General features: G+C 43.0%; 47 protein-coding genes and 2 tRNA genes (1 of these 49 cut by a window edge). 35 read left to right on the top strand and 14 right to left on the bottom strand.

The genetic code is table 11. From position 1 onward, the window contains the following. Nucleotides 1–67: 67 nt before the first annotated feature. A complete protein-coding gene (locus HBAL_RS09150) occupies nt 68–316 on the top strand; it encodes a DUF3297 family protein (protein ID WP_015827662.1) in 249 nt (82 codons plus the stop codon). Nucleotides 317–390: 74 nt separating this feature from the next. Here HBAL_RS09150 and HBAL_RS09145 read toward each other — a convergent pair whose 3' ends face one another. The 3 genes from HBAL_RS09145 to HBAL_RS09135 form a co-directional block, all read right to left on the bottom strand. After that, nucleotides 391–1,317, bottom strand: coding sequence for an acyl-homoserine-lactone synthase (locus tag HBAL_RS09145; RefSeq protein WP_015827661.1), 927 nt, complete (start codon nt 1,315–1,317; stop codon nt 391–393). Nucleotides 1,318–1,472: 155 nt separating this feature from the next. Beyond that, nucleotides 1,473–1,961, bottom strand: coding sequence for a hypothetical protein (locus HBAL_RS09140; RefSeq protein ID WP_015827660.1), 489 nt, complete (start codon nt 1,959–1,961; stop codon nt 1,473–1,475). Between the two features lie 244 nt (nt 1,962–2,205). Beyond that, nucleotides 2,206–2,427 carry a hypothetical protein gene (locus HBAL_RS09135; RefSeq protein WP_015827659.1) on the bottom strand — a complete coding sequence of 74 codons (222 nt, stop codon included), beginning with the start codon at nt 2,425–2,427 and terminating at the stop codon, nt 2,206–2,208. A gap of 252 nt (nt 2,428–2,679) precedes the next feature. Here HBAL_RS09135 and moaB point away from each other — a divergent pair, with 252 nt between their 5' ends. The 13 genes from moaB to HBAL_RS09070 all read left to right on the top strand — a co-directional run bounded on the left by moaB (nt 2,680) and on the right by HBAL_RS09070 (nt 17,163). Then, nucleotides 2,680–3,240, top strand: a complete 561-nt coding sequence (gene moaB, locus HBAL_RS09130) for a molybdenum cofactor biosynthesis protein B (RefSeq protein WP_015827658.1) — start codon at nt 2,680–2,682, stop codon at nt 3,238–3,240. Nucleotides 3,241–3,242: 2 nt separating this feature from the next. After that, the gene (moaC, locus tag HBAL_RS09125; RefSeq protein WP_015827657.1) at nt 3,243–3,749 is read left to right on the top strand and encodes a cyclic pyranopterin monophosphate synthase MoaC; all 507 of its coding nucleotides are present in this window, start codon (nt 3,243–3,245) and stop codon (nt 3,747–3,749) included. Nucleotides 3,750–4,377: 628 nt separating this feature from the next. Continuing rightward, nucleotides 4,378–5,538, top strand: a complete 1,161-nt coding sequence (locus HBAL_RS09120) for an OmpA family protein (RefSeq protein WP_015827655.1) — start codon at nt 4,378–4,380, stop codon at nt 5,536–5,538. 158 nt (nt 5,539–5,696) lie between these two features. Beyond that, nucleotides 5,697–6,869, top strand: coding sequence for a Ppx/GppA phosphatase family protein (locus HBAL_RS09115; RefSeq protein ID WP_015827654.1), 1,173 nt, complete (start codon nt 5,697–5,699; stop codon nt 6,867–6,869). A 55-nt stretch (nt 6,870–6,924) separates the two neighbouring features. Beyond that, nucleotides 6,925–7,680: an RlmE family RNA methyltransferase gene (locus HBAL_RS09110; protein ID WP_015827653.1), complete on the top strand. Its 756-nt coding sequence runs from the start codon at nt 6,925–6,927 to the stop codon at nt 7,678–7,680. A gap of 126 nt (nt 7,681–7,806) precedes the next feature. After that, a complete protein-coding gene (gene guaB, locus HBAL_RS09105) occupies nt 7,807–9,273 on the top strand; it encodes an IMP dehydrogenase (protein ID WP_015827652.1) in 1,467 nt (488 codons plus the stop codon). A gap of 218 nt (nt 9,274–9,491) precedes the next feature. Then, nucleotides 9,492–10,811, top strand: coding sequence for a hypothetical protein (locus HBAL_RS09100; protein WP_041301515.1), 1,320 nt, complete (start codon nt 9,492–9,494; stop codon nt 10,809–10,811). 70 nt (nt 10,812–10,881) lie between these two features. Next, nucleotides 10,882–11,418 carry a hypothetical protein gene (locus HBAL_RS09095; RefSeq protein WP_015827650.1) on the top strand — a complete coding sequence of 179 codons (537 nt, stop codon included), beginning with the start codon at nt 10,882–10,884 and terminating at the stop codon, nt 11,416–11,418. Next, the gene (locus HBAL_RS09090) at nt 11,411–12,718 is read left to right on the top strand and encodes an RsmB/NOP family class I SAM-dependent RNA methyltransferase (RefSeq protein WP_015827649.1); all 1,308 of its coding nucleotides are present in this window, start codon (nt 11,411–11,413) and stop codon (nt 12,716–12,718) included. The genes HBAL_RS09095 and HBAL_RS09090 overlap by 8 nt, the downstream gene beginning before the upstream one ends. A gap of 232 nt (nt 12,719–12,950) precedes the next feature. Continuing rightward, complete coding sequence (locus HBAL_RS09085) at nt 12,951–13,421, top strand: hypothetical protein (RefSeq protein WP_015827648.1); 471 nt, start codon at nt 12,951–12,953, stop codon at nt 13,419–13,421. Between the two features lie 34 nt (nt 13,422–13,455). Further along, nucleotides 13,456–14,397, top strand: a complete 942-nt coding sequence (locus HBAL_RS09080) for a pyridoxal-phosphate dependent enzyme (RefSeq protein ID WP_149037391.1) — start codon at nt 13,456–13,458, stop codon at nt 14,395–14,397. A 95-nt stretch (nt 14,398–14,492) separates the two neighbouring features. Next, nucleotides 14,493–16,067, top strand: coding sequence for a glutamine-hydrolyzing GMP synthase (guaA, locus tag HBAL_RS09075; protein ID WP_174256051.1), 1,575 nt, complete (start codon nt 14,493–14,495; stop codon nt 16,065–16,067). A gap of 121 nt (nt 16,068–16,188) precedes the next feature. After that, the gene (locus HBAL_RS09070) at nt 16,189–17,163 is read left to right on the top strand and encodes an SDR family NAD(P)-dependent oxidoreductase (protein ID WP_015827645.1); all 975 of its coding nucleotides are present in this window, start codon (nt 16,189–16,191) and stop codon (nt 17,161–17,163) included. A gap of 58 nt (nt 17,164–17,221) precedes the next feature. On the opposite strand, the gene parE is transcribed toward HBAL_RS09070, so the two are convergent. From parE to HBAL_RS09050, 4 genes are all read right to left on the bottom strand, one after another. Then, complete coding sequence (gene parE, locus HBAL_RS09065) at nt 17,222–19,183, bottom strand: DNA topoisomerase IV subunit B (RefSeq protein ID WP_015827644.1); 1,962 nt, start codon at nt 19,181–19,183, stop codon at nt 17,222–17,224. A 133-nt stretch (nt 19,184–19,316) separates the two neighbouring features. Continuing rightward, nucleotides 19,317–19,925, bottom strand: a complete 609-nt coding sequence (locus tag HBAL_RS09060) for a transglycosylase SLT domain-containing protein (protein ID WP_041302170.1) — start codon at nt 19,923–19,925, stop codon at nt 19,317–19,319. A gap of 167 nt (nt 19,926–20,092) precedes the next feature. After that, nucleotides 20,093–21,496 (bottom strand): type I glutamate--ammonia ligase, encoded by a 1,404-nt coding sequence (gene glnA, locus HBAL_RS09055; RefSeq protein WP_015827642.1) that lies wholly within the window; start codon nt 21,494–21,496, stop codon nt 20,093–20,095. A gap of 102 nt (nt 21,497–21,598) precedes the next feature. Next, nucleotides 21,599–21,937, bottom strand: a complete 339-nt coding sequence (locus HBAL_RS09050) for a P-II family nitrogen regulator (protein WP_015827641.1) — start codon at nt 21,935–21,937, stop codon at nt 21,599–21,601. Nucleotides 21,938–22,310: 373 nt separating this feature from the next. Between HBAL_RS09050 and HBAL_RS09045 the strand changes: the two genes are divergently transcribed. The 9 genes from HBAL_RS09045 (at nt 22,311) to fcl (ending at nt 33,234) form a co-directional block, all read left to right on the top strand. Continuing rightward, entirely contained in the window at nt 22,311–23,843 is a 1,533-nt protein-coding gene (locus tag HBAL_RS09045) for an NAD(P)H-hydrate dehydratase (RefSeq protein WP_015827640.1), read from the top strand. A 44-nt stretch (nt 23,844–23,887) separates the two neighbouring features. Beyond that, nucleotides 23,888–23,971, top strand: a tRNA-Leu gene (locus HBAL_RS09040). Nucleotides 23,972–24,371: 400 nt separating this feature from the next. Then, the gene (gene tig, locus HBAL_RS09035; protein WP_015827639.1) at nt 24,372–25,712 is read left to right on the top strand and encodes a trigger factor; all 1,341 of its coding nucleotides are present in this window, start codon (nt 24,372–24,374) and stop codon (nt 25,710–25,712) included. Nucleotides 25,713–25,984: 272 nt separating this feature from the next. Beyond that, nucleotides 25,985–26,605 (top strand): ATP-dependent Clp protease proteolytic subunit, encoded by a 621-nt coding sequence (locus HBAL_RS09030; RefSeq protein ID WP_015827638.1) that lies wholly within the window; start codon nt 25,985–25,987, stop codon nt 26,603–26,605. Between the two features lie 200 nt (nt 26,606–26,805). Beyond that, on the top strand, nt 26,806–28,077 hold the full coding sequence (gene clpX, locus HBAL_RS09025) for an ATP-dependent Clp protease ATP-binding subunit ClpX (protein WP_015827637.1): 1,272 nt from the start codon (nt 26,806–26,808) through the stop codon (nt 28,075–28,077). A gap of 207 nt (nt 28,078–28,284) precedes the next feature. Beyond that, nucleotides 28,285–30,699, top strand: a complete 2,415-nt coding sequence (lon, locus tag HBAL_RS09020; protein WP_015827636.1) for an endopeptidase La — start codon at nt 28,285–28,287, stop codon at nt 30,697–30,699. Between the two features lie 154 nt (nt 30,700–30,853). Next, nucleotides 30,854–30,929: transfer RNA gene (locus tag HBAL_RS09015), tRNA-Val, on the top strand. A gap of 209 nt (nt 30,930–31,138) precedes the next feature. Then, complete coding sequence (gene gmd, locus HBAL_RS09010; RefSeq protein ID WP_015827635.1) at nt 31,139–32,257, top strand: GDP-mannose 4,6-dehydratase; 1,119 nt, start codon at nt 31,139–31,141, stop codon at nt 32,255–32,257. Between the two features lie 5 nt (nt 32,258–32,262). After that, nucleotides 32,263–33,234 carry a GDP-L-fucose synthase gene (fcl, locus tag HBAL_RS09005; protein WP_015827634.1) on the top strand — a complete coding sequence of 324 codons (972 nt, stop codon included), beginning with the start codon at nt 32,263–32,265 and terminating at the stop codon, nt 33,232–33,234. Here fcl and HBAL_RS09000 read toward each other — a convergent pair. From HBAL_RS09000 to HBAL_RS16335, 5 genes are all read right to left on the bottom strand, one after another. Further along, nucleotides 33,229–34,545: an O-antigen ligase family protein gene (locus tag HBAL_RS09000; RefSeq protein WP_159098035.1), complete on the bottom strand. Its 1,317-nt coding sequence runs from the start codon at nt 34,543–34,545 to the stop codon at nt 33,229–33,231. The two genes, fcl and HBAL_RS09000, sit on opposite strands and share 6 nt — an antisense overlap. Before the next feature lie 88 nt (nt 34,546–34,633). Further along, entirely contained in the window at nt 34,634–35,740 is a 1,107-nt protein-coding gene (locus HBAL_RS08995) for a hypothetical protein (protein ID WP_015827632.1), read from the bottom strand. 32 nt (nt 35,741–35,772) lie between these two features. After that, nucleotides 35,773–38,070: a GumC family protein gene (locus HBAL_RS08990; RefSeq protein WP_015827631.1), complete on the bottom strand. Its 2,298-nt coding sequence runs from the start codon at nt 38,068–38,070 to the stop codon at nt 35,773–35,775. 33 nt (nt 38,071–38,103) lie between these two features. Then, on the bottom strand, nt 38,104–38,799 hold the full coding sequence (locus tag HBAL_RS08985) for a polysaccharide biosynthesis/export family protein (protein WP_015827630.1): 696 nt from the start codon (nt 38,797–38,799) through the stop codon (nt 38,104–38,106). 145 nt (nt 38,800–38,944) lie between these two features. Beyond that, the gene (locus HBAL_RS16335) at nt 38,945–41,209 is read right to left on the bottom strand and encodes an SUMF1/EgtB/PvdO family nonheme iron enzyme (protein WP_015827629.1); all 2,265 of its coding nucleotides are present in this window, start codon (nt 41,207–41,209) and stop codon (nt 38,945–38,947) included. A gap of 365 nt (nt 41,210–41,574) precedes the next feature. Here HBAL_RS16335 and HBAL_RS08975 point away from each other — a divergent pair, with 365 nt between their 5' ends. The 9 genes from HBAL_RS08975 (at nt 41,575) to HBAL_RS08935 (ending at nt 51,127) form a co-directional block, all read left to right on the top strand. Next, on the top strand, nt 41,575–42,378 hold the full coding sequence (locus tag HBAL_RS08975; protein WP_015827628.1) for a hypothetical protein: 804 nt from the start codon (nt 41,575–41,577) through the stop codon (nt 42,376–42,378). 218 nt (nt 42,379–42,596) lie between these two features. Continuing rightward, entirely contained in the window at nt 42,597–43,394 is a 798-nt protein-coding gene (locus HBAL_RS08970) for a metallophosphoesterase (RefSeq protein ID WP_015827627.1), read from the top strand. 124 nt (nt 43,395–43,518) lie between these two features. Continuing rightward, nucleotides 43,519–43,971 (top strand): hypothetical protein, encoded by a 453-nt coding sequence (locus HBAL_RS08965; protein WP_015827626.1) that lies wholly within the window; start codon nt 43,519–43,521, stop codon nt 43,969–43,971. Between the two features lie 172 nt (nt 43,972–44,143). Next, nucleotides 44,144–45,403, top strand: coding sequence for an O-antigen ligase family protein (locus HBAL_RS08960; RefSeq protein WP_015827625.1), 1,260 nt, complete (start codon nt 44,144–44,146; stop codon nt 45,401–45,403). Between the two features lie 21 nt (nt 45,404–45,424). Then, a complete protein-coding gene (locus HBAL_RS08955; RefSeq protein WP_015827624.1) occupies nt 45,425–46,654 on the top strand; it encodes a glycosyltransferase family 4 protein in 1,230 nt (409 codons plus the stop codon). A gap of 90 nt (nt 46,655–46,744) precedes the next feature. Then, nucleotides 46,745–48,010, top strand: coding sequence for a hypothetical protein (locus HBAL_RS08950; RefSeq protein ID WP_149037390.1), 1,266 nt, complete (start codon nt 46,745–46,747; stop codon nt 48,008–48,010). 29 nt (nt 48,011–48,039) lie between these two features. Continuing rightward, entirely contained in the window at nt 48,040–49,149 is a 1,110-nt protein-coding gene (locus tag HBAL_RS08945) for a glycosyltransferase family 4 protein (RefSeq protein WP_015827622.1), read from the top strand. A gap of 8 nt (nt 49,150–49,157) precedes the next feature. Next, on the top strand, nt 49,158–50,351 hold the full coding sequence (locus HBAL_RS08940; RefSeq protein ID WP_015827621.1) for a glycosyltransferase family 4 protein: 1,194 nt from the start codon (nt 49,158–49,160) through the stop codon (nt 50,349–50,351). Further along, on the top strand, nt 50,348–51,127 hold the full coding sequence (locus HBAL_RS08935) for a WecB/TagA/CpsF family glycosyltransferase (protein WP_015827620.1): 780 nt from the start codon (nt 50,348–50,350) through the stop codon (nt 51,125–51,127). Before HBAL_RS08940 ends, HBAL_RS08935 begins: the two co-directional genes overlap by 4 nt. 845 nt (nt 51,128–51,972) lie before the next feature. Here the strand turns inward: HBAL_RS08935 and HBAL_RS17040 are convergent. Next, nucleotides 51,973–52,173: a transposase gene (locus tag HBAL_RS17040; RefSeq protein ID WP_083773119.1), complete on the bottom strand. Its 201-nt coding sequence runs from the start codon at nt 52,171–52,173 to the stop codon at nt 51,973–51,975. Nucleotides 52,174–53,317: 1,144 nt separating this feature from the next. Here HBAL_RS17040 and HBAL_RS08925 point away from each other — a divergent pair. Genes HBAL_RS08925 through HBAL_RS08915 form a run of 3 tightly spaced genes read left to right on the top strand, consistent with a single transcriptional unit; the run spans nt 53,318 to nt 56,782 of the window. Continuing rightward, nucleotides 53,318–54,442, top strand: coding sequence for an OprO/OprP family phosphate-selective porin (locus tag HBAL_RS08925; RefSeq protein WP_015827619.1), 1,125 nt, complete (start codon nt 53,318–53,320; stop codon nt 54,440–54,442). 17 nt (nt 54,443–54,459) lie between these two features. Then, the gene (locus tag HBAL_RS08920) at nt 54,460–55,095 is read left to right on the top strand and encodes a hypothetical protein (protein WP_015827618.1); all 636 of its coding nucleotides are present in this window, start codon (nt 54,460–54,462) and stop codon (nt 55,093–55,095) included. 13 nt (nt 55,096–55,108) lie between these two features. Next, nucleotides 55,109–56,782 (top strand): methyl-accepting chemotaxis protein, encoded by a 1,674-nt coding sequence (locus tag HBAL_RS08915; RefSeq protein ID WP_159098034.1) that lies wholly within the window; start codon nt 55,109–55,111, stop codon nt 56,780–56,782. 54 nt (nt 56,783–56,836) lie between these two features. Here the strand turns inward: HBAL_RS08915 and HBAL_RS08910 are convergent, their stop codons facing one another. Further along, nucleotides 56,837–57,671, bottom strand: the 3' portion of a protein-coding gene (locus tag HBAL_RS08910) for a glycerophosphodiester phosphodiesterase family protein (protein ID WP_015827616.1). Its footprint extends 221 nt past the window's final position; only the last 835 of its 1,056 coding nucleotides appear in the window; the start codon falls outside the window, past its right edge; it ends in the stop codon at nt 56,837–56,839.

Genomic DNA, 57,671 nt, shown 5'->3' with positions numbered 1-57,671 from the left:
TTATGAAGTCATCAGCCTCGCCGATTTGCTTGGGGCATATAGAGATTATGAATAAAGAGATTTTGCTATGACTGACACACCTCCAGATCGCCTTTCACTGGATCCATCATCAGAATATTTTGACGCAGACATAATTCAGCGCGGCGTAGGTATTCGGTTTAAAGGTGTTGAAAAGAACAATGTCGAGGAATACTGCCTTTCCGAGAATTGGATTAAAGTGTCCCTACCTAATACGCGTGACCGCAAAGGGCGCCCGATGCAAATGAAATTGCAGGGTGAGGTTGTCGCCTATTATCAAGATGATAAAGCCGAATAAGTTTTGGGCGTAAAAGATAGAAAGGCACCATAAATATGGTGCCTTTTTTTGTGACCTGTTTCAGTGGCTTGGTATCAAGACGCTTTTTGCGACAGATCTGTCGCTGGAGCGTCATTATTGGCTTGCATTTGCAGTGTTTCTATTGATTGAAAATCTGAAATTGAGTGTTCATGCAATCGCGATTGCAATATCTCATTAAATGAATGGATAAGAGCGATGGCACCGGCTGGATTGGCTATTGCTCTTTGAGCCATTTCATCGGCAAGAGATTGAACGATTTTTTGCGCATTCACTTTCGACATTAATTTCATTTTTGCGGCGGCTAATTCTTGTGCGGCTTCATTCTCTATTTGATCTGGGCTGAGGTAGAATGGTTTAGGCTGAACTTCAAATAGTTGTTTTTGGGTAATGCCAGTGGCCGCTCGTGCTCTGGCTAAGGCTGTTGGACCTGTTTCAAGAAGCAAAGCCTGAGCAATCCCTTTGCCTTCATCAAATTCAACTGGAGGCCCCAAGGGTGAATAATGCATATCCACGCGCGCCATTCTTTCCACGAAAGATGGATCACATACGGTTGTTAGGTGAGAAATACCTCTCGATACGGCAAATTCATGGACACCTATGATTGTTTCGCGGGCAATTTGAATTGCTTTTGAAAAATCCTTTGAGCGGCGATATCGCGTCGCCATTATCCAGCGAGTTAAATCCCATACCTCTTCTCGTTTTGGTAATTCGCCATCTACAAAGTTCGAGAGTTTATCGGCAAGAAGGTTGGGGCCAGTTGAAGAATTGAGGCGGTATGCAGAGGCAACCCGTCCATCAAAATCCAAATTGATAAGATAAACGACGTCACCATCGTCAAATTCATCTGTTTCTTTACCATTGATACTTTGTAGGGCGTCCCAGCCTTTTGCTTGTACGAAATATTCATGGCGCATACGGAACATTTCATCGAGTTGCGGTCCATAAAGATGTTGGTTTTCACCTGTAACAACGTGGATCATTTCACTATTCCTTTTGGGTTGATAAAAACAACCTAAGCATGCATTAGTGGTTAATCAACACTTTATTTATACTTATGGTTGTATTTTTGAGCGTGCATAAAAAAATCCGCCCAACTTAGAGCGGGCGGATTCAATCAGTTCGAAATGAAAGTTACTTAACTGGCGCGAACGTCTTTACTGAGACGTCTGGAGAAGGCCGTGAAGGCGCGTTTTGCGTCGCTCCAAGTTGATCCATGTCTAGCGTCACGTATAGAGCTAGAAAACAGCCTTGATTCTGATTCAGTTATGATTTCTCCATTGAGATCATAACTTGTGCCTATCAATTTAGCGCCGCCAATAGAAACACTTCTAAATTGATCCAAGCCAGGGGTGTTGCTGACTTGTTCAAATGTTGGATGGTTGGGGCTTATATCCTCAATAAGAAGATCAATTCGAGAAATATTGAGACCATCTTTTTCTATTGTTTTTATGAGGCGCTCACGCAGGGCCTTTTCCAGAACCTCTTTCTCTCGGTCGCCATAGGTTTCAGAAAATTCTTCTAAAACATCATCGGAATATCTGATCTGTATTTCTTGAGCAGATGCTGACTGGCTTGCGAGCCCTATCAAAGTGGCTCCCATTAAACTCATTAAAAAATGTCTCATAGTCATGCTCCTTAAAGAGTTGGTATTCACCGGTATCTTACAGGAAGTATGCTTTGATTAGCTGAATTTGTGAAGGCATTTACAATATTTGTGATGATATTGTGATAAGAGGGGGTCGCGCTTGCTTTTATAATTCAGGGATAAAACCGGCCAAGGCGTGTGGACAGTTTTTGGCTATTTTCAGGACAATAAAAAAGGCCCCGAAGGGCCTTGGCGTGTAAATATGCAGAAATTCAAGCAGCTGCTACTTGTTTTTCTTTTCTGCTTTTTTTTGCTTCTTCCAGTCTTTTTTCATTTGTTCTTCATCTGATGTCGTGACCTGATCAACAGCTGCACCAGCCACTTTAAAAGGGGCTTTTACAGTGCCTTCAACGACATTTCCGGCTACGCCGATTGCTGATGAAATACAGCCACCAAGTCCTAAGGTCAGCACACAGCTTGTTGCGATTGCAATTTTACTCTTCATGTATGAAGCTCCCTATCAAATGCAGGACTATAAGCACATGATGTGGTTAATAATACCAGAACGATTTAGCAGAGTATGTGTTGTTTTAGAATAATAGCTCTGCAATGGGACCACATATCATGAATATATTGAGTGATGATACCTGACTGTCTGTGAAACCTAGTTTAGAATGATAGCAATATTTTATTGTCGATGATTGATGTGTTTCTCGTAATACGTCAGACATATCAGGTGTGATTAGAGGAAATTAGTATGTCGCAGACTCCAGAGATCCCAGCGCCAGGTGGACGTATCCATGAAGACAGACCGTTTAAGCCGGTCAATATTGCCATTCTAACTGTGTCTGACACACGAACGGATGATAATGATACTTCAGGGCATATTCTGGTTGAGCGTGTCAAAGAGGCTGGGCATAATCTAGCCGCTAAGAAAATAGTCACGGACAATCAAACTATTATTGAGCATGTGGTTGGGGATTGGATTAAAGACCCTGAAATAGATGCCGTCATTACGACAGGTGGAACAGGGCTAACCGGACGAGATGTAACACCTGAAGCGCTGCGTCCACTTTTTGAAAAAGAGATCGATGGTTTTAACACTATCTGGCATTTAGTGAGCTATCAAAGTGTTGGTCTTTCAACGCTTCAATCTCGCGCATGTGCTGGTGTTGCGAATGCGACATTTGTCTTTGCTTTGCCCGGTTCAAATGGTGCATGCAAGGATGGTTGGGACAAGATAATCCGCTGGCAATTGGATAGTCGCCATGGGCCTTGCAATATGGTGGAGCTAATGCCGCGCTTGTTGGAGAAATAGCGATGGCTTCGACCAAGAGCGCCGAAAATGCATTAACGCCAAGGCTGACTCATATAGATGAGGATGGGCGAGCTTTCATGGTTGATGTGTCTGAAAAATCTGAGACACGTCGAACAGCAGTTGCTAGCGGTATTCTCTATATGGGTGATGACGCGTTTAAGGCGGCAATATCGGGCGGTGGCAAAAAAGGTAATGTCATAACGACAGCTGAAATTGCTGGTATTATGGCAGCCAAGAAAACATCCGACCTTATCCCCATGTGTCATCCTTTAGCTATTTCAAAGGTGAGCGTTAAGGTGGAGCCTTTGGAAGAGGGGGGCGGATTAGGTGTTCGGGCAGAAGTTGTCACAACAGGAAAAACTGGTGTGGAAATGGAGGCGCTTACTGCTGCAAGTGTGGCCTGTTTGACTCTTTATGACATGCTAAAAGCGATAGATAAAAGTATGGTTTTGGCTGAAATCAAACTTATGGAAAAGTCTGGTGGCGTGTCTGGAGATTATTTTCGATAAGGCGTAATGTTTGCGGCATTAAAGCGTCGTTGTTAATTATAAAACTGGTTTAAATTTCTTATCCTAGGGCGTGGTTTTGAGGGTCTTTCAACAATGATTCGCGAACAGAAAAGCTAAAAGCTAGGAAATTTGACGGAAAAAACGGAGCTTTTCGTTCCCCAAAAAGAACTTTCCGGAAATTTTTCCCTGTATTGCTGATTTTTCATGAAGTGAGACGTTTTGTCCTTAAGTCATGTATGTGAATTTCTGTTCATACTCTTTGGATTGAGAATTGTGTTTGATGAGTTATTCAGGAATAAGCTGGTTTCCCTTATTCTATAGGGGGTTTGGCTATCAATTTGTCGCCAGTTTTGGGGATGCGCATGATGGGCGAACTTACAGAATGAGTGTTTTTTAGGATTTTATCTTGCCAAATAAGTTTTATTTGGCTTCGGTGGGCTGTTGCTCTTAGGTCGCGTTTTAGTAAAAAAGACATGATACCTCGGTAACAAGCAGTTGAAAGTGTCGCCTTTCTTTTGAAAAGAGTGTATCGAAACTTATGGAATGCGGGGCGACCGCGTTCTTGATTCTTGATGTCTGCATTGCCTAATGTGGATTCAAAAAATACCTCAACTTACAGGGGATGGGTATGAAAAAGGCACTATTTTGCGCCACTGCGGCCGCCGCATGTTTGTCGGCACCATTTGTGGCTCACGCACAAGAAAATGACGGCTGGTATGGTCGTGTAGCTGTTGGAGTTATTGCGGACGGGAATTTTGACCCTGATGCACCTTCAAACAGTGTTAGTGGACAACTTGGCGGTGACGCTGATGCAGACACAGACGTAACCTACTTAGGTGCTATTGGTTATAGCTACGCAAACGGTTTCCGTTTGGAAGGTGCTATTGACCACCGTAATGCTGGCCTTGAAGTTGGTAACGACTTTATTGGTACAATAAAAGGTAATGGTCCTGAAGGTTCTGGTTCATTGCGCGCTACAACTTTGATGCTGAACGCAATCAAAGAGTTCGGCAACGATAGCGGTGTTACACCTTATATCGGAATTGGTGCAGGTGCAGCGGCTATGAGTGCGCGTGCAGCTAACCTTTACAGCCCGACATCTGGAACAGCAATTAATGGTCTAGATGATTCAGATTCTGGTTTCGCCGGTAACATTCTTGCTGGTTTGAAAATGGATTTGACTGACCGTTTGTCTTTTGACCTAGGATATAAATTCCTAGCGACTGATGAATTTGAGTTCGTTGGAAACGATGCAACTTACGAAGGTGAGTACCGCGAGCACTCAGTGATGGCTGGATTGAACTTCCTACTTGGCGCACCTGCTGCACCGCCACCACCACCGCCTCCGCCACCACCTCCGCCACCACCACCTCCGCCACCTCCACCACCGCCTCCTCCTCCGGAGACATTGGTTGAAGAAGCTCCAGTGGTTAACTGTGTGGCTCAGTCTCAAGACTTCGCTGTATACTTCGAGTGGGATAGTTCAGTTCTAACTGTACCTGCACAAGAAGTTGTAAACAGCGCGACACGTCGTGCTCTTGAAAACGGTTGTACAATCTCAATTGCGACAATCGATGGTTACACTGATACTTCAGGTAACAAAGCTTATAACGCTCGCTTGTCTGCACGTCGTGCAGCAGTTGTTCGTGATGCTTTGATTGCTCGCGGTGTTGATGCTTCTGTTGTAACAACAGACGCTAAAGGTGAAGAAGGCCTAGCTAAAGCAACAGCTGATGGTGTTCGTGAGCCGCTTAACCGTCGTGCTCAAATCATTCTTTCTGTTCGCTAAATTTAGCGAATAAGTCTAAAAATAAGATGGCCCGAAGATGTATCTTCGGGCCATTTTTTTGTCTTTACTGATTTTTTTCTCAATTGCTGCAGGTCCGTCACTATTTTTATTTTCGAATATTGCTATGTTCGCCTCAACTTAAAAATATGGATTGCCCAATGGCAAGAAAAATGACGGCACCCAAAAAGCCTTATCGGGGCTCTGGTGCTAAGAACAGGTCTGCGACTTTTGCTGCGCTGGATCTGGGAACAAATAATTGCAGGCTGCTTGTGGCAGACCGCGCGGGAGATGGATTCCGTGTGTTGGATAGCTATTCTCGAATCGTAAGATTGGGTGAGGGGTTAGCCTCTAGTGGACAATTGTCTGAGACGGCGATGGATCGTGCTGTTGAAGCTTTGAAGAATTGTAAGACAAAGCTCGATAAATATCGCAATTGTCAGGTCAGATGCATTACAACTCAAGCATGTCGAGCCGCGTCTAACGGCAATGAGTTTCTGCAACGCGTCAAAAAAACAACAGGTCTAAAACTCGAAACAATTAGCCCCAAAGAAGAAGCGAAACTCGCACTATTAGGGTCGTTGGATCTGGTTGATGATTCCAAAGATTTCACTCTTGTTGTTGATATTGGTGGTGGTTCTACAGAACTTAGCTGGGTTGATGCGAAAGCTGCTAAGCGTCGCGGCGTTTCAGGAAGTGCTGCTAGGCCCCCAATATTAGGCTGGGCGTCTTTTCCTGTTGGTGTTGTGACTTTATCAGAAACCTTCCCTGAGCATGCAGATGGAGGAGATCCATTCTGGTATGATAAGCTGGTTGAGTATGTCGTTAAATTATTGCGGGAAAACGATGCCGCTGATCGATTCGGACCATTATTTGAAGCGGGACGCGGTCAGTTGCTAGGGACATCTGGTACTGTGACCAGTCTCGCAGCAGTGCATTTAGGACTTTCCAAATATACTCGCTCTGCTGTGGATGGAGTTTGGGTTAGCCAAGAAGGTATGGATGCCGCTCGGGATAAGCTACGTTTTGCGACACCAGAAAAGCGGGCAACAGAGCCTTGTATTGGGCCTGATCGCGCTGAACTAGTCTTGGCAGGGTGTGCGATTTTGGATGCTGTTTGGCAAATTTGGCCGTCTGAGAGATTGCGTGCTGCTGATCGTGGATTAAGAGAAGGGGTGCTGCTTTCCCTTATTCACAGCAATAAACCTGCCGGCAAGAAAAAGCGTAAGCGCACGCGCAATGTCAAAAATCAAAATAATACAAACGCAAAACCCAAGACAAACGCACTAAATGGCACAGATAACTTATCTGACAGTTTGGATAAATTAAGTTAGATTAGATAAGACATTTTGGTATTCGATTTGATGCTTTGCACAAGAATGAAAATATATGACCGACGATACGCCTGAAAATTCAAAGCCAAATGATGGAAAACGTCGCTGGAAAGGTCCAAACGCGACTGATGCTGAGCGCGTGCGAGAGAAAACGTTTAGCACGAAGAAAAAAATCAAGAAGGGCGGCATTACCAAGAAGTCATCCCGTGCATGGATTGAGCGTCAGTTGAATGATCCCTATGTTCGGCGTGCACACGAGGCTGGATGGCGAGCAAGAGCAGCATATAAATTGCTCGAATTGGATGAGAAATTTGGCCTGCTTAAGAATACGCAGCGTGTTGTTGATCTTGGATGTGCACCCGGAAGCTGGACGCAGGTTCTGATGCAAAAATACGGCGCGCATTATGTCGTCGGAATTGACCTTTTGCCAGTTGATCCGATCGCGGGGGCGCACTTGATTGAAGGTGACGTCAACGACCCGGAAGCTATGGCAGAAATGATGTCGGTCTTGCAGGGTAAGCCCACCCTCGTTTTATCAGATATGGCGGCAGCCACGACCGGCCATAAGCAAACTGATCATGTTCGAACTGTTCAACTGGCAGAAATGGCTGTTCAGTTTGCCATAGATAATCTTGAAGTCGGCGGCAATTTTTGCACAAAAGTGTTTCAAGGCGGCGCGCAAGGTGAGTTAAAAGCTTTGATGGATGCCAATTTTGCTGAAGTTAAATATTGGAAGCCGCCATCAAGTCGTGCTGGTAGTCCAGAAATGTTTGCTGTCGCGCTGGGTTTTAAACAAACCAAGAAGCGCTAGCGTAATTTAGGTAACGATTTTCGCCATGACTAGCGATAAAACAGCAAAGAAAAGTCTCCATATTTGATTTGGGGGCTTCACAGATGCTGTTACCTCCCTTATTAGGCCAAAAAGGGAGCTTCATCCATGAAAATTCGCCAAGCCATTACGTTCGATGATGTTCTACTCGAGCCGGGTCCGTCGTCAGTTCTGCCCAATCAGGTAGCCATAAAAACAAAACTTACAAAAAAAATAGATCTGAATGCGCCTGTGTTATCGGCTGCAATGGATACTGTTACGGAATCACCTCTGGCAATCGCGATGGCCCAAGCCGGCGGTATCGGTATTCTTCATAAGAATATGACGATTGAAAAACAGGCCCAGCAAGTTACCCGCGTCAAGAAATTTGAAAGTGGTGTTGTTGCTGATCCTGTTACTTTGACACCGGATGCTAAGCTTGAAGATGTGAAGCGTATTAAAGAAGAATACGGTTTTTCTGGAATTCCGGTCGTTGAAAAGGGAAATGGCGGCAAAGTCGTTGGTATTATTACTAATCGTGATGTTCGTTTCTCTGATGATTTAAGCATGCCAGTATCTGAATTGATGACGACGAAGCTTGTCACCGTTCGAGAAGGTGTGTCGCAAGATGATGCGCGCCGTCTATTACATCAGCACCGAATTGAGCGTTTGATTGTTGTTGACGATAAAGAACGGTGCGTCGGTCTTTTGACCGTCAAAGACATGGAAAAAGCCGCGTCTAACCCAAATGCCGCTAAGGATTCTCAAGGCCGTCTTCTTGTAGGTGCTGCAACTGGTGTGGGAGAAGATGGATTTGCGCGTGCTGAAGCCCTAATCGCTGCCGGCGTAGATGTGGTTATCGTTGATACGGCACATGGTCATTCAGCTGGTGTGTTGAAGGCTGTCGAGCAGATTAAAAAGCTTTCTGGAGATACACAGGTTATCGCTGGCAATATCGCAACTTATGATGCTGCAAGAGCATTGATTGATGTTGGAGCGGATGCTGTGAAAGTGGGTATTGGGCCGGGGTCTATTTGTACAACGCGTATTGTTGCCGGTGTAGGTGTGCCCCAGTTAACAGCTATTTCTGATGCATCCAAAGCTGCGGCTGATCAAGGTGTGCCAATTATTGCTGATGGCGGTATTAAGTTCTCTGGTGATTTTGCAAAGGCGCTAGCCGCTGGTGCAAGCTGTGCCATGTTAGGGTCTATGCTGGCAGGTACGGATGAAGCGCCTGGTGAAGTGTTCCTGTTTCAGGGACGTTCGTATAAATCTTATCGTGGCATGGGATCAATTGGTGCCATGGGACGCGGGTCTGCTGATCGGTATTTCCAAGGCGATATCAAGGACACGATGAAGCTAGTGCCTGAAGGTATTGAAGGCCAAGTGCCTTATAAGGGACCGGTTGGCGCGATACTTCACCAAGTCATTGGCGGTTTGCGGGCTGCAATGGGCTATGTTGGTGCTGCCAATATTACTGAGCTTCACGAGAAAGCCCGGTTTATCCAGATTACAGGTGCGGGCCTACGCGAAAGCCATGTGCATGACGTGAAAATGACGCGAGAAGCGCCAAATTATTCATTCACTAGCAATTAGGTTTCTTTGATTGTTTTGATATTTTGAAGCGGGCTGGATATACTGATTATTCGGCCCGTTTTTTTGTTTAGAATACGTGCAAATGTGATGTAATGTTAAGCATTACTAAGAATTTGGTTTCACGTAATTGGATTTGAAGTGCAGGCAAGCAGGTATTTATTGCATGTTGGTCGCGATATATAAAACACTTGAGTGAAGAAATTTGTGGGGTAGGTGGCATGGCTATTCGTATTGTGTGTGCGGAGGCTGATATGAAAACCGCGTCTTCTCTGGCGCGGTTTCTTAAAAAGCAAAACATACCCACTGTAATTGGCGGTGTGATGGGCAGGACGCACTTGGATGGCGGTGCAAGTCAGATTGTCTTATGGTCCAATCTTCTAGCGCCTTATAAAAAGCGGCTCAAAGATCTACCAAACAGTCAGCTTGTTATACTGGATGGCGCTGGTGTGCCGCCGGAGCTTTCCAGCCTTGATCGCGTTGATGTTAAAAGTATTGGCATGCGCGAAAATAGAGCGTGGCGTGATGTTGCTAAAATGGTGCAACGAGATGTGTCGAGTGAGTATCATGACGTCGCGATAGATCGCGATGTTTTACCAAAAGCTGCGCCAATTAGCTTGGAGGAAACTTCTGTTGAGGTTTCACAAGATGAAGGTGTTGTTGAGGTTGAGGAGAGTCTTGTTGAGGTGGAGGTTGAAGCCGCCCCAACGCTAGAAAGTGTTGAAGATTTACCAGAACTTGATCTACCTGAATTAGATGCTGAGATAATCACGACGGAACCAGAAATGGAAAGCGTCTCAGAAATGGTTGAAGCCGATTCTGAACTGGAAGAGATATCTGTTGTTGAGGCAGATGCTTTGCCCGATTTGGATAGTTTAGACGAGCCTATTATTCCTGCGGAACCGGAAGAAACAAATTTAGCTGAAACTGAAGCTGAAAGCGTTGGTTTGGATACTCTGGAAACGCCACTGGAATTGGATTTGGGTGAATTGGTGGACTTGCCGACTCCAGATGAAGTTGAAACGATTGAAGTACCAGATGTCCAAGTGCAATTGGCCGAAGCATTGCCATTAAGTGATGTTGAAAAACAGGGGGCTGATGAAGAAGATACCGTAGCCGAAAATCTTGAAGAAGAATGTGAGCCCGCTGCAACGGTGAGTGAGGATGTTTTACCAAGTGTAGAACACCTAGAATTGCCTGAAGCTGAAATTCTTGAGGATGAGTTTGTTGTATCTGACAGCATCCAAGATGAGGCGATACCCGAACCGGTGCCCGAGCAAGAGCAAGAGGTTGGGCAAGAACTAGCGGTTGAGCCCGTATCTGAGGAAGTCGCGCCAAGCGTATTGGACGAAGTTCCAAGTTTTAGTGAGCTTTCTGCTGCGCACAATGTGGAATTGCCCAAGCAAGAAAACAAAACTTTTATCATGCCGGTATTGGTTTTGATTGTACTTATATTTGGATTGGGCGGCGCTGTTGGCCTATTGCATCCTGATAGTCCGTTTCACATAGAGTCGGACGCTGCCTTAGAAGAAGCTGAATAAGCCTTTAGAAAACATCTCTAATAAGCTATTGCTCATCTAATATTAGAATTTCGTTTCTGGAGTTGTATGGATGAGCGATCTCATAACTGAAGATGATTTGCCCACAACTTCAATAGATGAAGTATTTCGCCGGTTTGGAGAAGTGAGCTTTCGAGCGCAAGCCTTTGAGCAAACACTAGAAAACACTGTTTGGTCGATGATCAAAGCAGAAGGCGAAGCAAATCGAGACACTCGAGACGAGCTTGAAGGTCAATCTTTGGGAATGATCTATCGACGCGTTGAAAAGACTTTCGCTGAACAGGATCCTGTCTGGGCGGGTTCGGTGAAGGCTTTCATTCGATATCGCAACTATCTGGCACATACTTTCTTCATAGATGCGGCGCAAATACATACCAGCAAGGAAATTCGCATAAATGCATTGCTTTATCTGGATGAATTTGAGAAAGCATGCGCCACAGCTTCTTTCCACTTGTATCTGCTCACTGATGCGCTCGGGATTATGCATGCGGGTCGGTTCTCAGGAAGCATTGAGACGCGCTTAGCTAATTCAAAAGGCGTGACGCAAGATACGACGGTGACTTTTAAAAGGTTTAAACCAAATGCGTGACGGCGGAAAAATCGACGCAGCGATTAGTGTATTAACAGACGTGCTGACACGTCATCAACCTGTTAAATCAGCAGCAAAAGACTGGGGCAAGCGTGCGCGCTATGCGGGATCTAAGGACCGCGCTTGGGTATCTGGACTGGTTCTTGATGCTTTGCGCAATAAGTTGTCACTTGCTCATGCGATGGGATCAGACGAACCACGAGCGCTTGTTCTTGGTGCACTAACGCATGTTTGGAAATGGGATATTGGCCGCGTTGATGAAGCTTTTGATCAAGATCACGCGCCTTCAGCCCTAACGCTAGATGAACGTGAACGCCTTGTTATGGCACCAGACCCAGTTGCTCCTGCGCATGTGCGTGGTGACTATCCTGAATGGATGCATGGCATGATGGAGCGAGCTTTTGGTGAAGAAGCAGTCATTGAAGCGCAGGAAATGGCGGTGCGGGCACCGGTTGATTTAAGAATTAACACGCTCAAAGCTGAAGTTGAGAAAGTTGAAAAAGCACTGCGTTCTGTACACGCGGAGCCTATTCCAACACTTAAAAACGGATACCGTATTCCTGCGCCAGACCCTTCTGTACGTGCAAACTCTGTGGAAAGCATCCCCGCATATTCTAAAGGTTGGGTGGAAGTACAAGATGCTGGTAGTCAGATGGCGGCGGCTGGTGCAAACGCGCAGCCCGGTGAACAAGTTCTCGATTATTGTGCTGGCGGCGGCGGTAAATCACTCGCTATGGCGTCCACAATGCAAAATAAGGGACAGATTTACGCTTACGATATTGAGGGGCGTCGCTTGTCCGCAATGATTCCTCGTTTGCAGCGTGCCGGCGCGCGAAATGTGCAATTGCGACACCCTCAAGAGGATAAAGGGCTCAATGATCTTGAGTTGAATATGGATTTGGTGATCATTGATGCGCCGTGTTCAGGTGTTGGGACTTGGCGTCGCCGTCCAGATTCTAAATGGCGACTGAAAGAAAATTCCCTAAACTTACGTCGTCAACAACAAACAGAAATCCTGCACAAAGCTTGTAACTTCGTAAAACCGGGCGGACGTCTTTTATATATTACGTGCTCTTTCTTAATGGAAGAAAATGAAGATCAAGTCGCCTCATTCCTAGCTGATAGAAGTGACTTTTCTCAGGAAGACGTTGTGGACAGTGCGATACAGTCTGGTCAATTGACAGCCGAAGGTGAAGCGATGATGGCGCGTTGCAAACGTCCGGGTGGCTCTGTGCGCTTAACACCAAGAACAGCTGGAACAGATGGGTTTTTCATGGCGTTAATGCGCCGCGAAAGCTAAATTAGTGCGGCTTTTCCGTGCCTTGAAAGGGCGTCGAGATGTGGATTTCGACGCCCTTTTTTTATCAGTTTGAATTGTTTTTCGCCTTTGTCTTTTTTCACTTTTCCATTTCAGATTTTTGATGCATCATTATTTTAAATGACCATTGTTATTTCGACGTTTGCGTATTGTATATGAGGCGTGTTTAACGAGATGGGTTGCGTTTAAATGAAGCCAAGAGTGATCATTTTAGATGTCTGATATTCCCCCAAAAGATGCGCCGCTACCTGATACATTGAAACTTCGAAATGGTTGGATAGCCAGTTTGTTGATGACGGGGCTTTGCATCGCCTTTGTTTTGATATCCATAGGATATGTCATTGCTGGCAAAGGCATGTTGGCCATCTTTGCTATTGTTGTTTTTATTCCCGGTATTTGGTTGGGCATAGAGCATATTAGAACTGAAGGATCTTACATTCTATTAGAGCCGCATCAATTTACGCGTGGTGTTTATGGCCATGTTCGGACATGGTCTTGGAAAGAAGTGTCCAGTTTTCGTGCTGAAACATATAAGGGTAAAAAGGGAATTTGGTGCCGCCTAGATAAAGGGGATACTGGCGACGATATTCTGATTGAATCAGGTAGCCGAAACCCAGAAGAATTAGCTGATCTATTAAATCGCTTTAGACAGAGAGCTATTGGAGAACGTTTCACCTCATTATAGGTATTCATGTAGAAGAATGTGCTATGGGGTGGCTATGGTTATATCAGTTCACGATGTGCATGAAGCAGCAAAACGTATTGCGCCTTATGTGAAGCAAACACCTGTCATGACGTCTGAAAAATTTAACCAATTTGTTGGTGCTGACGTCTTTTTTAAATGTGAAAATTTTCAACATGTTGGGGCATTTAAAGCGCGTGGTGCAATGAATGCCGTATTTGCTCTAAGCGATGAAGATGCAAGTTATGGCGTGGTTGCGCATTCCTCAGGAAATCATGCGGCAGCTTTATGCCTAGCTGCGCGTAATCGCGGGATTTCTGCGCGCATTGTGATGCCGGAAAATTCAAACAAAGTAAAAATTGCTCAAGTGCGCGAATTGGGTGGTCAAATAGAATTTTGTATACCAACAGCGCAGGCTAGAGAGCAGGCGGCAGCTGCCATTGTTGAGGAAACGGGCGCGCGGCTCATTCACCCGTTTAATGATGCACACGTAATTGCTGGACAAGGCAGTGTTGCATTAGAACTATTGAGCGAAGTGTCAGGGTTAGATGCTATTTTAGCGCCGGTGGGTGGCGGCGGATTGATGTCTGGTTGTGCATTGACGGCCAAAGCGATTAAGCCAGACATTTTCACATGCGGGGCTGAACCAAAAGAAGTCAATGATGCAGCGCGATCTCTTAGATCGGGACAATTGCAAGGAAACGTCACTACCAATTCAATTGCCGACGGTTTGCGCGGTGATTTAGGGCAAATGGCTTTTGATATCCTCAAAAAGCATCTGGATGAGTTAGTTGAAGTGTCTGAAGCGAATATCGTCGCTGCAATGCGTTTTATCTGGAGTGATCTAAAAATCATAATCGAGCCAAGCAGTGCTGTCGCAATTGCGGCGCTAATGGCTGAGCGGTCAAGAATAAAAGGTGATCGGATTGGGGTGGTGATTACTGGAGGTAATGTCGATTTAGATGAATTGCCTTGGTAAAATTCATCTAGAAAAATTTGAAATATAGCGCAAAAATCAGGTCTCATGGCATTCTAAGGCTGTGCAAATGATTGGAGTCACGCTATGTGCTTGCCATGACAGATATACACGACATGAATCACGAAAAAGCGCTGATCATCGACTTTGGTAGTCAGGTGACGCAGCTCATCGCTCGCCGTCTTCGCGAAAACGGCGTATATTGTGAAATCCACCCTTATCAGAATGTGACGGACGCATCGCTTAAAGCGTATAATCCCAAAGCGATTATATTCTCTGGTGGTCCAGACTCGGTTATGCGTGAGGGGTCACCAAGACCGCCTAAAGCGGCTTATGAGTTGGGCGTTCCAATTTTGGGTATCTGTTATGGTCAGCAAGTGATGATGCATGATCTTGGAGGCCGTGTTGAAGCAGGTGAACATGCAACAGCTGAATTTGGACGTGCCTTCGTAACGCCTTCTTCGAACAAGCTGGACATGCTTGAAGGTTGGTTTGAAGACGGCAATGAACAGGTCTGGATGTCTCATGGGGACCATGTGGCGGAAAGAGCACCAGGGTTTGAAGTCTATGGGACGTCACCGGGTGCACCATTTGCCATAACGGCAGATGTGAAACGTAATTTCTTCGCTGTTCAATTTCATCCTGAAGTGCACCACACACCCAATGGTAACAAGCTTTATGCCAACTTTCTAAAGCTTGCAGGCTTTAAAGGTGATTGGACGATGGGTGCTTATCGCGAAGAAGCGATAGCGCGTATCCGCGAGCAAGTTGGTGATAAGCAGGTTATCTGTGGTCTATCTGGCGGTGTGGATAGCTCTGTGACTGCATTGTTATTGCACCAAGCCATTGGTGATCAGCTGACATGTGTGTTCGTCAATAATGGTTTGCTTCGCAAGAATGAAGCTGAAGAAGTTGTGGCAATGTTCACTGAGAACTACAAAATCAAGCTCGTCTATGCGGATGAGAGTGAGTTGTTCTTGGGTGAACTAGAGGGCCAAGATGATCCAGAGACTAAGCGTAAAATAATTGGCCGGCTCTTTATCGATGTTTTCCAAAAATATGCAGATACAATTGAAGGCGCTGAGTTCCTTGCTCAAGGAACGTTATATCCTGATGTGATTGAATCCGTCAGCTTTTCTGGTGGTCCGTCCGTCACGATTAAATCACACCACAATGTGGGTGGTTTGCCAGAAAAAATGGGCCTTAAACTTGTTGAGCCATTGCGTGAACTTTTCAAGGATGAAGTGCGTATTTTAGGGCGTGAGCTTGGACTACCGCAAAGCTTTATTGGGCGTCACCCTTTCCCTGGGCCAGGCCTCGCTATTCGTTGTCCTGGATTGATTACGCGTGAGAAACTCGCAATCCTGCGTGAAGCGGATGCTGTTTACATTGATCAGATCCGTAAACATGGTCTCTATGATGAAATCTGGCAGGCCTATGTTGCAATTCTACCTGTTCGCACTGTCGGTGTGATGGGAGATGGACGCACTTATGATTATGCGTGTGCTATGCGAGCTGTGACGTCAGTTGATGGTATGACAGCAGATTATTATCCTTTTTCACACGAGTTTCTTGGTGAAACTGCAACGCGTATCATCAATGAAGTCAAAGGTATCAATCGAGTCACTTATGACATAACATCGAAACCGCCGGGGACAATTGAGTGGGAATAGATGATTCACTCATTTGGTTGAATCATCTGTTCTTTGTATAGCAATGGTTCAATTCAACTGAGTGAACCTTTTTGCTGCTAGAAGAATGCTTTGTCTTAAGCGGCTTAGATTAGAGATAGATATGACAATTCTCGTAACGGGTGCAGCTGGTTTTATCGGGTTCCACACCTGTAAGGCTTTGGTTGCGCGTGGCGAAACGGTTTTGGGTTTAGACAACGTCAACGGATATTATGATGTTGATCTGAAGCAAGCCCGCTTAGAACAATTGCTCAGTCAGAAAAATTTCACTTTTGTCGAGATGGATATTTCGGATAATGATGCCTTGGAGCGAGCTGTTTCTGGACAAAAAATACACGCCGTTTTGCATTTAGCAGCTCAAGCAGGTGTAAGATATTCTATTGAAAACCCAAAAGTTTATGCAGATACGAACTTGCAAGGTTTTTTCAATGTATTGGAATATGCACGCAATAGTGGTGTAGCGAATGTGGTATATGCCTCGTCATCCTCTATTTATGGCGGCAACACGAAAATGCCATTTGCAGAAGACGATGTAACCGATACGCCGGTTTCATTTTATGCGGCGACCAAAAAATCAAATGAATTGATGGCCCACTCTTATGCGCATTTATATGGAATTTCATTGACTGGTCTGCGTTTTTTCACCGTCTATGGCGAATGGGGGCGCCCTGATATGGCGTATTGGATCTTCTCTGAGAAGCTACGCCGAAATGAACCTGTCCAGATATTTAACAATGGTGATATGAGCCGCGATTTTACATATATTGATGATATCGTGACGGGTGTAATTGCAGCAATTGATAGGCCTGCATCAGCTTTGGGGTTAGATGTGCCTCATCGTGTTTATAATCTTGGAAATGATAAGCCTGAAAAACTCATGGATTTGGTCGGTTGTATTGAAAAAGCCTTTGGGCAAGAGCTCATAAAAGAATTTCAACCAATGCAATTGGGTGATGTTGAGCGAACATGGGCAGACATTTCAAGAGCACGCAAAGAACTTGGTTTTAACCCTCACACATCGCTTGAGGAAGGTATTGAGCGATTTGCAAGCTGGTTTAAATTTTGGAAGATGCGTTAAATTAAAACAGGTCTTTGAGATCTAAACCAAACTTGAAATTAGGAATTCGTTTTAAAGGCTAAATATCTAGCTCTTCGACAAATTCAGCGTTGTCTTGAATAAACTTAAAGCGGTGTTCCGCTTTTTTCCCCATGAGTGTTTCCACAAGTTCGCCGGGGCTTTCTAGACCATCGGGAAGAGCAATGCGTGCCATTGATCGTTTGGCGGGGTCCATTGTTGTTTCTTTAAGCTGGGCAGGCATCATTTCACCAAGACCCTTAAAGCGAGAGACTTCAACGTTTTTGCCTTTAAACATTGTTCTCATCAGCTCATCTTTATGCTCGTCATCACGCGCATATGCCGACTTGTTTCCTGCAGCTAATTTATATAGCGGCGGCATGGCCATGAAGAGGCGACCTGAAGTTATCAAGTCTGGCATTTGCTTGTAGAAGAATGTGATGAGCAAGGCAGCGATGTGTGCACCATCGACATCCGCGTCAGTCATGATAACGACACGCTGATAGCGCAGATCGTCAATATCGAATTTACGGCCAATGCCTGTTCCAAGTGCTGTTGCTAGATCGTTTAATTCAACATTGGCTCTTAGTTTGTCTGCACCAGCGGAAGCAACGTTCAAGATCTTACCGCGTAGAGGTAATATAGCCTGTGTTTTACGGTTACGTGCTTGTTTGGCAGATCCACCCGCTGAGTCACCCTCTACGATGAAGATTTCAGTATCTTCTTTAGAGTTGCTGGAACAGTCTGACAGTTTTCCCGGTAGTCTTAATTTGCGTGTCGCCGATTGACGAGAAACTTCTTTTTCTTTGCGGCGGCGCATCCTTAGGTCGGATTGCTCAATCGCCCAATCTAGGAGTTTGGTCGCTTCTTTAGGGGATGCGGTCAGCCAGTGGTCGAAACGGTCTCTAAGGGCACCTTCAGCAACGCGAAGGCCTTCGGGGGAAGAGAGTTTATCTTTTGTCTGGCCTACAAATTCAGGTTCACGGATAAAAACAGATAGCAAAGCCCCTGCTGAACTTAAGATATCATCGGCTGTTATTTGGGATGCTTTTTTCACATTGGTCAGCTCACCATATGCGCGGAGACCTTTTGTGATGGCTGAGCGCATACCGGCTTCATGGGTTCCACCATCGCGGGTTGGAACGGTGTTACAATATGAGCGTGTGATACCATCTTCTTCGCCAAAGCCATTGGCTGACCAGCACATTGCCCATTCACAAGCTGCGCCATTATCCATTTCGACGCGACCTGCGAAGATATCGGACGTGACCATGATCTTGCCTTCAGACATTTCTTTCAGCATGTCTGCTAATCCATTGGGGTAATGGAGTACAGCTTCTGTTGGGGTTTTGTCGTTTTCCTTCAGAAGTTCTGGGTCGCATTTCCAATGGATTTGTGCGCCTTGGTGCAAATAAGCTTTTGCTTTAGCCATTTGGTATAGGCGGGCGGGTTTGAATTGTATTTTTGTGCCGAAAATTTCAAAATCAGGCTTAAAGCTGACGACTGTCCCGCGACGGTTAGGAGCATTTCCAATCTGTTTGATTGGTCCCATTGAGTGACCGCGCTCAAAGGCTTGGAAGTATAGTTTCTTGTCGCGCGCAACTTCCACTTCAAGGCGCTCAGAAAGAGCGTTCACGACGGAGATACCAACACCGTGTAATCCACCCGCTGTTTGATAGGCTTTGTTGGAGAATTTACCACCCGAGTGAAGGGTTGTCATAATCACTTCAAGGGCGGACTTACCCGGGAATTTTGGGTGTGGGTCAACAGGAATACCGCGACCATCATCACGCACGCTCAGATAGCCATCGGCACGCAAATGTACATCGATACGTGACGCGTGGCCGGCAACGGCCTCGTCCATAGAGTTGTCCAAAATTTCTGCAAAGAGATGATGGAATGCGCGTTCATCGGTTCCGCCAATATACATGCCGGGCCGTTTGCGAACTGGTTCGAGGCCTTCGAGAACTTCAATATCCTTAGCGGAGTATTCTTGCTTTTCAGCTTGTCCTTTGGCGGCCATAATTAATCCTGTCTACTCTATTGGTCTGCTCGTTGATTAGCGACCATGGCTGGATTTGTTCCAGTCGAAAAGGTGGTTAATGATATTTATTCAGGCTTAAAGCAATATTTCATAGGATTGCTTAGGTTGATCCTTAAAAAAGCCAGCGGCGTTGGAGCTTTTTCTTGCAGCCTTGCACTTGTGTTTCGTAACGGTCCGCATTGCTGTGCACTCTATTCGCAGTATTGATCAGCCAGTTTTTGTTTTTCCAGCTACCGCGTAAATATCCACCAGCACCTTCGTGATAAGCGAGATAGTGGCCGCGATAATTATATTGGCTGATGCCGGTTCGTTTTCCGGTTTGAGCGACATACCAGCCTATAAAATCTGTTGCATCATCGAAATCATAGCGTTCTGCCCCATTATTGCCTGTCGCTTTTTTGTATTCATTCCAAGTGCCATCTAGAGCTTGCGCATATCCATAAGCAGATGAGGGACGCTTGCCGGGCAGGAGACCTAACATACGACGTTTGCCGCGATCAGGTTTTGCCTTGTGCTCAAATGAACTTTCCTGCCGAATGATTGCGAGCTGCAATCCAATAGGGGCACCCCATTTTTTAGCGCTAGAACGAAGTGCGCGATACCAAGCTTTATTCTCTTTTAAAAACTTACAAGCGTTTTCTTGTTGCTTAGGTGGGGCTGATGCACAAGCGCTGACAAACAGGCTGAGAGTTAGCGCGAGAGAAAGGGTAAGTCTTTTCATAAAGATCATTTACTTCGTTAATGCTCGATATTTCAAGTTACAGTTTGAATACGTTTCAGGCAGAATGAGCTTTTGATGCCTGAAAACGAATTTTCAAATAAAAAACGCCAAAGCATTTCTGCTTTGGCGTTCAATATAATCAAAAAGTTCTAACGAACTCTAAGCGACTAAGCTTTGTAGTACATGTCGAACTCAACAGGGTGAGGGTGAAGCTCAAGAGCCATCACTTCTTCCATTTTAAGTTCGATGTAAGCGTCGATTTGATCGTCATCAAATACGCCACCAGCTTTCAAGAAGTCACGGTCTTTGTCTAAGCTTTCTAGAGCTTCGCGCAATGAACCACAAACTTGTGGGATTGAAGCTGCTTCTTCAGCTGGTAGGTCGTAAAGGTCTTTATCCATTGCATCACCCGGGTGGATTTTGTTTTGGATACCGTCAAGACCAGCCATAAGTAGTGCTGAGAATGCTAGGTATGGGTTTGCAAGAGCATCAGGGAAACGTGTTTCGATACGTTTCGCTTTAGCACCGGCACCGTAAGGAATACGGATAGAAGCTGAGCGGTTTTTCGCAGAATAAGCAAGCATCACTGGAGCTTCATAACCTGGAACAAGACGCTTGTATGAGTTTGTTGTTGGGTTCGTCAAAGCACAAAGCGCTTTGGCGTGCTTGATGATACCACCAATGTAGTAAAGACATGTTTCAGATAGGTCAGCATAACCGTCACCAGCAAAAGTTGGTGCACCATCTTTCCAGATTGATTGGTGAACGTGCATACCAGAACCATTGTCTTTATACATTGGCTTAGGCATGAAAGTCGCTGTTTTACCGTATGAAGCAGCTACATTGTGAACAACGTATTTGTACATTTGAACGCGGTCAGCCATTTCAATCAATGTACCAAATACCATACCAAGCTCGTGTTGAGCTGGAGCAACTTCGTGGTGCTGCTTTTCTGGTTTCATGCCTAGCTCAGCCATAACTGAGAGCATTTCAGAGCGCATGTCCTGACAAGAATCGATTGGTGGAACAGGGAAGTAACCACCTTTAGGGCCTGGGCGGTGGCCCATATTGCCTGTTTCGTATTCTTTGCTTGTGTTTTCTGGAAGCTCTGTAGAATCGTATGAGTAACCAGTGTTGTTAGGTGCAACTGACCATTTTACATCGTCAAACACGAAGAATTCTGGCTCAGGACCGAAATAGGCTGTGTCACCAAGACCAGTCGATTTCAAGTAAGCTTCTGCTTTCTTCGCTGTCATACGTGGGTCACGGTTATAAGCCGTCATTGTGCCTGGGTTCAGGATGTCACAATTGATAACCATTGTTGTTTGTTGGAAGAATGGGTCGATGTGAGCTGTTGAAGCATCAGGTAGAAGAACCATGTCTGATTCGTTGATGGCTTTCCAGCCAGAAATAGATGAACCATCAAACATAGTTCCATCTACGAACATGTCTGCATCAACTGCGTCTGCTGTGAATGTTACGTGCTGCCATTTACCTTTTACGTCAGTGAAACGCAAATCAACGAATTGTACGTCTTTTTCTTTAATTAGTTTTAAAACACTCTCGGACACGGGGCCACTCCTCTATTTGGTGTGTTCAATAGTAATCTGCTTTTACAGCCAATAACCATTTAAATGTAATACTTATTTTAGATTTTTGTCTGTTGATTTGGTTTAGATGGCTTTATCGCCTGTCTCACCTGTACGGATCCTAACGACTTCAGATACGTCAGATACAAAGATTTTCCCGTCGCCGATTTTTCCAGTTTGTGCTGCGCTAGATACTGCTTCTAGGGCTGCATCTAATTGAGAATCTGCAACAACAACTTCAACTTTCAATTTCGGTAGGAAATCGACAACGTATTCAGCGCCACGATATAGCTCTGTGTGTCCTCGTTGGCGGCCGAAACCTTTCGCTTCAATAACAGTCATCCCTTGAAGGCCAACTTCATGTAGGGCTTCTTTAACTTCGTCGAGTTTGAAGGGTTTGATGATCGCTTCTATTTTCTTCATTTTCAATCACACCTTATCGGGCCGTGTCTATGGTTATGGCCCTCTTTATATTGTGGGCGAGTCAGCATTTTGTATGCGTGAGGAAAACATCTATGAGTAGTTAAAATGCTCGGAATCTTTTCGCTCGGCTTTGGGTGCTTAAATAGTGTGCAATAGTGCTTAAACGGTGGGCGGCAATTTTGATAGAGGCATTTGGTTTTATGTCTATATTTGTCGCAGTTTGATCCTAATCCATTGCATTAAGTGGGGTGAGATAACATGCACATTTATCTTACATTTTGTATGGATAAAATAATGTTGGCATCAAATTTGGGTATTGAATAAGAAACGCATGCAAGACGTCTAAAGAATCTTAATTGGAGAATAGCTCAAAATGCGCATAATTAGCGTCAATCAGATGTATGAAGCTGATCGTATGATGGCAGATTCGGGCATGTCAGGCGCAAGTTTGATGGATGCCGCTGGACGTAATTGTGCCGAATTGGTTCAGAAAATATGGCCAGTTGGTCGCGTGATTGTATTATGTGGTCCAGGAAATAATGGTGGCGATGGATTTGTGGCTTACCGTTATCTGGAACAAATGGGGAGAGACATCCATTTGTTTTTAGCCGGAAATGTTGATCAATTATTAGGCGATGTAGAAGGTGCAGCCGAGTTAGTTCTAGATGATATTCGCCCGATCTCACAATTGCTGATGGATGGTGATGAAGGTTTTAAACTGCAATCAGGTGATGTCGTGATTGATGCGATATTTGGTGCAGGTTTATCACGCGCATTGGACGGTGAAATTTTGGATGTGGCAAATCTTATAAATTCGAGCCAGGCCAATGTAATAAGCATTGATGTTCCAACGGGGGTATTTGGCGATAGTGGTGAAATGGTTTCAGATGCAATACGCGCTGACGCAACCATAACTTTTGAAGCATTGAAAACAGCTCATATTATTGAGCCAGCAGCAAGCATTTGTGGCCAAGTGCATGTTGCAAAAATCGGAATATCGCCCGAAGTTTTTGATCAAATATGCGAAGATATCTACCTAAACACGCCCGATATATGGGCGAAGCACTTAACATGGCCGAACAGGCATTCTCATAAGCATATGCGAGGGCGGTTAGGCGTTGTTTCTGGAGATGCAGGATCTACAGGCGCGGCAAGGTTAGCGGCGCGGGCAGGGCTTCGTATGGGGGCAGGTGTTGTTACATTGTTTGGTGAGCAGGAAGCGATTCCTGAGATGGCAGCAAGCATGCAAGCCGTAATGACGCGTGCTTATAGTGATGTTGACGAATTGTTTATAAGCGCTCGCGAGATGTCGAGTTTGGTGTTTGGACCAGCTGCTGGTGTCACAGAGGTGACGCGGTTTAAGGTTGCCGCATTATTGCAATTGGGAATTCCTATCGTCCTTGATGCTGATGCTTTGACTGTTTTTGAAGATGATCCATCTTATTTGTTTGGGTTGCTGCATGAGAAATGCGTCATCACTCCACACATTGGAGAATTTGAGCGTATTTTTCCAAGCGTGCTAAAAAAATCTGAAAATAAAATAAATGCAGCGCGTTCCGCAGCGCAAAGGGCAGGGTGTGTCGTGGTTCTTAAAGGCGCGGATACTGTCATTGCTGCACCGAAGGGAGACGCGCGGGTGAATATTCATGGCTCATCTTTTCTAGCAACTGCAGGATCTGGAGATGTGTTGGCTGGAATGATCAGCGGATGGATGGCTCAGGGTGTTGAGCCGCTAGAAGCTGCATCCGCATCTGTGTGGCTGCATGGTGAAGCATCGTTGACAGGTGGTGCAGGATTGATTTCTGAGGATCTTATGGAGTATTTTCCACGCATTTTAACGCGCTTTTATGAGGAAAGTGGGCAAACAAATGTACTTTGGGAAAGAAAAATTGAAATTAGCTCTTGAACTTTAGTGTGAACTTCGAGTAGAGACGCTTCTTCTGGTTCGGCGCGGGTATGGCGGAATTGGTAGACGCACTGGTTTTAGGTACCAGCGCTTATGGCGTGGGGGTTCGAGTCCCTCTACCCGCACCAACCAGAATATAGATTTGATGAGCGCTAAGGTTGCTCTCGCCAAGTTGTGAATTTGGCAAATATTTTTCCTTTATTACAAAAAGTTCCATATCAATCCGATATCGGACCAGCATTGGGCTTGCGATTGCATTCTGGAATTCATGTTTGTCGAAGACGTGACTTTGAACGCAATTTAAAGCTGGAAACTAAGCGTTTGAGTGGTGTTTCTTGCATTTGCTGTAGTTAAGGATGAAATTCATCTAAAATCGCCAATGGACAGCGGCTCTCCTGTGTGACATACCACCGGCCAAACTTGCGCGGCGCTTGCTTCCTGAACGGGCTATGGCAGCCGCCTTTCATTTCACCACAACCCTGGATGCCGGCGCGCGCTATAGGGCTAATAGAATTTGAGGAATCTGTGATGAACGTCACTGAGACCAAGTCCGAAGGACTGACTCGAGAATATACAGTCGTTGTTTCTAAAGACAGCCTAGCTGAAAAGCTAGAAGCGAAAATTGCTCAACTGCGTCCGCAGATGAACCTTAAAGGTTTTCGCCCGGGTAAAGTGCCGGTCGCGCACATTCGCAACACTTATGGTAAGTCTATCTTGGGTGATATCGTTCAAGAAGAAGTAACAGCGACATCTCAAAAAACGCTTGAGGACAAAGAAATTCGTCCAGCTGCACAGCCAACTATCGAGTTGACCTGTGATCAAGAGCAAATGATGGATGGGAAAGCTGACCTTGAGTACTCCATGAAAGTGGAGCTCATGCCAGAATTTGAACCAGCTGATGTCACAGATATCGAGCTAGAGCGTCTTGTTGTTGAAGTGACTGATGCAGAAGTTGATGAAGCACTCGGAAAGCTTGCTGAATCAAACAAGCAGTATGAAGCGCGTGGTAAGACAGCCAAAGCACGTGAAGGTGATGCAGTTGTCATCGACTTCTCTGGTAAGATTGATGGCGAACTCTTTGATGGTGGTACTGCTGAAGGTCAAACTATCGTTCTAGGTGAAGGTCGTTTCATTCCTGGATTTGAGGACCAGCTTATTGGTGCGAAAACAGGTCAAGATGTAACTGTGACTGTGACATTCCCAGAAGATTACCCTGCTGAAAACCTTGCTGGTAAAGAAGCAGTGTTTGAAACTAAGGTGAATGAAGTTCGTGCACCTAAAGAAGCAACGATTGACGAAGAATTTGCAAAAGGTCTCGGTATTGAAGATCTCGCGACACTAAAAGATCTTATCTCTAAAAATATTGAGCAAGAGCTTGCTGGTGGATCTCGTCAACGCTTGAAGCGTGTGCTTCTTGATGCACTTGATGAGCGTCACGATTTTGATCTTCCTCCTGGAATGGTTGAAGCTGAATTTGATCAAATCTGGAAACAGTTTGAGCAAGAGAAAGAAGCTGACCGTCTTGATGAAGAAGACAAAGCTAAGAGCGAAGATGAGCTTAAAGCTGAATACCGTAAGATTTCTGAGCGCCGCGTGCGTCTAGGTCTTGTGTTGGCTGAAATCGGCCGCATCAACAAAGTTGAAATTAAACAAGAAGAAGTTTCACGTGCGTTGAACCAAGAAGCATCACGCTATCCAGGTCAAGAGCAACAAGTTATCGAATTCTACACAAAAACGCCTGCAGCTATGGCTCAACTTCGTGCGCCATTGTTTGAAGAAAAAGTTGTCGATTACATTATCGAGCGTGCGAAAGTGACTGATAAAACAGTGACACGTGAAGAATTAGAAAAAGCGCTAGAAGAAGAGTAAATTCTTTTATCTGCCATAAAATTGGAAAAAGGCCGTTGTGTATTCAGCGGCCTTTTTTCTTCGATGGCCCATATTTTCCAACTTTTCCTCATTAAGAGTTAGGAAATTTATGACCTAAATGATTTTTCTGTGTAAATTTAAGGTGAGTTCTGCCTTCTATTCATAGAAATTCGTATTTGAGGTCTTGCGCGAAGCGACATGAACCCAAATATTGAGCCTAAATATCACGAGTCGCGCCAAGGGGTGCGACATAGCCAAAGACTGCGAACATTATGCACGACCCAATTGAGACTGCGATGAACCTGGTGCCCATGGTAGTGGAGCAAAGTAGCCGGGGCGAACGCGCTTACGATATCTTTTCCCGCCTGCTAAAAGAACGGATCATTTTCGTCACGGGTCCTATTGAAGATGGAATGGCGACGCTGATTACAGCCCAGCTTTTGTTTCTTGAGTCCGAAAATCCGAAAAAAGAAATTTCAATGTATATCAATTCACCGGGCGGCGTTGTGTCATCTGGTTTAGCGATTTACGACACGATGCAGTATATCAGTGCACCTGTTTCAACTGCCTGTATCGGAATGGCAGCAAGCATGGGATCGCTTCTTCTTGCTGCTGGTGAGAAAGATATGAGATTCGCGACGCCGAATGCGCGTATCATGGTTCATCAGCCATCAGGCGGATACCGTGGTGTGGCATCAGATATTGAGCGTCACGCAGAAGAAATTCTAGAAATAAAACGTAATCTGAACAATATATACGTGAATCACACTGGTCAAAGCTATGAAGCAATTGAGCAAAAGCTTGACCGCGATAGCTTTATGACTTCAGCTCAAGCTGTTGAATTTGGCATAATTGATCGTGTATTCGAGAAACGTGCTGTTTCTGGGGAATAGTTTTTTAAGGCGTTTGTGTTTTACTGACGCCATAATTTAGCTTTGAATCTCGGTTTTATGTTAATCGAATAGTTAAAGCTGTGGTCTATTCTCTCAAAAGCTGAGAGAAACCTTTCGTAAACGTTAGGTAGACTAAAATAGCGTATTGGGTCGCTTTGCAGGCAGAAAATCTGTCAGCGGCCCCACAAGTTGAGGTGTCCATGACCAAGAACGCATCAGGCGGAGATAGTAAGAGCACATTGTATTGCTCCTTCTGTGGTAAAAGCCAGCACGAAGTAAAGAAGCTGATTGCGGGTCCTACCGTTTTCATTTGTGATGAGTGTGTAGAGCTTTGCATGGATATTATCCGTGAAGAGAATAAAACGACACTCGTTAAATCAACTGAAGGTGTTCCAACACCTCAGGAAATTTGTGATGTTCTAGACGATTATGTTATTGGACAAGCGCAAGCCAAGCGGGTTCTCGCAGTGGCTGTGCACAACCATTATAAACGTTTGAGCCACGCATCTAAGAACGGCAATGAAGTAGAACTTGCCAAATCTAACATTTTGCTCGTTGGGCCTACTGGTTGTGGTAAAACGCTTCTAGCTCAAACATTGGCCCGTATCATCGATGTGCCATTTACAATGGCAGATGCGACAACGCTTACGGAAGCGGGATATGTGGGTGAAGATGTTGAAAATATCATTCTTAAGCTTCTTCAAGCATCAGACTACAATGTAGAGCGCGCTCAACGCGGTATCGTCTACATTGATGAGATCGATAAAATCTCACGCAAGTCTGACAATCCTTCGATTACGCGCGATGTGTCTGGTGAAGGTGTGCAGCAAGCATTGTTGAAAATTATGGAGGGAACAGTTGCTTCTGTTCCTCCTCAGGGCGGACGTAAACACCCCCAGCAAGAATTCCTGCAAGTCGATACAACGAACATGTTGTTTATCTGTGGTGGAGCGTTTGCTGGCCTTGATAAAGTTATTTCTGATCGTGGACAGGGGTCTTCTATAGGGTTTGGTGCGACAGTTTCAGACCCAGATGATCGCCGCGTTGGTGCTGTGCTTCAAGATTGTGAGCCAGAAGATCTTGTGAAATTCGGTCTTATTCCCGAATTTATCGGTCGTTTGCCGGTGATCGCGACGCTAGAGGATCTCGACACTGATTCACTGGTCATGATTTTGACTCAGCCTAAAAACGCTTTGCTTAAACAGTATCAACGCTTGTTTGATATGGAGAATGTTCAGCTAACTTTCTCTGATGATGCATTAACAGGGGTTGCTAACAAAGCGATCCAACGTCGCACTGGTGCGCGTGGGCTTCGTTCCATTCTTGAAGGCATTTTGCTCGATACAATGTTCGAACTGCCAAATCTACGTGGTATCGAAGAAGTTGTTATTAATGCTGAAGTCGTTGAGGGGCGCGCGAAGCCTCTTTATGTTCATGCAGAAAAAGCAGCAGAGAGCGGTGAAGCCTCTTAATAGAAGCTAATTTACGCGTATTTATGCAGCAAAAACTGTGTTTATATAACTTTATGCGTCCGTCATGGGTTGAAGCCTGTGGCGGACGCATCCACATTTAAGACATGGAATGATGATCCGTTCGCGGAGAAACATTTTAGTGAGAAGTAACAATTTCAAGGACTGAGCCCGATCATGCAATCGTTCAGTGCCTTGTAGGAGAAATAAATGTCAGAACGTAAATCACTCCCAGTCTTACCTCTGCGCGATATTGTTGTGTTTCCTCAAATGGTGGCTCCACTATTTGTTGGACGTGACAAATCTGTACGTGCGCTTGAAGAGGTCGGCAGTGAAGGTGGAGAGATTCTGTTGGTGGCTCAGCGTGATGCTGGGACGGATGATCCTACTGTAGACGATTTATTTGAAACTGGTGCAATCGCGACGATCTTACAGCTTTTAAAGCTCCCTGATGGAACGGTGAAGGTCCTTGTTGAAGGAAAACAGCGCGCGAAATTACGTGAACTTGTTGATCAGGGCGACTATTATACAGCTAATGTTGAGACAATCGACGAGCCGGTAGAAGAAGAAGAGGGTGAAGCCTCTGCGTTAATGCGCACTGTCATCGAACAGTTTGAAGGGTATGTGAAACTCAACAGGAAAATCCCGCCTGATACTGTTAGTAATATGTCGCAAATCACAGACCCAGGTCGTTTGGCAGATGCTGTATCTGCGCAACTTTCCATAAAGATCACTGAGAAACAGGAATTGCTTGAGCTTGCCAGCGTGTCTGAGCGCTTGGAAAAAGTCTATGCGCTCATGGAAGGCGAAATTGGCATGCTCCAAATGGAGCGTAAAATTCGTAACCGCGTGAAGCGCCAGATGGAAAAAACACAGCGTGAATATTATCTCAATGAACAGATGAAAGCTATTCAGCGCGAACTTGGTGACCAAACTGAAGAAAAAGATGAATTAGCTGAACTTGAAGAAAAGCTAAATGCGTTGGAGCTTTCCGAAGAGGTTAAAACTAAAACGGCTGCTGAGCTGAAAAAACTACGTCAAATGAGCCCTATGTCGGCTGAATCGACAGTTGTTCGCAATTATCTTGATTGGGTTATCGCTTTGCCATGGGGTGAGCGTAAGGAAATCAACACAGATCAGACTATTGCGGAAGAGGTTCTTGAAGGCGATCACTACGGCTTAGACAAAGTTAAAGAACGTATTCTTGAATATTTAGCAGTTCAGTCCCGTACCAAAAAATTGCGCGGACCTATTCTTTGTCTAGTTGGTCCTCCCGGGGTTGGTAAAACATCCCTAGGTGCCTCAATTGCCAAAGCGACAGGGCGTGAGTTTGTACGTGTGTCCCTTGGTGGTGTGCGTGATGAAGCTGAGATACGCGGGCACAGACGTACTTATATTGGGTCCATGCCGGGACGTATTATTCAATCGTTGAAGAAAGCCAAAACAGGTAACCCGCTCTTCTTGCTTGATGAGATTGATAAGCTTGGTCAAGATTTTAGAGGTGATCCATCAGCGGCGCTTCTTGAAGTGTTAGATCCTGCTCAAAACTCAACTTTCAACGACCACTATATGGAAGTTGATTACGATCTATCAGACATCATGTTTGTGACGACGGCAAACTCTCTAAATATGCCTCAGCCTCTGCTGGATCGTATGGAGATTATCCGTATCGCTGGATATACAGAGGATGAGAAATTAGAGATTGCAAAACGTCACCTCATTCCAAAAATCGTCAAAGACCATGGTCTTAAAGATGGTGAATGGAGTGTGACGGATGGTGCGATTCGAGATCTTGTTCGTTATTACACTCGCGAAGCAGGTGTGCGTAATTTAGAACGTGAAATTTCCCGTCTAGCGCGTAAGTCTGTGCGAGAAATTGTTCAAGGTGTTTCTTTGTCTGTTACGGTTACGCAGGACAATCTGGCTAATTATGCGGGTGTTCGTAAATTCCGTTTTGGTTTGTCTGAGTTAGATGACCAAATTGGGGCTGTAACTGGGCTGGCATGGACAGAAGTTGGTGGTGATCTTCTCACGATCGAAGCTGTACAAATGCCTGGTCCGGGAAAAGTGACGGTGACCGGTAATTTGAAAGATGTGATGAAAGAATCCATCTCAGCGGCAAATTCACTGGTGAAATCACGTGCTGCGTCTTTGGGAATTAGTCCGAAAGTCTTCAATAACACAGATATTCACGTCCACGTTCCAGAAGGTGCGACGCCTAAGGATGGGCCGTCTGCTGGTATTGCAATGACGACTGCAATCGTTTCTCTTCTTACCAACAATCCTGTATCTAGGGATGTTGCGATGACGGGTGAAATCACGCTTCGCGGGCGAGTCCTGCCTATTGGTGGTTTGAAAGAAAAGCTTCTTGCAGCACTGCGTGGTGGCGTGAAGACGGTTCTTATTCCTCAGGAAAATGAAAAAGACATCGCGGATATACCTGACAATGTGAAAGAGGGGCTGGAGATTATCCCAGTGTCTACAATTGATCAGGTTTTAGCTCGCGCTCTGACTCGACCAATTACGCCAATTGACTGGACAGATGCAGATGATGCACAACTTCGGGCTGGGTTTGGGCGTACACCGCCAGCAGCGGATGGTTCAAGCGTTCCTTCGCCGCACTAAAGCGGCTAATTGGTTGGTTTAAATACAAACTAAAATGATAAAAACCTCCATCTGATTTTGATGGAGGTTTTTTTATGCTATTTCTATCATTTTTTTGATTTTAGGCGTTGCAGTCTTAGTGAAATATGTATATTTCATGGCTCTTCAAATGCTGGGGCGGTTAGCTCAGTTGGTAGAGCATCTCGTTTACACCGAGAGGGTCAGCGGTTCGAGACCGTTACCGCCCACCATTTGAAAACCTCGTCTTGGCGCAATCAGAAGCCAAGAAATACTCATCATACAATCGAAGATATGGCTCCTCATGGTGAGTTTCAATCGCTAATTATTTTTGTTCGCTTTATTGTAATTAAAGTCTGCTATTTCAAGGTGAGACTATTTGACAATTTTAGTCATGCGTGACTTATAAAAATAGGTTTTTTCGCAGAACGGGTGGGGCAAAATGAAGCGTGCATTAATCACAGGTGTTACAGGGCAGGATGGGTCTTATCTAGCAGAATTTTTGTTAGAAAAAGGCTATGAAGTCCACGGGATAAAGCGTCGTGCATCTTCTTTTAACACCCAGCGCGTTGATCATATTTATCAAGACCCTCACACTGATAATCAGCGCTTTAAATTGCACTATGGTGATTTGACCGATACATCCAATTTGACGCGTATCATGAAAGAAGTTGAACCTGACGAGGTTTACAACCTTGGTGCTCAATCTCACGTGGCGGTTTCGTTCGAAGCTCCCGAATATACAGCAGATGTTGATGCGATAGGGACATTACGCTTGCTTGAAGCAATTCGTTTCCTTGGTTTGGAAAAGAAGACACGTTTTTATCAGGCTTCAACTTCTGAGCTTTATGGTGAAGTGCAGGAAATACCACAAAAAGAAACAACGCCCTTTCATCCACGTAGCCCTTATGCTGTTGCGAAAATGTATGCGTACTGGATCGCAGTGAATTACCGTGAGAGCTATGGCATGTATGCATGCAACGGTATTTTGTTTAATCATGAGAGCTCTCGACGTGGTGAAACATTTGTAACGCGTAAGATCACACGCGGACTTTCTAATATCGCTCTTGGTTTAGAAAAATGTCTCTATATGGGGAATATTGATGCTCTGCGCGATTGGGGCCATGCAAAAGACTATGTGCGTATGCAGTGGATGATGCTTCAGCAAGATCAAGCAGAAGATTTTGTTATCGCGACAGGTAAACAAATTTCTGTGCGTGAGTTTATCGTAATGAGCGCAAAAGAACTTGGTATTTCACTTAGTTTTGAAGGCAAGGGGCTCGAGGAAAAAGCGACAGTGACGCACATCGAAGGCGATAAAGCGCCGGCGTTGAATGAGGGTGATGTCATTGTTCAAATTGATCCACGTTATTTCCGTCCTGCTGAAGTGGAAACACTTCTTGGAGATCCGTCAAAAGCAAAAGAAAAGCTAGGTTGGGTTCCAGAAATTACGGTTGAGGAAATGTGTGCAGAGATGGTCCAAGCAGATCACGAGGCAGCACGTCGTCATTCCATTCTAAAGGAACATGGTTTTGATGTTTCAGTGGCCGTTGAGAACTAAATCTAATGTTTAACACAGATGCTAAAGTTTTTGTTGCTGGTCATCGCGGAATGGTTGGTTCAGCGATTGTGCGCCAATTAGAATCTAAAGGGTATAATAATATTGTTACCCGGACCCGCTCAGAATTGAATCTGCTGAGCCAAGCTGATGTTCATGCATTTTTTGAGTCCGAAGGTATCGGTGAAGTTTATTTAGCCGCGGCTAAAGTTGGGGGTATTCACGCGAATAATGAATATCCAGCCGATTTTATCTATGAGAATTTGATGATCGAAGCCAACATTATTCATGCTGCGCATAAGAATAATGTTCAAAAACTCCTGTTTTTGGGGTCATCATGTATTTATCCAAAGCTAGCTGAGCAGCCAATGCGAGAAGATGCATTGCTAACTGGAACTCTAGAGCCAACAAATGAGCCTTATGCGATCGCTAAGATTGCGGGTATCAAATTGTGCGAAAGCTATAATCGTCAGTACCAACGAGATTATCGCTGCGTTATGCCAACAAACTTATATGGGCCACATGATAATTTTCACCCAGAAAATTCTCACGTTATTCCCGCACTTCTGCGCCGCTTTCATGAAGCAGTGGAGCAAGGTGTAGACACAGTTACGATATGGGGAAGCGGTAAGCCCATGCGAGAGTTTTTACACGTGGATGATATGGCAGCAGCAAGTATCCACGTTATGAATCTGGATCGTGATACTTATGACGCGAACACGCAGCCAATGCTATCTCATATCAATGTGGGTACAGGTGTAGATTGCACTATTCGTGAACTGGCAGAAACCATTGTTAAAGTGACTGGGTTCCAAGGAAAGCTTGAGTTTGATGCGACTAAACCTGATGGAACACCACGTAAATTAATGGATGTTTCTAGGTTAAAAGACCTCGGTTGGTCTTACTCTATTTCTCTAGAAGATGGGCTGAAGGATGCTTATCATTGGTTTGTTGAAAATCACACTGATGCGAGGTTATAATTCAATGTGATTTTGAGGTGATGAAAATTCCCTACTGGACGTTTTCTTGTTTTCAGCGTTCACAAACATAAGCCCAATACATGCTGCGGTAAAAACGGCCAAAGCAGGCGTACGTAGAGGGTAGTCAGCTAAACTATGAAGTATAGGTATAAAGACAACCAAACTGGCTGCGCGCCGTAATCCGTTGTGAGAAGCTGGGGCACGCCAAATGCTTACAAGTTGAGCTCCAAAAAAGCCCATGAATACAGTAATGAATATTGGGAAAAGGATACCTGTCTCTAAAGTCCATTCAAGATATTCATTGTGAGAATGGTTCATATATCTTGAAGTCACTTCATATGGGTTTTCATAAATAGGGATGATTTGTTCGAATGAACCGAGACCAGTGCCTACTGGAAAAGTATCTTTTATCCCTCGGATAGTCTTATCAAATAAATAGGGACGAGAGCCCACACCGTCTCCAAAGCTTGTTTGTCCAAGGCCACTTAGCTGTGGGCTTGTGAGTATTGAATTAAGTGAAAAGCCAATAAGGCAGACTGCGCTAACAAAATAGATAGGGTTCATTTTACGTTTTTGGCCTAAAAATATCATTAAACTCGCACTTAGGCTGAGAATTGCGAGGACATAGCCAGCGACTGAGCCAGCCGTAATAATGCCTATAAGAATAAGTAGTCCCACTAGTAAAACAATTACATTTTGTCCGATATCCGAACGATGCGCGATCATTCTTTCATGTTGTTTGATGGCAAGCACTGTGAAAATTGGTAGGCTCATAACTAAAAAACTTGCTTGATGGTTCACGTTCGCAAAAAATCCGATCGCAAAACCTTTATTTGTAATCTCATGAAAATATAGAAAACTTTCTTTGCCAGAAAAGATTTGAATAATACCAAGTAAAACCGAGAAAACTGCGATGGTAGAGATAGTCCATACAAAGACCGGCGAAGAACAACTTACTTTCATTTTGGATATAAGGGAAAAAACAGCAATTACGGGGAGAGTAAACAATAGACTCGATACCGTTTCTCTTGGAGTCAGAGATAAAGGCAGAGAAATACTGTTAAGACCAAGTAGGTCTACGCCTGTTAGAATAATGTCTCTGCCTGGAAGCGTGCTCCAAACTTTATAGGGTAACGGAATGGTTTGTAGGCTTAGAAGAAATACTAAAAAACATGACATAAATATGAGTAATTTGGATTGTAAGGAGCTTTTGGGAAGCCGATTGTCTAACAATACGAAAAATAGGGTCAGTATCGAAATAAAAGATAAAAAGAGACAGACGGCTTCATTGTATCTGCTTGCACCACCCAAAATCAGTGAAGAGCCAAGGATCATACACAATAGAAATTGGGAAATGTTCTTTGAAGAAAATATTCGAATGGAAAACATCATAATCTCACTACCCTTCTTGGGATATGTCGGACGAGAGCATAAGAGAAACGTTTTCCACCAATGTTCTGGCTATAATTGGGTATTCTCCGGCTTCACCCCATAGCTCAAGGTGTTGATAAGAACATTCCGTTTCAGGTACTGTAAATGAAAATGAGTAGTCTTTTGGGGTAGACTGCAAGTCTCTGATTTTTATGTTGCCTGCTTCAAACTTGCTTGTAGGACAAATAATTTTCCAAGTAAAAAGCCCGCCATTTTCTTTAGAATGACCACTCATGCGACTTGTAAATGTATAATTTCCTGGACTAAGTAGTAATATTTGAAGCGCAGAGCGTGTTCGCCCTTTTCCAGAAAAAAAGGAATAAAGTCCATTTTTTTGTTGCTCAGTCGTTTTGAGATGAAGTTTCCAACCGAAAGGATCGGCTGCATCAACGGTTTTAAAATTTGGGTCAGTCGGCCAACTAAAGCCGCTTAATTTCTGTGGAGAAGAAAATTGTTGCCAAGCTAGAAATGCGCGCTCGATATCTTTGTTACGGATGAGATCTTCAATATAAAACTTGCGACCCTCGGGTAAATGTCCAGCAATTTGATAAATTCTAGCCGGTGTTTCTTTTTTAGCAATGTGAGTTAAAAAGGGTGCGATCCATTTTGGTGTAGGTTCTGAACTTGTTTCGTCTTTAAATGCATCATATGACTCAGGATATATCGCTAAATCATGCAAAGCATCAAAGTAAACGTTTCTATCCGCGATTTCAAAACGTAGAATATCGCTAATTAGAGATACAGCGGTTTTATAATCAGAAAGTCGAATCGCATTCTGTGCTAGACTGTGCCTTATTCTCAAGTCACGGGGCGAGAGCGTAAATGCGTGTTCGAGGAATGGCTTTATCTGATCTGGTTGGCTTTCAAACGTAGCAGTGTTAGTGAAATGTTTGGCAGAGAGTGGAGCGATTTTAAAAGCCGTTATTTTTTCACAATGAACACTGTTTATAACGCAAGGGTAATACCCGTCTTTTTTTATCGGAAAATCAAAGAGCCTAGCAATCAATGCAATGAAGACCAATGTTAACAAAAAAAGGCAAATTCCACGTACAGCAATATTAATGATGGTGCCCATTTGAGTTTTCTTTTCGAAGAACTGAATCTATATCAGTTGCCAATTTTAGTAGAGAAGATTTTTACTTGTCTACGTTTGGTTGCATCTGATCTATCATCTTCAGTTGCGGCGGTAATAGCGTTTGCATAAGCGTTTTTGCCGTTACCACCATAACCATAACCATAACCATAACCATAACCATAACCATAACCATAACCGTGGCGTTTCTGATTAAACTTAGTCAGAATTACACCCACTACATTTGCTTTGCTTGCGACGAGCCTATCCAATGTTGATACGGCCAAAGGACTACGAACGCTCCCTGATTGCACAACAAGGAGCGTCGCCTCACACGTTGAAGATAGTATGAGTGAGTCTGCAAAGTGCATGACCGGGGATGAGTCAACAATTACAACATCGAAGGCTGAATAAGCATCTTCTAATATTTGATTTAAGCGACCTCCTGCAAGTAATTCCGCGGGATTAGGCGGGCTTATACCGGCAGGTAGTAAGAACAAATTGTCATTGTCTTCACTTGGTACGATACTGCTTTCCACCCGCCCTTGAGGGTCTGTTAAGAGTCCAGATAAACCAATAGATGAATTTGAATCGACGATAAAAGAAGGTTTTCTCATGTCGGCATCGATAATGAGAACTGTTAGACCTGAATTAGCAAAACTTGTAGCAAGCCCTAATGAAGTACTTGTTTTTCCTTCAGCTGGTTTTGAACCTGTGACGAGTATGGATTTAGGCAATCCGTGTGACGTTGTAAACTGAAGTGCCGTTTTGGCAGAAAAAACGGCTTCAGATATTTCAGACCGAGAGTCCTTTAGGGCGTCTGCCATAACAAGGTCGCCGCGCATTTTGGGTATAACACCAATTGTGTTGATACCCAGTTTTTGTCTAACATCATCAGGGGTTTTTATTGTATCATCAATATAGTCGAGTAAGAACGCTAGACCTATTCCCAAGGCAAGACTTAGGATTAGTCCTTGAAGAATGTTGCGTGGTATATTGGGGCTAAATGGTAACACAGGTGTTTTAGCAGTATCAACAATTGACACTTGATTGGTACCAATCCCACTCGATACACTGACTTCTTTCAGGCGCTGTAAAAGAGCTTCATATTGCGACCTGTTTGTGTCTACTTCACGTTTTAAAATCGTATAATCAATTGTACGACCTCTAAGATCTTGCACGTTTGATTTTAATTCCGCAACGCTAAGCTTTAATGAATTTTCCTTCGCTTGGGCGGCTTTGAAGTCTGAATGCAACGCTTGAATTATGCTACGTTTTTCTCGTTCAATTTGCTGCTCAATAGCTAGAATACGATCGTTAATAAGGATCATATCAGGATATTGTGGTTTAAATTTACTTAGTTTTTGCTGGTATTCCGCTTCAAGCTCAGCGCGTTTAATATTCAGAGTTGTTACATTATCGCTTTGAAGCATTTCTCTGGTCGCACCATCTTTTTGTGCTTCAAAATAGGCGTGCTCCGCAGCAATTCGAGCTTCTTGTGCTAGAGTGAGAGAAGCATTCAATGCCATTAAGGCTGAAGCGTCAAGTGATGCACCAGAATCTGAACCACCTGCACTGCTTAGATCTAAAATGCCTTCGTTTTCTGCGTACTCAACAAGAGCACGTTCAGAATCTTCAAGTGCTGATTTTGTTGTTCTTAGGCGTTCCTCAAGGAAATTTCTCGCATAAGCTGTTGAGTTGTATTTACGTTCAAGATTTGATGCAATGAAATTGTCAGCGATTGCATCCGCAATACGTGATGTTTCCTTGGGGTAGGGACTGGTATAATTAATGGATATAATTCTGCTGCGCCCAACGGGAGAAATTGAAAGATTGTCGAGGATAGTATTTGCAGATTCTGTTAGGCGTTCTTCTCTATCTAGGGATTGATCAGCGTATCGGTCATCGGAAGGGAGATCTAAGAGCTCTGCAACTCGTTCCGCCAAAGAGCGACTTTTCAGAAGTTCATATTGAGTGGCCATGAATTCAGCATCAGCCACGAGCACGGGGTCTACACTTTGGCTTTCCAGAATTTGTTGTTCTTGTTTCTGGATTTCAATAGTTGTGGCTGCTTTATAAAGTGGTGTCTCCTTCAGCGTAAGCAGCGTTGTTGCACCTACTCCGAGAACAACGATAGCCAGAATAAGCCATTTCCAACGCGAAAGCGTTTTCATAACTTTCCAGAAGTCAAACCCATCCTCGTCAAAATAATCGTCTTGATTTCTGCGACCATAATCTCTTAGTTCGGAAGAGATGGATTGTTGCGAAGTCGATTCAACAAGCGCCTGGCTGTTATTCCATTCAGAGTTATCGTGATTTGTGACTTTATTCATTTGTCCAACCCATATGTACAGTCGAATGAAATATTACAGAGCTAAAAATAACGCAGTTAACAGAGGCATAGATCTCACAGCATCTAAATATGCGGAACGTGCGTTTCCACCATCAACGACTATAATGTCATTGCCGTAGATTTCAGGGTCCTTGGCTTTTCCGTTTCTTATATCTTTTAAATTGAAACCTGCGGCGTGTCGTTGATTGTTGATTTGCCTAAATATTACAACACGTTTAGCGTTGGCATTTTCGGATAGACCACCGGATAGAGCTACCGCCTGAACAAGGGTTGTTTTACCTTGAATAGGGTAAAGCCCTGGTTTGTTGACGGAGCCTTCAACTGTGACTTGGTTCACATTAATTTGCTTAAGTTTAACAGTTACATCAGCACTCTGGAGGTGGTTTTGTTCGTAACGTGCTTCTATTATTTCTGCAATTTCAAAAGATGTGAATCCTTTGGCTTGGATGGGGCCGATGAGTGGCAGGTCAACATTTCCTGAACTATCGACTTGGTAAAGACCACTTAAATCTTTAACACCAAAAACAGTGACTTCTAACTCATCTAGATTATTAATGCGCAGATCACCAACTTGAACAAGCTCAGTTGTATCTGGAACGGCTAATTCTTGCCCATCATAGGAGATATTGCCGTCTGATGACGCGCAAGATGCAAGAATTAAAAATAGTGTGCCGATAAGTAAGTGGACGGGCAAAACTGAAATACGCATAAAAACTCAACCCAAAGTAACGTGTACGTTTTAAAACGTCGCGTCCCCATGACACGAAACCTAACAAAATCTCTAACTGAATATTAAAGAAGTATCAACTTTTTACATCAGCGTAAAAGCAATCTTTATGCCGTGTGTGTGGTTTTTACTCAGATAATGCCCTGGCAACTCTAAATCCGAAGAAGGGCATGTACTGATCTGCGGGAAAAGCGTATCGATTTGACGAACCCAAATAGTCTGGTTGGACACTGAAAGAGCCGCCACGAAGGACTTTTGTGTTGTTATTGCACTGTTTTGTCCAAGCCGAGCCGTTGGTAGGTGCATTATTATAATTTGGGTGCCAACAGTCTTCGACCCACTCCCATACATTTCCGTGTATGTCGTATAATCCGAATTTATTCGCTCGAAATGTGCCGACTGGTGCTGTTTTCTTTCCAAAATTGTCTGAACATGCCGTATTTCTCCACGGATATTGAGTGGAAAGGTCAGCTCCGTTTCCATATTGGCACAATTCACTTAGGTCTTCGCCAAATGTATATGTTGTAGAGCTACCAGCACGTGCGGCGTATTCCCATTCTGCTTCAGATGGTAGTCTATATTTTTGGCCGGTTTTGTCGCTAAGCCATTGAGTATATTGTTTAGCGTCATGCCATGACGTGCCGATGACAGGACGATTTCCGCGTCCCCATCCCATATCATTTTCGATAGGGCGGCATTTTCCATCATCCACACAAGCATCCCATTCAGCAAATGTTGTTTCAAAGGAGGCTAGGGCGAAAGCTTGGTTGAAGATAACTTTGCGAACAGGAATTCTGTCTTCTTGGGCATTGCCTGACATGTCACCCATTACAAATCTGCCTTCGGGTATAACGACAAGTTGTGGGCATTCAGCGCAATCTTGTATGAATTGTTGAGGCGTTTTTGCGAGAGAGGGAGGTGTCGGTGAGAGGATTGTTTGCTTTGACTGCTGTATTTGTGTTGAAGTATTGGGTGTTGGTTTAGGAGTGATTGTCGAAGTATTGGTGTTTTTTGCTGTGGAAATTGTCGAAGGAGAGTGTGCTTGAGTGGTGGTTGGGTTCGTTTCCACATTTTTACTCAATTTTTTCGCATCTAGATCGTTTTCACGAGAGGTGGAGGAGGCGATAGTTAGTGCTTCAGGTTTGTTGGCCTCTGTCTTGGCTGTGGGAGCAATTGTAACAGATGTGCCCTCAATTTCGTCTAGGTCATCAGCTGTCTCAAGTTTAGTAATTTGAGGCGTAAGATATAATGAGCCGAGTTTGGTATCCTTGGCTATTTTATACCCAGCAATTTTGGTCAGCGCTTCATACGTCTCCATGCGGAGTTTGCCATTGATTTCGAGATTAAATCGAGATTGGAATGAAGTCACAGCATTAGATGTTTCTTGGGTGATAATGCCGTCTGGCGCGCCGGGATCGAAACCTAAATGCTTTAGAAAATCTTCGGCATCAGCGATGAAAATGCGGTGTTGCTTTTCTAGCTCTTTCGCATCTTGGGTATGGTTTCCATCTGGAAAATCTATACGGTAGGATTCAATATGTTCGAGGATTTCACTAGATGAATTGGAAGTTAGAACATTTTCCCAAATTCTTTCTTCTAGTTCTTTGAGGTAGCGACCCGCTTTTTCACTATATCCAGTATCGGGGGCAGCGGACATAATAGCGCGTAATGCAATCGGGTCATTTTCTATTCTGGCTTGAGCCAATTGATCTGTAATAACGTCTCTTGCTTCTTTTGATAAAGTAGCCGACTGATTTGAATTGGGCTCAACAGGAAGCTTTGGTTTGAGATTAAACGCATACAAAGCGGTTCCCGTCACGAAAACAGCTGAAACGAGCAATCCAATTTTAATGGCATTCTTTATTTTCTGAGTTCTGGTGGGAGGAAGTATGTAATCATCTTCTGGAGGATTTTCGATTAACTGAAGGGGCGTGATTTCTTCATGAGATTTTTTATCAATTGCCAGCTCTGTATTCTGGCTGATGATTTCAACGTCCGTGATATCTTCAACAGGAGAAATAGATTGGATTTGGTCTATCAGCACATCCCAACCATTTGGCGATGAGATTTGAGACGCCATATAGGCCATTTCAGGAATACCAGTGATAGACCTGTTGGGAATATCATCTAGGTCAATTTCGATTAGCTTTCCGGCAATTTCGGCTTCTTTAGCTGAAGTTTTTAGAAAAGAGGACGAAAGTGATTTAGTCGTCCAACAGGCAATAACGCAGTTTGCTTCTTGAAGTTTACGTTCGAAAACTTCGATGTCTGCTTCTATAAATAGGGAGTCCGCTGGTGGCCAGATACTATGGCCCGCTGCCGTTAGCGGAGTGATAATATCTCTTACTTTGTCGATATCATCTTTAGAATAAATGAGATAAATCTCTGACATGTTCCCACCGAATTTAAAAAACTCTACCCAAATACCAGCTGCGTTCGATTAAATCTGGAATTTTCTTACCTTTTTTTTCGGCAGATTGTCTATGACACGCGTTAAGTTAATGCCTGTAAAGGTTACTCTAGCATAAAGGCTATTGGAGTAAATTTATACATCGGAGATATAAGTGCATTCGTTTTCGTTAAAATGGATTTATTTTAAGTTAAAACAAAACAGTTAAAGTATATGTGCAGCTTTTGTTGGGGTGAATGTATAGTTAATACTGTAGATGATAATTTAGTTTATCCATCTGCAAAATATAAACGTCAATATGGTCTAGTTCAATCAAACAAAATATAAAAACGAACGGAGACCACCCAATGACCAAGATCAGAGCGTTTGCGCGCTTTGCAGCATTAGCTGCATCAGCCGCCTTTCTTACAGGTTGCATGAGCTTTCAGCCTATAGAGCCTGTTAAAAACCCACCTCTTTCATATAGATTTGACACAACAGTGCCTGTTGAATTTGTGCACCCGACTAAAGTAGGCTTTCGTTGTGCCGAAAGAGGTGCGAAATTCCTAATGATGCCGGGAATAAATTCTCAAGCTTGCGCAAGTCCTGATTTAGTCACTATGCCAAATCCATGTATGACGGTGACAGGCGGATGGTATGCAGCGGTTCTGTGTCATGAGCTAGCTCATGCAAATGGTTGGTCGCCTTCTCACAAAGGTGGGAATTGGGTACCTGATAAGATTAAATTTGGCACTGCACGTCCAGATGCAGCTCAGATTGAGAAGATAAAAGCTGAAGAAATGGAAGCTAAAGCGGCGCTAATGACGCCTGTAGAGATGGAAGAAGCTGCTGAAGTTCTGAAGCAACCATTGGAATCTGTTGACTTAGATCTTCAATCTCCGGCACCTGTTATGTCTGAAGCGATGGAGATCGTTCCAGAAACTGAGTCGGAGCCAGGGTTAGATGTCTTGGATATTGCCTCAGATGCGCCTGAAACAGAAATTGCAGAAACCAATGTTGAAGAATTACTTCGCCCTGTAACAAGCGACTCTGATTTAGAAGAAGCGATGGAGCCTGAGGTGGCCAAAGCTGATAGCGTTGAAGCATGGAAATCAGCTGAATTACTTCCTAATCGCTATATGTCCTTTGTGGCGTTTAATTACGCGATCTAAATTTTCAAACAAATGATCGGAATACGGGTGCCCTTGCCTTTTGGGGTGGGGCGCTTGTCTTTCCTATAAAATTTAAAGAACAAAAAAACTTCGTTCTACCTTCTACTCCTGCCCGAATTTTCGGTTGGGAGTAGCTTTTTAGGGCTATCATGCGCGCCTTAATTAAAGTAAATTTTCAACTGAACTGAATAAAATACTTCGGTCAAAGTTGGGTGCATATGTTTTGGTCTAAATCCAAGAAGCTTCACAATAAAACAGCAGAAAAATCGTCTAGATATCCTTCCGGTCCAGATGGGAAGCGATGTTATGTCATTGGTGATGTGCATGGACGACTGGATCTCATCAAAGACTTGTTTGCTAGAATAGAGCAAGATAATGCATCTAAAGCAGAAGCGGAAACGATCATTGTTATGCTGGGTGATTTGATTGATCGAGGTCCCGATTCTAAAGGCGTCTTAGATTTTTTGATGAAATCACCTCCCAAATTTGCGAAATTGATAAACCTGTCCGGAAATCATGAAGATGCACTTTTGCAAGGGCTTGATGGTAATATGGATATTCTTCGTATGTGGATTGAAAGGGGGGGGATGCAATGTCTGCAAAGTTATGGTGTTCCTCCGCATTTTATTGCGGGACAGCCTGAAGAATATATTCACAAAGTTATCCAACAGGCTATTCCACAAAGTCATGTGGAATATATGAGAGCATTCTTTAATTCGGCTCGGTTTGGAGACTATATTTTTGTGCATGCGGGCATGCGCCCAGGTGTCACCTTAGAAGACCAAAAAACATCAGATTTAAAATGGATAAGAAAAGCTTTTATTGAAAGCGATGCTGACTTTGGAGGGGTGGTTGTGCACGGCCATACCGTTGTCAAAGACGTTGAGGTAAAAGAGAATCGTATAAATTTAGATACAGGGGCACATCGTTCGGGGCTTCTTTCAGCCTTGGTTATAGAAGGCGAAATGCGTGAAATTCTGTCAGTTTCTGGTGAAAAAGGCGAGTTAGCTATTTAAATACTGTTCAATTATGGGGCATTTGGCGGAATTTATGTGTATTGAGGTTGTGTTTTTCATGTACAATTCACAGGGGTTATGTTAACGAGGAGTTGTTAATTTATTCTAGTGGGGGATATTTCTCATGCTTAAGGTTATTCGTTCAAGTATTGTAGCAATTTCCGCTACGACTATTCTGGCCGGTGCTGCTTATGCGCAGCAAGTTGGTCAAGTTTCTGCACTTTCAGGTGATGTTGTTGTTGTGCGCGGCGCTGAAACTTTTACACTGAGTGCTGGTGATGCAATCATGCAAGGTGACCGTGTTTTGACACGTGCTGATGGTACGGTTTCCATTCAGGTTGAAAACTGTGACCGTTCTTTAGATTCTGCACAGTCTATCGTTGTTGACTCAGCATTTTGTACTAAGGAAGTTGTTTCTTTAGCTTCAGATGGCACACCAGTTGTTCAAACTGCTGATGCAGGTGCTGTAAGCGGCGGTGGTATTGGTGCTGCACCGATTATCGGTGGTGTATTGCTTGCCGGTGGTGCTGCTGCTGCAGCTGGCGGCGGCGGCGGGGATGCTCCAGTTAGCCCGTAAGAGTCTGTTTCAAAAGTTTAAAAAGATTTCAGTACCGAAGTCGGATAATGCTTTTAGGTAAAATAATCGTAGAACTTTGGTTCCAGGCTCGTTTTTTTTGGGGGGTAATGTTTGTTTAACATTATCTCGCGAAAGAAACTTGGGTTTGTGATTGATTAGTAAGTATAATTTAATGTCGAAGTTTCTCAGAAGTTCTGATAGGCGAACTGGGACACTGCCTCAGGTTGAGTTTTATTGCTACTTTACGACTGCGATTATTTTTGCTGCGTCTTTTTTGCAAGGTGTAAATGATGGAGATACTGCAACCTTAATAAGACAAATCAGAATGGTTGTGGTTATTGCTGTTAGCTGTTTCTTATACGTCGCTATATTAAGCTCTAAAAAAACTCAAAACCGAGTGGATAATACAATTGTCGTTACTGTTTTATTCCTATATTTTTGCGTTTCAATTGTTAGTTTGATTGGACACGAGCAATGGCGTTTTGGAATTTGGAAGTTAATTGAGTTTTCGATGTATGTCGGATGGTCTTTTTATATTTTGAAGACCGCTGGTATATCCTCCCTGAAAATTACCAATTTTGGAATGCAATTGATTTTTGCTTTTGTATTAATTAGCATATTGGTTTCCTTGGTTTTTTATCCTAATTTAGCGTGGAATAAAATTCCCTCTCAAATACCCTATCAATTAAGAGGAGGAATACTACCAATAAATTCGAATGACTTGGCAATGATCTTTCTTGTCGGAATTTTATATTTTCAAATTGCTTGTAGAGAAGTGAAGTACAATAGTTGGATCGTTTTTATATTTTTAATACTTTTAGTGGCGACCCAAAATAGAACATGTTTGGCTTTTGCATCGATATTTATGTTTTTTAATATTAAGCATGGTTGGGTTATTGCCCTTCTGGGGACGGCTTTAATCGTCACAACGCCTGAAGTGATAACTAATATAATGGAGGCTGCCACAAGGGGGGACATTCAAAATATTCTCACTGGTAACGGAAGGCTTATTATATGGAGTGGTGCTTTCGTCGAGATGAAAGATAATTTGTTGTTAGGTAGTGGCTTCTACGTTGGGCATAGGTTTTCTAGCTTCCAAGCAGGGCACCTTTTTATTGATCAATCAAATACGTTAGACAATACTTTCTTGGATATTTTCTTTGATACAGGATTTCTAGGGTTATGCTTGTTTGTGACATTTATTTGTGTGATTTTTATTCGGGTATTTGGAAAAGTAAAACCAGACTATGCCAATACTTACTTTAAATTTTTGCGGTGGTTGTTACCTTTTTTTGTACTTGATGCCTTTATGGGGCCCACAGTTCAAACTTACGGGTTAACATTGACCATATATTCTTTGTTGTTTTTGCCGATTTTTAGTACAGAAACTATTGGTAGCTCAAGAATTAGACCGCCTCGAATGGCGACCTGATTAAATATAGGGGGGGGACGAATGGACGAGAAAGCTATAGTATTGCATTCTGGTATGCAACACGCTTTGCACGTAGCATTGGGCTACAAACTTTCTAATCAATTGGAATATTTTGCAACTGGGCCGCTATATACTTATAATGATCATCTTGCAAAAATATTGGGCTTTTCTTCAGTTTTAAGTCGTATGTATTCTAACAGATCAACAGGAGCTCTTGCGTCTACTGAGATCCGCAGTGTGTCAAGGTTTGAATTGCTTGAGCGAATTGTGAAAGTGCTTTCTAATGACCCTTCTTTACAAAGAAATATAGTTCACTGGCGCGATCGAGCAATAGCCCGCCATTTTGCTAAGAATGTTCCAGATACTTGCACGAAAATATATAGTTTTCCAAACGTTGCTTTAGAGTTTTTTGAAAATGCAGGGAAGATGGGGGTGCGTAAAATTTTGGATTTACCTATAGCTCATTATGAAATGGCCAATACCTTAGCAAAGGAAGAGGCCGAGCGGTTCCCAGGTTTCGCGAGCACATTCACTTACAAAGCTCCACCCGCCAAATTTTGTGAACGATTTGCTAAGGAAATTTCTCTGGCAGATAGATTGGTTTGTGGAAGTGAATTCGTTAAATCGAGTTTTATAGATCGAGGTGTTTGTAGCAAGAAAATGACAGTAGTTAAGTATGGCTCGTCATTTGAACCGCTATCAAATGAAGAAATAGATGTACGTAGAAAAAAGTTGGAACAATCCAACTTATTGAATATTTTATATGTGGGACAATTTTCACAAAGGAAGGGTTTGTCATATCTCTGCGAAACCGTAAAAAAGGTAAAAGAAAATATACCCGCACGATTTAGTATGATTGGAAGTTTTTACGGGGACAGAAAATGGTATGAGGAATACTCAGATGTAATAGATCAGTTAATTGTGCGTGGGTCACGGCACCGTGTTAGGGAAGAGATGTTAAAGGCAGATGTGCTATTTTTTCCGACTTTATTTGAGGGGTCGGCGCTTGTTGTACACGAAGCGGTATCGATGGGGTTACCGGTAATTACTACTGTAAATGCAGGTGCAACATTCGTCGGTGAAAATAGTTTAGGAGAAATTCTTCAGATTAGAGATGTAGAATCGTACTCCAGATCTTTAGTAGGGTTGTTCGAAGATCACCAAAAACGGGCATTTTATACAAATAACTGTCTTCAATATATTACGCACGCAGGATGGGATGATTTTTACAATGTGGTCCCGAGTTTGTAGTATGCCATGTTGCTAAGGTACTTGTTTTTTAACGGTATAGCTAAGCTAATATCTTCAGTTCGAACTCCAATCTTCTTGATCCTATTTGGATTGAGTAATGAGCTCGGTGTTGTTCTTTTTCTGTTAACATTGATTGGGCAAGCATTGGTTTTGGGCTCGGTTTTTGATTTAGTCGCTTGTCGAGTTGCTTTTTCAGAAAAAACTTCGAAATCTTTAGACGCGCTTTATAGTTGGATGCTTATCGGTGGATTCTCAGTTTTTCTTTGCCTTTTACCTTTTGCAGATTGGTCTAGCGTACAAGATGTATGGAAATACATAACAGCTGGAGGCGGGTACTTATTAGCCATGAATTTATTTGGTTATGAAATTACCCGAGCACGTTCTTCAGGACTAAATGTTCAAATTGCTTTGGCGCAACTAGCAAACTCTGTAATTTTTATTGGCTTGCTATTCTTGTTAAATCAGACTCTTAGTGAACTGAGTATTTTAGTTGCAATGGCAATTGGAACATCTACCTGCTTCATTATTTTGAGAGTTTATCGTTTAAGATTCAATTCTTCCAACGAAATAGATTTAAAGGATACAGAAGTTAAAATTAGACCGACTCAACGTATTAAGTACATTGATCTAGTCAAACCCTCGGCAGTATATTTGTTGGCTTCCATTTTTTTCACTATTGATAAAATGATAGGCAACCAAAAATTAGATTCAGGTGCATTTTCAGTCTATTTGATTGCATTCAGTATTTTAATGATGTTAAGGGGAGCCTTTAATTTTGAACAATTCTTTGCATCGGAACTTAGCAAGAATGGAGAAATCCACTCGATTTCGAGAAAAATTATGATTTTAACTTGTCTGCTAAGTGCTGCAATCGTGATAAATACTGATTTAGTTGCATTTTTCATTTCTATGTTAGGAAAATTGAGTGTGGATCACAAAGTAATATTTTCCAATTGCTTTCCGCTATTAATGCTATCTTTTCCGATTTTATCGGTTTTTTCTATTTTTAATAGATCCGTTGGTGTTAAGATCAACTTTTACCAAATCATTTGTGCCTTCGTTGGGGGGCTAATGGTAGTGATGCTTATATCCTTAGAGGTAGAAAAAAGCCCCTCCACCTTAGCTTTCCTGTTTTTGTTGTCTATTGTTGTTTTTAGTAATGTATTGTTTCTAAATCAATTTTTCAGTGTTTGGTCTGTTGCGTCATTATGCTCTATGTTACTGTTGTTGGGAGCCTATATGTATAATTTTTTCAACACACCAATCATTATAGATTGCATTCTAAGCCTACCGTTTTTGTTCGGAGTGCTTTTTATTTTAAAGCCTAAGTTATTGATTAATAGAGGTAGTTGTTGAAGTAAGGTGACTTAAAGCAGGGGGGGCTTGTGAAGACCGTAACAATAGTACAACGTCGCTTGACGCATTATCGTGTTCCTTTTTTCGAGGATTTAAAATGTAATCTAGAAGAAAATGGTATAAATCTTAAGTTAATTTATGGTTCGGGAGCAAGCAAAGAACTATTGAAGAACGACGGATCTTTGATCTCTTGGGCAGATCAGGTCCCAATTAGGTACCTATTTGGAGAACGTTTCAACTGGCTGTCGTTCTCTAAATCGGTAAGACAAACTGATTTACTTATAATTACGCAAGAAAATTCTCAACTTGCAAATATAAAGGCTTTGATAAATAGACCATCCAAAAAAATAGCTTTTTGGGGGCATGGTGCCAATTTTCAAGGAAATGACAATTCTGTACGTGAACATTTGAAAAGATGTACTAATCATTTAGTGGATTGGTATTTTGCTTACACTGATGCTAGTGTTCAGCAAGTGCAAAAAACTGGGTTTAGGTTAGATAAAATTACATGCGTAAATAACTCAATTTGCACTAAATCTATTGATGCTATTTCTGCCATTCGTGACCCTGTGATTTTGGAAACTGACAGGATTAAGTTGGGGCTAGGCGCAGGACCCGTTGGAGTTTTTATCGGCTCTCTTTATAGAGAGAAGCGGCTTGAATTTTTATTTACTGCGGCTGATCTAGTAAAAAACGTAATTAGCGATTTTCAGCTTGTTATAGTTGGGAGCGGGCCAGATGTGGAGATTGTTCAACAATACGCAGAAAACCGTTCTTGGGTAAAATTTGTAGGAGCTCTGCATGGTGAGGAAAAAGCACGAATACTTCGCCTTGCAAGTATTAAACTCAATCCAGGTTTAGTTGGGCTGGGGATACTGGATGCGTTTGCAGCTGGTGTTCCTTTTATTACGACCGATTGCGGAATTCATAGCCCTGAAATAGCGTATTTGAATTCAGAAAATGGTATAATGACACAAGATTCAATTATCGATTTTGTGGAGGGATGTATACGAATTCTTTCAAATCCAAAATTGGCGGAACGTTTATCGAGGGGCTGTATTACTTCAGCTTCAAAATATAGTTTACAAAACATGGTTACTAATTTCAGTTCAGGCGTCATAAAATGCCTCGATCAGTGAGTTAATGGATGAGAATTTTACTTATACATAATTTTTATGGGTCTGAAGCTCCTTCTGGAGAAAACCGTGCTTTTCTTTTAGAAAAAGCAATGCTTGAGAAAAACGGGCATGAAGTTCAAACATATACTACTCATAGTGATAACTTGAGAAAATTAGGCGTTCTCGGTAATATCACAGGTGCTATTATGACACCGTGGAATCCAATGACCTACGATCGCGTTCGTCGGATCGTAAAAAAATTTAAACCTGACATTGTGCATGCTCACAATACTTTTCCTATTATCTCGCCATCAATTTTCTATGCCGCAGGAGATGTGGCGCGGGTTTTAACGTTGCATAACTATCGTCTTTTTTGTTCTGCTGCAATTCCCATGAGAAACGGAGTAGTCTGTACAAACTGTATAGATAAAAAAAGCGTTTTTTCTTCGGTGCAACATGGCTGTTATAGGGGGAGCGGCTTTGCGACCTTGCCTATTGCGGCAAAGATATCGCTGCATAGATCAATAGGGACCTGGAATAGAGCTATAGATTCATTTGTTGCTTTAAGTGAATTTCAGAAAAATTTAATATCGAAAGGTGGTATCGACCCTAATTTTATACAGGTAAAACCAAATTTTTTTCCTGGTACTCCCGATAGAATTCCATATAGCAAACGGAAAAATTCAGTAGTTTTTGCGGGTAGAATAAGTGAAGAAAAAGGAATCGATATTCTGATCGAAGCCTGGAAAGAATGGGGACCTGATGCACCATATTTGGAGGTTTTAGGGGACGGGCCGTTGAAGAGTAAGTTAGAGAAAAATACAAAAGGAATAAATAATATTTCTTTTTTAGGAAAAATGGATAGCAGTGAGGCTGAAAAAATAATTGGCAATTCCCGGCTGTTGATACTTCCTTCAATATGGTTTGAGGGGTTCCCAATGGTAGTGAGAGAAGCTCTGGCATTAGGTACCCCAATAGCAGTTTCAAATATAGGGCCTTTACCGACAATAGCGGAATTAGCTAACGGTGTTGTATTCGAGCCGGGTAATAGTAAAAGCTTGGTCGAAATGGTCCAAAGTGCATTAAGCGATAAAAAGCAAATGATTGAAAGAGCAGCAGCTTCTATTCGCGCTTTTGAACAAAATTTTAGTGAAACGACCAATCACAATATTTTAATGAATATTTATAAATCCGCTATTGAAAAAAGACGGAGTCGAAAATGAGCCGCGCTTGCACCCACGAAATACTAAATTATCAAATTGAAAATAGTACTAAGAAAGAGTTTTTTAACAATTTACTAAATGTTGTCCAATCGGAAAACAAAAAGAATAAATGGCTTGCATGTATTAACCCTCATTCATATGTGGTTGCTAAAAATGATGAAAATTTTGAGACAGCTCTTAAGTCTGCAGACTGGTTAATACCTGATGGAATAGGAATTATCTTGGCGAGTCGCCTTTTGGGAGCTCCCTTACCTGAACGTATTACTGGGTTCGATGTGTTTGAGAATGTGATGTGCGACTTGAACGGGCGTGGTGGTTCAGTTTTTTTTCTTGGAAGCACAGCAGAAACACTTGAAATTATTAAAAATAACATCCAGTTGGACTTTCCTTCTGTTAATCTTGTTGGCCTGTATTCGCCACCTTTTAAAGAAAAGTTCTCGGAAAGAGACGTTAACCAAATGGTCGACAAAATAAACAACGCCAACGCCGATGTTCTCTGGGTAGGAATGAGTGCACCTAAACAAGAAAAATGGATCTATGCTGTATCTGGTAGAATTAATGTTAATTTTACTGGTGCTATCGGAGCAGTCTTTGACTTCTACGCAGGAAAAGTTGAAAGATCTAGCCCTTTTTTCCAAAAGATAGGCCTAGAATGGTTACCAAGGTTGGTGAAAGAACCTAGAAGGTTATGGAAAAGAACTCTAATTTCTGCTCCTCTGTTTAGTTGGGATGTATTAATTGCTGTTCTATTTTCATTGATACAACGTAAAAGGTAGAGTATATCATACGTTCAAGCTGAGTTGCGACATTTCTCTTACATCATTGAGATTTTATGAGTTCATTCTCTGAATGCCTGAATGCCTGAATGCCTGAATGCCTGAATGCCTGAATGCCTGAATGCCTGAATGCCTGAATGCTTGTGACTTACGGTCATCATTTTAGAGAAGGATGGCGTAATGCGTTTTATGTTTTTCAATTGCCACAATATTGGCTTGCCTAACGCAATACACTGCCAATTTATCTGCGTGTCCTGACATGATTTCTAAATGACAGTGCTCTTCATTTCGGATACAATGGTGAAAGCAATTGTGTGAAGATCGTATTGAGTTTTTAAGCGATGCAATCTCCCGATAGAGACGTATCAGCTATGAGTGGTTGGCACTCACGACTATAATATCATCAATGGCGGCAAGAATATGGAAGCGGAGTCCATGGGTAAATGCAACAGACAAAATGGAGCCTCCAAAGTTCAATCACATGTTTAGGTAAGATGAATGGCCTTTTTTTGTCCATAAGGTTCTTTTAGGGCCACCAAGCTTTCGGATTTGAAGTCTTTCTTCCATATACAGCCGTCAGATCATTTTCTGGTTCACATACCAACCTTGGCGCTGAAACGTGACGTGCGCACGTCTGTATCCAAAACGACAAAGTTCAGAGGCAATTTCCTTCATTATTAATTCGCAAAGCATTATCATCAATGCGAATCGATTTATTTTATACATTAGAACCATTGATATTGAGAACATTACACGCCACCTCTCATGGTTTGTTTTCTAACCACTGCGTTATTTTTTATGTATCTGACAAAGATGCGCAATAGCCTATTGTTCTGGTGCCGGAGTCAACACTTTTTTGAATTCACATCTCGCAGCATTCCGTTGTCGAGCACGGTTTCAGTAAAGAACTTTTTCAGCCTTGAGTTCTCATCATCAAGAGATTTTAGCTTGCTTGCATCCGAGACTTCCATGCCTCCAAATTTGGTTTTCCATTTATAGAAGGAAGCTATGCCTACACAATGTTTGCAGCATACCCCTTTAGTCAGAACCCCGCTTTCTTATTCTGTAAGTATCCCTATTATTTCGTATCGGCGCTTAAGCAGCCTTTGGCCACGGTCGCCTCAACCCAATGAAACGTGATTGGTGCATTTTTTTGTCTCCATATGTTGAGGCAAATTCTACTTATTTCTGGCGGACCTTTTTAAAGGCTCAGGTAACCCCGGCGATAGACTATGTTGAGAGAAAGATAAAATGTCCTTTTTCGTGCAACACTGAAATGTCACTGAAGCATTAATGTATTCCTTCTTTTGGGTGTATAAATTGTCCGTTGCTTACCGACCTTCATTTACTTTGCAGAGGTCTCATATTGAGGTTGTTTGATCTGCTTTAAGACCTCACCCAAACGCTTGATTTCTGACCTGTAGAACATTGGCACTATTCACAACAGGGCGAATAATTTTAGCTTTTGAAGGATAATTAAGGGCGAAGGCTGATGTCTCCACCCGATTTCTGTCGTTCCGGGTTGTGATCAAAGTACGAAGGTTGCTGCAGAAGGGGCAGGCTTCATCTATCAATTATATGGTTGAGCTGGAGCACAAATTTAAAGCTCATACAAAAGAAACTAAGTGGTTTTGAGCCACATTTTCTGCGGAGAAAACTGTCAAGCGTCGAGTGGGTAATATTAGCGCCATTTCAAGGGGAGATTGTGTGTGTGTACCGTTGACAGTTTCTGGTTATGTTCTGGTCTATTTTTATCAATAAAGTGTCAACGTTTTTGATTAAGTCTTTGTTTTTGTTTAATTAACTGGTCGTTTACACCGAGAGGGTCAGCGGTTCGCGACCGTTACCGCTCACCAGTTGAGAATGAAGGCTTTCTGTTCATAATTCTTATTTGATATTGTGATTTTCGAGCTGTGTTTCTTGCAGATAGGCAGATCAATCCGCTCCAATTTTGCCAATGCTCTTTGTATTTTATGGTTTACTGTATGTGTTTTGGTTAATAATTTGACCGGTTTTGTAAGCCTTTAGTTCTTTGTAAATACAGAAAATTCGAAACGTTGAACAAAACCAAAGGTTAATTTTTGGCCTGTGTGCAGTTTGAGATTCAATTGCAGACAGCAAATGTTAACTCGCTTTTAAGCATACGCGTAGATTTTAGCATTCAGATGAAATTGTAGTGTTAGGATTAAAATGCGCGTTCAGATGTATGACGTTATAAAATTAGGACTTTTTACTGGCTTGTGCGCAGGTACTGCAGTGTCAGAAGAAGTTAAGGTTTCTCTCGGTGCACATGCTTTTCTGGATTATGAAAACGTTGAAGTTGCTGGTGACAACGAGGTTGACGGCGTAGATTTAAGACTATTCCGCGTCGATGTTAAAGGTAGCTATGGCAACTACAATTTTAGCAGCAATGTGGATTTTGCTGGCGATGACATCAAGGTAAAGGATCTCTTTGTCGAGATTAAAGGTGATACAACAGTTCGGGTTGGGAATTTTAAAGTTCCGAACGGATTAGAGCAAAGCTCATCTTTATACTCAACGACCTTTATGGAAGGTAGTTCAATTGCGAAGATAAACGGGATTAGCCGTTCATTGGGAGTTGCTGCTTACAAGAAACACGGTTCACTAACATTCAGTGGTGGTGTTTTTGGACCAGATGCAAATGTTACATCTGATCAAGATTTGTTGTCAGTATCAGGGCGTGCAACTTATTCAGCTGAGCCGGCTGGAGAAGATAGTGTCCTGCATTTAGGTGTTTCATCTCGTTATAGAAAAACGGGAGCGGACGATGCTCCATTTAGTTTTTCTCAAAAACCGTATGCGGCGAGTGCAGCTAAAACGATTAAAACACCGTCCATTTCAGAGAGTGATGTATTTACTGGAGTGGAAGGTGCTTTCGTAAAAGGCGGACTTTCATTTCAAACTGAATATGGTCTGACAAGCGTCAATTGTCACGATGCTTCATGTGACGATGATCCCACCATGAGTGCGTATTATCTTGATGCTAGTTATATGTGGGGCGGACACCGTAATTACAAAAATGGTTTATTTAAACGAGATTTTGTTGAGAACCCAGTTGGTAAAGGTGGACGAGGTGCGTTTGCTGTATCAGCACGTTATGATGTCGCCGACCTTAGTGATGGTTTCACACAAGGTGGGAAGCAAGACACTTATGTCGCGGGAGCAACTTGGTACCGCGATAATTTTTTCAGGGTTATGCTAAATTATTCTCACTCAGAATTCAAAGACAGCCCAGTTTATGGCGATGACAGTGCAGATTCTATTCTGTTGCGCGCACAAATAGAAATATTTTGATTGAAAAGAATCTAATAATGAAAAATTTGAATGGTCTTCGATGGTTAGGCGCTTCTGTCATTGCATTAACTCTAATGCCGATGGGAGCAATAGGGGCTGCAAATGCACAAGAGAATGGTCAAATCGCAACAAGTTTAATAGATGATGAGGTCGTTGGAGATATTCGTGAGTTCTTACAGAATGATGTTGTCCAAATCTCAGTAAATGCTGCGAACCGGCGTAGGGAAGGAATTTCTGAAGCAGAAATTCTTGAGTTGGATAAGAAGTGGCGAGAAGAGAAAGTTAGTTCTGGAGAGCAGCCCCTAATTGCAACTGCGCTTGGTAGCCCGGTCTCATCATATTTGCTCAGAGTTCAGGCTGCCTCTGGTGGGCTATATAATGAGATTTTCGTTATGGATGCTAACGGGCTGAATGTTGGTCAAAGTTCGATAACATCTGATTATTGGCAGGGGGATGAAGCTAAGGTTCAGAAAACATTTGATGTTGGCATTGGCGAACTATTCATAGATGAACCAGAATTCAATTCCCAGCGTGGAATTTGGTCGGCGCAAGTGAACCTTACATTGGATCATGATGGAAATGCGATCGGCGCAGCAACTGTCGAAATCAACTTAACAGAATTAAAGCGTAGAAAAGAATTGGGACTTATTTGAGATGATTAGTAAAATGAGTGTTACCCAAAAAACGTCAGCTGCCTTTATGGTGTTGGCGTCAATATGCGCTGTTGCTGGTGGAGCAAACATTGTCAATGTTAATGCAGCAAAAGAAGAAAATAACAGCATTCGTGATCTAAGAGTTTCACTAGATACGCTGTTTGGGTTTGAGCGAGAATTAAACAATCATGCTTTCGTAGGTGATAGTTTTCTTTTAACTTCTGATGCAGATGCGCAAAAAAGTTTTGAGGCTGCTAGAGACGAACTCAATATGGGGTTTAATCTCTCAATTGAACAGCTTCAACAGCACTCTCCTGAACTTGTCGATTCCCTAAATGAAGCTCATACAAGCTGGAAAAAATTTGCTTATGATTGGATGGGAAATCAAATCAATTTGATGAACCGTCCCGAGACAATTGATTTGGCGAGAGCGAGAGAGGGTGAAGGTGAAGGACGCCGGATACTTGAAGATACGCATGTGGCCATGGGAGCTGTTTTGGCAGGCTTGTCTGAAAAAGCCGAAGCGTCTGCAAGTCGAAGCGATGCAAACCTTCAGTCAATTTATCTGGTTGTGATAATTGCAACTCTGGCCACATTGTTGGCGTCTGTTGGTATGGGTTTCATGTTTCACCGTATGCTTTCACGGCCATTGTCTCGTATCAGTGATACAACTAAAATGTTGGCCAGTGGGGATTTGAATGTAAACATTCCCTACAATTCTCGTGGCGACGAGATTGGAGATTTGTCTAAAGCTTTGAGTGTGTTCCAGATCAATCTGGTGAAAACCCAAGAAATGGAAAAAGAACAGCAAGCCGCTGCTGCCAGAGCTGAGGAAGAAAGACGGAAAATACTGCAGGAAGTCGTGACTGCGTTTGAGCAGCAAGTAATGGGTTCCATCGGAGATATTTCCCAAGCCATTACCAATTTGCAAGCTATGACAGAAGAAGTGACAGCTGGTGCTCAAAAGACTGATAGCAGTGCGTATGAAGTAAGCGGTGCCACGGAGATTTCTTCTCAGAATATTACTACCGTTGCTGGTGCTGCTGAAGAAATGTCTGCAACGATTCAAGAGATTGCTTTTCAAGTCACAAAAGCAGCTTCGACTGCTCAAGAAGGCTCACTTGCAAATAGTCGAGTGACAGGTGAATTAGAAAGCCTGACTGAGATTGTTGGAAACATTGAATCTGTAGTTAGTTTGATCTCCGACATTGCTGAGCAAACTAATTTGCTGGCGCTAAATGCAACTATAGAAGCTGCACGTGCGGGTGATATGGGTAAGGGGTTTGCTGTTGTTGCAAGTGAAGTTAAAAACTTGGCATCGCAAACTGCTAATGCGACAGAAGACGTTTCACGCCAGATCGCACAAGTTAGGGAAGCAACACATAATGTGGTTGGTTCAATAAATGTGGTAAGTAAAGTTGTTGCGGATCTGGATGAGATTTCGACATCTATATCTACAGCAATGGAAGAACAAACAGCAACGACACGGGAAATCGCTCACAGTGTTGAGCAAGCTGCTGTCGCAGCAAGTAGTGTGTCTTCAAGCATTACCTCAGTTTCAGAAATTGCGCGTATGACGAAAGGGGCCTCAACGCAGATTGCAGAGGAAGCCGTTCGTATGAGTGGACAGGCGAAAAATGTTCAAGAACGTGCCGCTGACTTTGTTAAAAAATTGCAAGCTGGATAATTCGGCTCAAGCACTATAAGTTATTGACTTTATAGACTTTAAATACAAACTAACTTAAGGCTTTGAAGATGTTGAAAAACTCTTCAAAGCCTTAAAAACGATGTCTGTATGATCGGTGAAAAAACCATCAATGCCAGCACTTACTAAGTCTTGTGTTAGGTCGACAAGATTCCCAAAGCTGGTGGCATTACTTGCATCGCCTTCCGGTCCGATCCGATATTTATGAGGCAGCATAGCGTTTTCTGCGCGAAGTGTCCAAACATGGACTTTAAGATTTGCAGCATGTGCATTTTGAATGAGTTTTGACTCAGTTGGCTGAGTGGTGTCTGTCGTCGCCGGAAATACCAAGCTTAAATCTGGTCCAATACCATCACAGAAATTGGATATAAATTTCAAATGGTTAGGCTCAAATGTCTCTTCCCATTTGGAAATATTTAGAGTTTCTAAAACTGAATGATCTGGCGGGGTGGTCGCAAGCAGTAAAATCAAAGGAAGAGGTGTTTTGTCACGGATCTTTTGTAAGGTATGCGGCCAAAAACATTGAATAAAAACCGGCAGGTCTGGAGTTTGCGAATTTAGGTCATTCTTTTCTAATATAGCTAGAAAGCTATCTTCCATTGGTAGGCCAATATCATTGAAATATGTGGGGTGTTTTAGCTCAATATAGAGGCCAATTTTACGCTTATTTAGATTGCTCTGTTGGCGTGCAAATACAATAATTTCTTCAAGCGTTAATATATCTAACTTGTTGTCAAATAACGTGTTTTTCGGTCTCAAATCGGGTAGACGTTCTTTGGCTTTCAATGTTTTTAATTCTGCTAAAGTGAAGTCTTCCGTAAACCAGCCTGTGTGAATTTCCCCTTCAATGGTTTTGATTGTTTTGCGGGAA

The organism is Hirschia baltica ATCC 49814, assembly GCF_000023785.1.
GTDB classification, from domain to species: Bacteria; Pseudomonadota; Alphaproteobacteria; order Caulobacterales; family Hyphomonadaceae; genus Hirschia; species Hirschia baltica.
This window is presented reverse-complemented; position numbering and strand designations above follow the sequence as displayed.

What these genes read in the sequence shown, in the direction of transcription:
- HBAL_RS09150 (WP_015827662.1), top strand. Translation starts at nt 68, where the DNA reads ATGACTGACACACCTCCAGATCGCCTTTCACTGGATCCATCATCAGAA.
- HBAL_RS09145 (WP_015827661.1), bottom strand. Translation starts at nt 1,317, where the DNA reads ATGATCCACGTTGTTACAGGTGAAAACCAACATCTTTATGGACCGCAA.
- HBAL_RS09140 (WP_015827660.1), bottom strand. Translation starts at nt 1,961, where the DNA reads ATGAGACATTTTTTAATGAGTTTAATGGGAGCCACTTTGATAGGGCTC.
- HBAL_RS09135 (WP_015827659.1), bottom strand. Translation starts at nt 2,427, where the DNA reads ATGAAGAGTAAAATTGCAATCGCAACAAGCTGTGTGCTGACCTTAGGA.
- moaB (WP_015827658.1), top strand. Translation starts at nt 2,680, where the DNA reads ATGTCGCAGACTCCAGAGATCCCAGCGCCAGGTGGACGTATCCATGAA.
- moaC (WP_015827657.1), top strand. Translation starts at nt 3,243, where the DNA reads ATGGCTTCGACCAAGAGCGCCGAAAATGCATTAACGCCAAGGCTGACT.
- HBAL_RS09120 (WP_015827655.1), top strand. Translation starts at nt 4,378, where the DNA reads ATGAAAAAGGCACTATTTTGCGCCACTGCGGCCGCCGCATGTTTGTCG.
- HBAL_RS09115 (WP_015827654.1), top strand. Translation starts at nt 5,697, where the DNA reads ATGGCAAGAAAAATGACGGCACCCAAAAAGCCTTATCGGGGCTCTGGT.
- HBAL_RS09110 (WP_015827653.1), top strand. Translation starts at nt 6,925, where the DNA reads ATGACCGACGATACGCCTGAAAATTCAAAGCCAAATGATGGAAAACGT.
- guaB (WP_015827652.1), top strand. Translation starts at nt 7,807, where the DNA reads ATGAAAATTCGCCAAGCCATTACGTTCGATGATGTTCTACTCGAGCCG.
- HBAL_RS09100 (WP_041301515.1), top strand. Translation starts at nt 9,492, where the DNA reads ATGGCTATTCGTATTGTGTGTGCGGAGGCTGATATGAAAACCGCGTCT.
- HBAL_RS09095 (WP_015827650.1), top strand. Translation starts at nt 10,882, where the DNA reads ATGAGCGATCTCATAACTGAAGATGATTTGCCCACAACTTCAATAGAT.
- HBAL_RS09090 (WP_015827649.1), top strand. Translation starts at nt 11,411, where the DNA reads ATGCGTGACGGCGGAAAAATCGACGCAGCGATTAGTGTATTAACAGAC.
- HBAL_RS09085 (WP_015827648.1), top strand. Translation starts at nt 12,951, where the DNA reads ATGTCTGATATTCCCCCAAAAGATGCGCCGCTACCTGATACATTGAAA.
- HBAL_RS09080 (WP_149037391.1), top strand. Translation starts at nt 13,456, where the DNA reads ATGGTTATATCAGTTCACGATGTGCATGAAGCAGCAAAACGTATTGCG.
- guaA (WP_174256051.1), top strand. Translation starts at nt 14,493, where the DNA reads ATGACAGATATACACGACATGAATCACGAAAAAGCGCTGATCATCGAC.
- HBAL_RS09070 (WP_015827645.1), top strand. Translation starts at nt 16,189, where the DNA reads ATGACAATTCTCGTAACGGGTGCAGCTGGTTTTATCGGGTTCCACACC.
- parE (WP_015827644.1), bottom strand. Translation starts at nt 19,183, where the DNA reads ATGGCCGCCAAAGGACAAGCTGAAAAGCAAGAATACTCCGCTAAGGAT.
- HBAL_RS09060 (WP_041302170.1), bottom strand. Translation starts at nt 19,925, where the DNA reads ATGAAAAGACTTACCCTTTCTCTCGCGCTAACTCTCAGCCTGTTTGTC.
- HBAL_RS09050 (WP_015827641.1), bottom strand. Translation starts at nt 21,937, where the DNA reads ATGAAGAAAATAGAAGCGATCATCAAACCCTTCAAACTCGACGAAGTT.
- HBAL_RS09045 (WP_015827640.1), top strand. Translation starts at nt 22,311, where the DNA reads ATGCGCATAATTAGCGTCAATCAGATGTATGAAGCTGATCGTATGATG.
- tig (WP_015827639.1), top strand. Translation starts at nt 24,372, where the DNA reads ATGAACGTCACTGAGACCAAGTCCGAAGGACTGACTCGAGAATATACA.
- HBAL_RS09030 (WP_015827638.1), top strand. Translation starts at nt 25,985, where the DNA reads ATGCACGACCCAATTGAGACTGCGATGAACCTGGTGCCCATGGTAGTG.
- clpX (WP_015827637.1), top strand. Translation starts at nt 26,806, where the DNA reads ATGACCAAGAACGCATCAGGCGGAGATAGTAAGAGCACATTGTATTGC.
- lon (WP_015827636.1), top strand. Translation starts at nt 28,285, where the DNA reads ATGTCAGAACGTAAATCACTCCCAGTCTTACCTCTGCGCGATATTGTT.
- gmd (WP_015827635.1), top strand. Translation starts at nt 31,139, where the DNA reads ATGAAGCGTGCATTAATCACAGGTGTTACAGGGCAGGATGGGTCTTAT.
- fcl (WP_015827634.1), top strand. Translation starts at nt 32,263, where the DNA reads ATGTTTAACACAGATGCTAAAGTTTTTGTTGCTGGTCATCGCGGAATG.
- HBAL_RS08995 (WP_015827632.1), bottom strand. Translation starts at nt 35,740, where the DNA reads ATGGGCACCATCATTAATATTGCTGTACGTGGAATTTGCCTTTTTTTG.
- HBAL_RS08990 (WP_015827631.1), bottom strand. Translation starts at nt 38,070, where the DNA reads ATGAATAAAGTCACAAATCACGATAACTCTGAATGGAATAACAGCCAG.
- HBAL_RS08985 (WP_015827630.1), bottom strand. Translation starts at nt 38,799, where the DNA reads ATGCGTATTTCAGTTTTGCCCGTCCACTTACTTATCGGCACACTATTT.
- HBAL_RS16335 (WP_015827629.1), bottom strand. Translation starts at nt 41,209, where the DNA reads ATGTCAGAGATTTATCTCATTTATTCTAAAGATGATATCGACAAAGTA.
- HBAL_RS08975 (WP_015827628.1), top strand. Translation starts at nt 41,575, where the DNA reads ATGACCAAGATCAGAGCGTTTGCGCGCTTTGCAGCATTAGCTGCATCA.
- HBAL_RS08970 (WP_015827627.1), top strand. Translation starts at nt 42,597, where the DNA reads ATGTTTTGGTCTAAATCCAAGAAGCTTCACAATAAAACAGCAGAAAAA.
- HBAL_RS08965 (WP_015827626.1), top strand. Translation starts at nt 43,519, where the DNA reads ATGCTTAAGGTTATTCGTTCAAGTATTGTAGCAATTTCCGCTACGACT.
- HBAL_RS08960 (WP_015827625.1), top strand. Translation starts at nt 44,144, where the DNA reads ATGTCGAAGTTTCTCAGAAGTTCTGATAGGCGAACTGGGACACTGCCT.
- HBAL_RS08955 (WP_015827624.1), top strand. Translation starts at nt 45,425, where the DNA reads ATGGACGAGAAAGCTATAGTATTGCATTCTGGTATGCAACACGCTTTG.
- HBAL_RS08940 (WP_015827621.1), top strand. Translation starts at nt 49,158, where the DNA reads ATGAGAATTTTACTTATACATAATTTTTATGGGTCTGAAGCTCCTTCT.
- HBAL_RS08935 (WP_015827620.1), top strand. Translation starts at nt 50,348, where the DNA reads ATGAGCCGCGCTTGCACCCACGAAATACTAAATTATCAAATTGAAAAT.
- HBAL_RS08925 (WP_015827619.1), top strand. Translation starts at nt 53,318, where the DNA reads ATGCGCGTTCAGATGTATGACGTTATAAAATTAGGACTTTTTACTGGC.
- HBAL_RS08920 (WP_015827618.1), top strand. Translation starts at nt 54,460, where the DNA reads ATGAAAAATTTGAATGGTCTTCGATGGTTAGGCGCTTCTGTCATTGCA.
- HBAL_RS08915 (WP_159098034.1), top strand. Translation starts at nt 55,109, where the DNA reads ATGAGTGTTACCCAAAAAACGTCAGCTGCCTTTATGGTGTTGGCGTCA.